The 57671-nt window shown below is 39.8% G+C and carries 70 protein-coding genes and 1 other annotated feature (1 of these 71 running past the window's edge); of the genes, 66 read left to right on the top strand and 4 right to left on the bottom strand.

Annotated features, from left to right (window positions below; all coding sequences use genetic code 11):
* The 20 genes from rlmB to AC6CH1_RS16585 all read left to right on the top strand — a co-directional run.
* Positions 1–97 carry the 3' portion of a 23S rRNA (guanosine(2251)-2'-O)-methyltransferase RlmB gene (gene rlmB / locus AC6CH1_RS16680; RefSeq protein ID WP_251691065.1) on the top strand. It extends 632 nt beyond the left edge of the window, so only the last 97 of its 729 coding nucleotides appear in the window; its start codon lies beyond the left edge, outside the window; it ends in the stop codon at positions 95–97.
* A 4-nt stretch (positions 98–101) separates the two neighbouring features.
* A complete protein-coding gene (locus AC6CH1_RS16675; RefSeq protein ID WP_008407006.1) occupies positions 102–614 on the top strand; it encodes an NYN domain-containing protein in 513 nt (170 codons plus the stop codon).
* 94 nt (positions 615–708) lie between these two features.
* A complete protein-coding gene (sigH, locus tag AC6CH1_RS16670) occupies positions 709–1332 on the top strand; it encodes an RNA polymerase sporulation sigma factor SigH (RefSeq protein WP_169797433.1) in 624 nt (207 codons plus the stop codon).
* A gap of 77 nt (positions 1333–1409) precedes the next feature.
* The gene (gene rpmG, locus AC6CH1_RS16665) at positions 1410–1556 is read left to right on the top strand and encodes a 50S ribosomal protein L33 (protein ID WP_079523505.1); all 147 of its coding nucleotides are present in this window, start codon (positions 1410–1412) and stop codon (positions 1554–1556) included.
* 41 nt (positions 1557–1597) lie between these two features.
* Positions 1598–1783, top strand: coding sequence for a preprotein translocase subunit SecE (secE, locus tag AC6CH1_RS16660; protein ID WP_008407002.1), 186 nt, complete (start codon positions 1598–1600; stop codon positions 1781–1783).
* A 180-nt stretch (positions 1784–1963) separates the two neighbouring features.
* Positions 1964–2503 (top strand): transcription termination/antitermination protein NusG, encoded by a 540-nt coding sequence (nusG, locus tag AC6CH1_RS16655; RefSeq protein WP_251690892.1) that lies wholly within the window; start codon positions 1964–1966, stop codon positions 2501–2503.
* 180 nt (positions 2504–2683) lie between these two features.
* Entirely contained in the window at positions 2684–3109 is a 426-nt protein-coding gene (gene rplK / locus AC6CH1_RS16650; protein WP_008406998.1) for a 50S ribosomal protein L11, read from the top strand.
* 132 nt (positions 3110–3241) lie between these two features.
* Positions 3242–3940 carry a 50S ribosomal protein L1 gene (gene rplA / locus AC6CH1_RS16645; protein ID WP_251690890.1) on the top strand — a complete coding sequence of 233 codons (699 nt, stop codon included), beginning with the start codon at positions 3242–3244 and terminating at the stop codon, positions 3938–3940.
* Positions 3941–4013: 73 nt separating this feature from the next.
* Positions 4014–4160, top strand: a sequence feature (ribosomal protein L10 leader region).
* A gap of 32 nt (positions 4161–4192) precedes the next feature.
* On the top strand, positions 4193–4693 hold the full coding sequence (gene rplJ / locus AC6CH1_RS16640; RefSeq protein WP_008406995.1) for a 50S ribosomal protein L10: 501 nt from the start codon (positions 4193–4195) through the stop codon (positions 4691–4693).
* A 72-nt stretch (positions 4694–4765) separates the two neighbouring features.
* Complete coding sequence (gene rplL, locus AC6CH1_RS16635; protein WP_079523499.1) at positions 4766–5128, top strand: 50S ribosomal protein L7/L12; 363 nt, start codon at positions 4766–4768, stop codon at positions 5126–5128.
* Positions 5129–5321: 193 nt separating this feature from the next.
* The gene (locus tag AC6CH1_RS16630; protein WP_251690888.1) at positions 5322–5924 is read left to right on the top strand and encodes a class I SAM-dependent methyltransferase; all 603 of its coding nucleotides are present in this window, start codon (positions 5322–5324) and stop codon (positions 5922–5924) included.
* Positions 5925–6167: 243 nt separating this feature from the next.
* Positions 6168–9722: a DNA-directed RNA polymerase subunit beta gene (gene rpoB, locus AC6CH1_RS16625; protein WP_251690886.1), complete on the top strand. Its 3555-nt coding sequence runs from the start codon at positions 6168–6170 to the stop codon at positions 9720–9722.
* Positions 9723–9869: 147 nt separating this feature from the next.
* Positions 9870–13550, top strand: a complete 3681-nt coding sequence (rpoC, locus tag AC6CH1_RS16620) for a DNA-directed RNA polymerase subunit beta' (RefSeq protein WP_285848953.1) — start codon at positions 9870–9872, stop codon at positions 13548–13550.
* 180 nt (positions 13551–13730) lie between these two features.
* Positions 13731–13982 (top strand): ribosomal L7Ae/L30e/S12e/Gadd45 family protein, encoded by a 252-nt coding sequence (locus AC6CH1_RS16615; RefSeq protein ID WP_340802834.1) that lies wholly within the window; start codon positions 13731–13733, stop codon positions 13980–13982.
* Positions 13983–14082: 100 nt separating this feature from the next.
* Positions 14083–14502 carry a 30S ribosomal protein S12 gene (gene rpsL, locus AC6CH1_RS16610; protein WP_008406983.1) on the top strand — a complete coding sequence of 140 codons (420 nt, stop codon included), beginning with the start codon at positions 14083–14085 and terminating at the stop codon, positions 14500–14502.
* 41 nt (positions 14503–14543) lie between these two features.
* Complete coding sequence (gene rpsG, locus AC6CH1_RS16605; protein ID WP_008406982.1) at positions 14544–15014, top strand: 30S ribosomal protein S7; 471 nt, start codon at positions 14544–14546, stop codon at positions 15012–15014.
* Between the two features lie 81 nt (positions 15015–15095).
* The gene (fusA, locus tag AC6CH1_RS16600) at positions 15096–17174 is read left to right on the top strand and encodes an elongation factor G (protein ID WP_427713711.1); all 2079 of its coding nucleotides are present in this window, start codon (positions 15096–15098) and stop codon (positions 17172–17174) included.
* Between the two features lie 140 nt (positions 17175–17314).
* Positions 17315–18502, top strand: coding sequence for an elongation factor Tu (tuf, locus tag AC6CH1_RS16595; protein ID WP_079523494.1), 1188 nt, complete (start codon positions 17315–17317; stop codon positions 18500–18502).
* 203 nt (positions 18503–18705) lie between these two features.
* A complete protein-coding gene (locus AC6CH1_RS16590; protein WP_498318546.1) occupies positions 18706–20883 on the top strand; it encodes a malate synthase G in 2178 nt (725 codons plus the stop codon).
* 149 nt (positions 20884–21032) lie between these two features.
* Positions 21033–21854, top strand: a complete 822-nt coding sequence (locus AC6CH1_RS16585) for a methyl-accepting chemotaxis protein (protein ID WP_498318544.1) — start codon at positions 21033–21035, stop codon at positions 21852–21854.
* A 41-nt stretch (positions 21855–21895) separates the two neighbouring features.
* On the opposite strand, the gene AC6CH1_RS16580 is transcribed toward AC6CH1_RS16585, so the two are convergent.
* Positions 21896–22783: a LysR family transcriptional regulator gene (locus AC6CH1_RS16580; RefSeq protein ID WP_427713716.1), complete on the bottom strand. Its 888-nt coding sequence runs from the start codon at positions 22781–22783 to the stop codon at positions 21896–21898.
* A gap of 119 nt (positions 22784–22902) precedes the next feature.
* On the opposite strand from AC6CH1_RS16580, the gene AC6CH1_RS16575 reads away from it, so the two are divergent.
* The 40 genes from AC6CH1_RS16575 (at position 22903) to rpsI (ending at position 48300) form a co-directional block, all read left to right on the top strand.
* Positions 22903–23583, top strand: coding sequence for a response regulator transcription factor (locus AC6CH1_RS16575; RefSeq protein ID WP_498318542.1), 681 nt, complete (start codon positions 22903–22905; stop codon positions 23581–23583).
* Entirely contained in the window at positions 23580–24554 is a 975-nt protein-coding gene (locus tag AC6CH1_RS16570) for a sensor histidine kinase (RefSeq protein ID WP_498318540.1), read from the top strand. Before AC6CH1_RS16575 ends, AC6CH1_RS16570 begins: the two co-directional genes overlap by 4 nt.
* A gap of 97 nt (positions 24555–24651) precedes the next feature.
* Positions 24652–25413, top strand: a complete 762-nt coding sequence (locus tag AC6CH1_RS16565; RefSeq protein ID WP_251690875.1) for an ABC transporter ATP-binding protein — start codon at positions 24652–24654, stop codon at positions 25411–25413.
* Entirely contained in the window at positions 25403–27388 is a 1986-nt protein-coding gene (locus AC6CH1_RS16560) for an FtsX-like permease family protein (RefSeq protein WP_498318538.1), read from the top strand. Before AC6CH1_RS16565 ends, AC6CH1_RS16560 begins: the two co-directional genes overlap by 11 nt.
* 125 nt (positions 27389–27513) lie before the next feature.
* Complete coding sequence (locus AC6CH1_RS16555) at positions 27514–28833, top strand: Na+/H+ antiporter family protein (protein WP_498318537.1); 1320 nt, start codon at positions 27514–27516, stop codon at positions 28831–28833.
* A 361-nt stretch (positions 28834–29194) separates the two neighbouring features.
* Positions 29195–29503: a 30S ribosomal protein S10 gene (gene rpsJ / locus AC6CH1_RS16550; protein WP_008406970.1), complete on the top strand. Its 309-nt coding sequence runs from the start codon at positions 29195–29197 to the stop codon at positions 29501–29503.
* Between the two features lie 51 nt (positions 29504–29554).
* Entirely contained in the window at positions 29555–30184 is a 630-nt protein-coding gene (gene rplC / locus AC6CH1_RS16545; protein ID WP_251690869.1) for a 50S ribosomal protein L3, read from the top strand.
* A gap of 27 nt (positions 30185–30211) precedes the next feature.
* The gene (rplD, locus tag AC6CH1_RS16540) at positions 30212–30835 is read left to right on the top strand and encodes a 50S ribosomal protein L4 (RefSeq protein ID WP_251690867.1); all 624 of its coding nucleotides are present in this window, start codon (positions 30212–30214) and stop codon (positions 30833–30835) included.
* Complete coding sequence (rplW, locus tag AC6CH1_RS16535) at positions 30835–31119, top strand: 50S ribosomal protein L23 (RefSeq protein WP_008406966.1); 285 nt, start codon at positions 30835–30837, stop codon at positions 31117–31119. Before rplD ends, rplW begins: the two co-directional genes overlap by 1 nt.
* A gap of 43 nt (positions 31120–31162) precedes the next feature.
* Positions 31163–31993, top strand: coding sequence for a 50S ribosomal protein L2 (gene rplB / locus AC6CH1_RS16530; RefSeq protein ID WP_251690865.1), 831 nt, complete (start codon positions 31163–31165; stop codon positions 31991–31993).
* Positions 31994–32053: 60 nt separating this feature from the next.
* Positions 32054–32332, top strand: a complete 279-nt coding sequence (gene rpsS / locus AC6CH1_RS16525; RefSeq protein ID WP_004233637.1) for a 30S ribosomal protein S19 — start codon at positions 32054–32056, stop codon at positions 32330–32332.
* A 22-nt stretch (positions 32333–32354) separates the two neighbouring features.
* The gene (gene rplV / locus AC6CH1_RS16520) at positions 32355–32699 is read left to right on the top strand and encodes a 50S ribosomal protein L22 (RefSeq protein ID WP_008406963.1); all 345 of its coding nucleotides are present in this window, start codon (positions 32355–32357) and stop codon (positions 32697–32699) included.
* Positions 32700–32702: 3 nt separating this feature from the next.
* Entirely contained in the window at positions 32703–33359 is a 657-nt protein-coding gene (rpsC, locus tag AC6CH1_RS16515; protein ID WP_340716736.1) for a 30S ribosomal protein S3, read from the top strand.
* A 1-nt stretch (position 33360) separates the two neighbouring features.
* The gene (gene rplP, locus AC6CH1_RS16510; RefSeq protein WP_008406960.1) at positions 33361–33795 is read left to right on the top strand and encodes a 50S ribosomal protein L16; all 435 of its coding nucleotides are present in this window, start codon (positions 33361–33363) and stop codon (positions 33793–33795) included.
* Positions 33785–33985 (top strand): 50S ribosomal protein L29, encoded by a 201-nt coding sequence (rpmC, locus tag AC6CH1_RS16505; protein ID WP_008406958.1) that lies wholly within the window; start codon positions 33785–33787, stop codon positions 33983–33985. The genes rplP and rpmC overlap by 11 nt, the downstream gene beginning before the upstream one ends.
* 18 nt (positions 33986–34003) lie before the next feature.
* Entirely contained in the window at positions 34004–34267 is a 264-nt protein-coding gene (gene rpsQ, locus AC6CH1_RS16500) for a 30S ribosomal protein S17 (protein ID WP_008406957.1), read from the top strand.
* 46 nt (positions 34268–34313) lie between these two features.
* The gene (rplN, locus tag AC6CH1_RS16495; protein WP_008406955.1) at positions 34314–34682 is read left to right on the top strand and encodes a 50S ribosomal protein L14; all 369 of its coding nucleotides are present in this window, start codon (positions 34314–34316) and stop codon (positions 34680–34682) included.
* Positions 34683–34719: 37 nt separating this feature from the next.
* A complete protein-coding gene (gene rplX / locus AC6CH1_RS16490; protein WP_191701161.1) occupies positions 34720–35028 on the top strand; it encodes a 50S ribosomal protein L24 in 309 nt (102 codons plus the stop codon).
* A 28-nt stretch (positions 35029–35056) separates the two neighbouring features.
* Complete coding sequence (gene rplE, locus AC6CH1_RS16485; protein WP_079523482.1) at positions 35057–35596, top strand: 50S ribosomal protein L5; 540 nt, start codon at positions 35057–35059, stop codon at positions 35594–35596.
* Positions 35597–35617: 21 nt separating this feature from the next.
* A complete protein-coding gene (gene rpsN, locus AC6CH1_RS16480; RefSeq protein WP_008406949.1) occupies positions 35618–35803 on the top strand; it encodes a 30S ribosomal protein S14 in 186 nt (61 codons plus the stop codon).
* A 30-nt stretch (positions 35804–35833) separates the two neighbouring features.
* A complete protein-coding gene (gene rpsH, locus AC6CH1_RS16475) occupies positions 35834–36232 on the top strand; it encodes a 30S ribosomal protein S8 (protein ID WP_008406947.1) in 399 nt (132 codons plus the stop codon).
* Positions 36233–36263: 31 nt separating this feature from the next.
* Complete coding sequence (rplF, locus tag AC6CH1_RS16470) at positions 36264–36803, top strand: 50S ribosomal protein L6 (protein WP_251690862.1); 540 nt, start codon at positions 36264–36266, stop codon at positions 36801–36803.
* A 42-nt stretch (positions 36804–36845) separates the two neighbouring features.
* Positions 36846–37205, top strand: a complete 360-nt coding sequence (rplR, locus tag AC6CH1_RS16465; protein WP_008406944.1) for a 50S ribosomal protein L18 — start codon at positions 36846–36848, stop codon at positions 37203–37205.
* A 21-nt stretch (positions 37206–37226) separates the two neighbouring features.
* On the top strand, positions 37227–37727 hold the full coding sequence (gene rpsE, locus AC6CH1_RS16460; RefSeq protein ID WP_251690860.1) for a 30S ribosomal protein S5: 501 nt from the start codon (positions 37227–37229) through the stop codon (positions 37725–37727).
* A gap of 14 nt (positions 37728–37741) precedes the next feature.
* Complete coding sequence (gene rpmD, locus AC6CH1_RS16455) at positions 37742–37921, top strand: 50S ribosomal protein L30 (protein ID WP_008406936.1); 180 nt, start codon at positions 37742–37744, stop codon at positions 37919–37921.
* A gap of 33 nt (positions 37922–37954) precedes the next feature.
* Positions 37955–38395, top strand: coding sequence for a 50S ribosomal protein L15 (gene rplO, locus AC6CH1_RS16450; RefSeq protein ID WP_008406935.1), 441 nt, complete (start codon positions 37955–37957; stop codon positions 38393–38395).
* On the top strand, positions 38395–39690 hold the full coding sequence (gene secY, locus AC6CH1_RS16445) for a preprotein translocase subunit SecY (RefSeq protein ID WP_251690858.1): 1296 nt from the start codon (positions 38395–38397) through the stop codon (positions 39688–39690). The genes rplO and secY overlap by 1 nt, the downstream gene beginning before the upstream one ends.
* A gap of 62 nt (positions 39691–39752) precedes the next feature.
* Positions 39753–40406, top strand: a complete 654-nt coding sequence (locus AC6CH1_RS16440) for an adenylate kinase (RefSeq protein ID WP_251690856.1) — start codon at positions 39753–39755, stop codon at positions 40404–40406.
* Between the two features lie 413 nt (positions 40407–40819).
* Positions 40820–41038 carry a translation initiation factor IF-1 gene (infA, locus tag AC6CH1_RS16435; protein WP_008406932.1) on the top strand — a complete coding sequence of 73 codons (219 nt, stop codon included), beginning with the start codon at positions 40820–40822 and terminating at the stop codon, positions 41036–41038.
* Between the two features lie 37 nt (positions 41039–41075).
* Positions 41076–41189, top strand: a complete 114-nt coding sequence (gene rpmJ, locus AC6CH1_RS16430) for a 50S ribosomal protein L36 (protein ID WP_000868344.1) — start codon at positions 41076–41078, stop codon at positions 41187–41189.
* 24 nt (positions 41190–41213) lie between these two features.
* Entirely contained in the window at positions 41214–41579 is a 366-nt protein-coding gene (gene rpsM / locus AC6CH1_RS16425) for a 30S ribosomal protein S13 (RefSeq protein ID WP_008406720.1), read from the top strand.
* A 26-nt stretch (positions 41580–41605) separates the two neighbouring features.
* Entirely contained in the window at positions 41606–41995 is a 390-nt protein-coding gene (gene rpsK / locus AC6CH1_RS16420; RefSeq protein ID WP_008406718.1) for a 30S ribosomal protein S11, read from the top strand.
* A gap of 145 nt (positions 41996–42140) precedes the next feature.
* Positions 42141–43085 carry a DNA-directed RNA polymerase subunit alpha gene (locus AC6CH1_RS16415; protein WP_008406717.1) on the top strand — a complete coding sequence of 315 codons (945 nt, stop codon included), beginning with the start codon at positions 42141–42143 and terminating at the stop codon, positions 43083–43085.
* Between the two features lie 56 nt (positions 43086–43141).
* Positions 43142–43519, top strand: a complete 378-nt coding sequence (gene rplQ / locus AC6CH1_RS16410) for a 50S ribosomal protein L17 (RefSeq protein ID WP_108714263.1) — start codon at positions 43142–43144, stop codon at positions 43517–43519.
* Positions 43520–43960: 441 nt separating this feature from the next.
* Complete coding sequence (locus AC6CH1_RS16405) at positions 43961–44806, top strand: energy-coupling factor ABC transporter ATP-binding protein (RefSeq protein WP_251690854.1); 846 nt, start codon at positions 43961–43963, stop codon at positions 44804–44806.
* A complete protein-coding gene (locus tag AC6CH1_RS16400) occupies positions 44782–45654 on the top strand; it encodes an energy-coupling factor ABC transporter ATP-binding protein (RefSeq protein ID WP_251690852.1) in 873 nt (290 codons plus the stop codon). Before AC6CH1_RS16405 ends, AC6CH1_RS16400 begins: the two co-directional genes overlap by 25 nt.
* Positions 45651–46448 (top strand): energy-coupling factor transporter transmembrane component T family protein, encoded by a 798-nt coding sequence (locus AC6CH1_RS16395; protein WP_251690850.1) that lies wholly within the window; start codon positions 45651–45653, stop codon positions 46446–46448. The genes AC6CH1_RS16400 and AC6CH1_RS16395 overlap by 4 nt, the downstream gene beginning before the upstream one ends.
* Positions 46449–46460: 12 nt before the next feature.
* Entirely contained in the window at positions 46461–47207 is a 747-nt protein-coding gene (gene truA, locus AC6CH1_RS16390) for a tRNA pseudouridine(38-40) synthase TruA (RefSeq protein ID WP_251690848.1), read from the top strand.
* Between the two features lie 233 nt (positions 47208–47440).
* Positions 47441–47878, top strand: a complete 438-nt coding sequence (gene rplM / locus AC6CH1_RS16385; protein WP_251690846.1) for a 50S ribosomal protein L13 — start codon at positions 47441–47443, stop codon at positions 47876–47878.
* A gap of 29 nt (positions 47879–47907) precedes the next feature.
* On the top strand, positions 47908–48300 hold the full coding sequence (gene rpsI / locus AC6CH1_RS16380; RefSeq protein WP_251690844.1) for a 30S ribosomal protein S9: 393 nt from the start codon (positions 47908–47910) through the stop codon (positions 48298–48300).
* A 70-nt stretch (positions 48301–48370) separates the two neighbouring features.
* Here the strand turns inward: rpsI and AC6CH1_RS16375 are convergent, their stop codons facing one another.
* On the bottom strand, positions 48371–49408 hold the full coding sequence (locus tag AC6CH1_RS16375) for a C45 family autoproteolytic acyltransferase/hydrolase (RefSeq protein ID WP_498318529.1): 1038 nt from the start codon (positions 49406–49408) through the stop codon (positions 48371–48373).
* Between the two features lie 166 nt (positions 49409–49574).
* Between AC6CH1_RS16375 and AC6CH1_RS16370 the strand changes: the two genes are divergently transcribed.
* The 5 genes from AC6CH1_RS16370 to salA all read left to right on the top strand — a co-directional run bounded on the left by AC6CH1_RS16370 (position 49575) and on the right by salA (position 55333).
* A complete protein-coding gene (locus AC6CH1_RS16370; RefSeq protein ID WP_427713758.1) occupies positions 49575–49859 on the top strand; it encodes a 2-keto-3-deoxygluconate kinase in 285 nt (94 codons plus the stop codon).
* Between the two features lie 32 nt (positions 49860–49891).
* Complete coding sequence (locus AC6CH1_RS16365) at positions 49892–51631, top strand: ABC transporter ATP-binding protein (protein WP_498318528.1); 1740 nt, start codon at positions 49892–49894, stop codon at positions 51629–51631.
* On the top strand, positions 51624–53432 hold the full coding sequence (locus tag AC6CH1_RS16360; RefSeq protein WP_435368086.1) for an ABC transporter ATP-binding protein: 1809 nt from the start codon (positions 51624–51626) through the stop codon (positions 53430–53432). Before AC6CH1_RS16365 ends, AC6CH1_RS16360 begins: the two co-directional genes overlap by 8 nt.
* A gap of 58 nt (positions 53433–53490) precedes the next feature.
* Positions 53491–54204, top strand: a complete 714-nt coding sequence (locus AC6CH1_RS16355; RefSeq protein ID WP_251690839.1) for an N-acetylmuramoyl-L-alanine amidase — start codon at positions 53491–53493, stop codon at positions 54202–54204.
* Positions 54205–54277: 73 nt separating this feature from the next.
* Positions 54278–55333, top strand: a complete 1056-nt coding sequence (gene salA / locus AC6CH1_RS16350) for an iron-sulfur carrier protein/transcriptional regulator SalA (protein WP_251690838.1) — start codon at positions 54278–54280, stop codon at positions 55331–55333.
* A gap of 44 nt (positions 55334–55377) precedes the next feature.
* Here salA and gerD read toward each other — a convergent pair whose 3' ends face one another.
* Positions 55378–55995, bottom strand: coding sequence for a spore germination lipoprotein GerD (gene gerD / locus AC6CH1_RS16345; RefSeq protein ID WP_251690837.1), 618 nt, complete (start codon positions 55993–55995; stop codon positions 55378–55380).
* Between the two features lie 148 nt (positions 55996–56143).
* On the opposite strand from gerD, the gene AC6CH1_RS16340 reads away from it, so the two are divergent.
* Positions 56144–56824 carry a KinB-signaling pathway activation protein gene (locus tag AC6CH1_RS16340; protein ID WP_498318525.1) on the top strand — a complete coding sequence of 227 codons (681 nt, stop codon included), beginning with the start codon at positions 56144–56146 and terminating at the stop codon, positions 56822–56824.
* Positions 56825–56895: 71 nt separating this feature from the next.
* Here the strand turns inward: AC6CH1_RS16340 and AC6CH1_RS16335 are convergent, their stop codons facing one another.
* Positions 56896–57540, bottom strand: a complete 645-nt coding sequence (locus tag AC6CH1_RS16335) for a hypothetical protein (RefSeq protein WP_251690835.1) — start codon at positions 57538–57540, stop codon at positions 56896–56898.
* Between the last annotated feature and the right edge of the window lie 131 nt (positions 57541–57671).

Genomic DNA, 57671 nt, shown 5'->3' with positions numbered 1-57671 from the left:
GCCAATGGTTGGTCATGTAACATCATTGAATGCTTCCGTAGCAGCGGCATTACTTATGTATGAAGTGTACCGCAAACGACAAGAAGCTAACGGATGAGGTCATGCAAAACATATTGCTAGTAGACGGCTATAACATGATCGGTGCATGGAGTGAGCTACGTCCGTTACGTGAGCCTCACTTTGAAGATGCACGTGATCGGTTAATTGAACGAATGGCGGAGTATAAAGCACATACAGGCTGGCGTGTTATCGTTGTATTTGACGCCCATCTTGTGCCAGGCACTGAGCAACTTTATATTCAGCATGCTGTGGAAGTGCTTTATACACGTAAAAACGAAACAGCGGACGAGCGCATTGAAAAATTATCAAACGAATTAAAAGGACGAAAAATCCAAATACACGTCGCAACATCCGATATGACTGAACAAAATGTTGTATTTGGTCATGGTGCATTAAGAAAATCGGCACGTGAGCTTGAAATTGAAATGCAAATTATTCAGTCTAAAATTTCATCCAAAGTAAAAGAATCGACCGACGAAAAACCGGCCTCAAGAATTAAGCTATCAAAAGAAGTAGAACTACAATTTGAAAAATGGAGAAGAGGGCTCAAGTAATAGATTGCCCGCAATTTCCAATTAAGTTATACTATTCCTAATTATTCTAGCGTAACTGAGGTGATTTTCATTGCTTAAAAGTGAGAAGTTACAAATGGTACTACGTTTTGAACATTTGACAGATGAAGAGCTTGTAGAACAAGTGCATCTTGGCAATACAGATGCGCTAGATTTTTTAATTTCAAAATACCGATTGTTTGTTAAGGCAAAAGCACGGTCGTATTTTTTAATTGGGGCGGACAAAGAAGATATTATCCAAGAAGGAATGATTGGCTTATATAAGGCGATTCGTGATTTTAAAGAGGACAAGCTGGCGTCATTCCGTGCCTTTGCAGAACTTTGCATTACACGGCAAATTATTACGGCGATTAAAACAGCTACTAGACAAAAGCATATTCCGCTAAATTCATATGTTTCTTTAGATAAGCCAATTTACGATGAAGAATCAGAGCGCACGTTGATGGATATTATTACGAGTCCGATTTCGGACGACCCTGAGTATTTGATGATCAATCGTGAAGATTATCTTTATTTGGAAGAGAAGATGGGCGAAGTGTTAAGCGAACTCGAACAGCAAGTATTGGTTCGTTATTTGGAAGGACAATCCTATAATGAAATTTCTGAAGAATTGGACCGCCATGTGAAATCCATCGATAATGCATTACAGCGGGTGAAGCGCAAATTGGAGCGTCATCTTGAATTAAAAGAAATGACTTAAACACCACGAGCCTTTATTGACAGTGGGAAATTTAGGTGTTAGTCTTTAAAGGACAAACTGCCGAAAAGGTGATAAACATGGCAAAGAAAGTCGTTTTAAGTTGTGAAAAATGCGGTTCAAGAAACTACAACGTCCCGAAAAAAGAAGGGGCAACCGAGCGTTTAGAACTGAAGAAATTTTGCTCTCATTGCAATGAGCATACAATGCATAAACAAACGTTATAAATGAAATATAGATTAATTCGTTGTTCGGAGGTTAGGCAAAGATGAGTAAAGTAACAAACTTTCTACAAGAAGTCGGCTCGGAAATGCGCAAAACAAGTTGGCCGAAAAGTAAAGAGTTAACGAAGTATACGGTAGTAGTTGTTTCAACAGTTATCGTGATGGCGTTATTCTTTACAGCAATAGATTTAGGAATCTCAGAATTATTCCGTTGGTTCTTGTCTCTGTAAGCAATATCATGTTAATATTTCGAAATAGCCCGTCCATGCCATATAACGGGTTTTTTCATTTGTTAAAAAATGCTGACAGCTTAATTTAAAGAAATAGATTATTGAAGTTTTGTGAACAGGGAAATATATACCCTAACACACTTAATGTAAAGGAGGGACGGACGATTTAGTCCTACCTATATGGAGAAAAATTGGTATGTAGTTCATACGTATTCTGGTTATGAGAACCGAGTAAAAGCAAATCTTGAAAAACGCGTGGAAACGATGGGGATGCAAGATAAAATTTTCCGTGTAATCGTAGCTGAGCATGAAGAAATCGATGTAAAAGAAGACGGTAAGAAAAAAGCAGTAATGCGTAAAATCTTCCCTGGTTACGTTTTAGTAGAATTGATTATGACAGACGATGCTTGGTATGTCGTTCGTAATACACCTGGTGTTACAGGATTTATCGGTTCTTCAGGCGGCGGTGTAAAACCGACTCCATTATTACCGGAAGAAGCGGAACGTCTGCTTGAACAAATGGGTATGAATGAAACATTATTAGGTGAAGTTGAAATTTCTGTTGGTGAAGTTGTAGAAGTTCTTGAAGGGCCATTTGCACATTTCCAAGGCCGCGTAGAAGAAGTAGATGTCGACAAAGCAAAATTAAAAGTTCTTGTTGATATGTTCGGTCGCGAAACGGTAATGGAGCTAGACTTTAACCAAGTTCAAAAAATATAGAATTATTTACACTTGATTAAGTAATTTAAAAGTGTTATCATTTCAAAGGTCAGACTGTCCAAGTTTTGGGCGTGTGATTATAATTAGTTTTAATGTTATCGGCAAGTTAGCTGACGAACAGATATTTGAGTGGGAGGGGCAACCCAGTTACCACATCACGGACTTAAGGAGGTGTGTCTCGTGGCTAAAAAAGTTATTAAAGTTGTAAAACTTCAAATCCCTGCTGGTAAAGCAAACCCAGCGCCACCGGTTGGTCCTGCATTAGGTCAAGCAGGTGTAAACATTATGGGATTCTGTAAAGAATTTAACGCTCGTACTGCTGATCAAGCTGGTCTTATCATTCCAGTTGAAATTTCAGTATTTGAAGACCGTTCATTCACTTTTATTACGAAAACTCCGCCAGCTGCAGTATTACTTAAAGTAGCTGCTGGTATCCAATCTGGATCTGGTGAACCAAATCGTAAAAAAGTTGCAACGGTTAAACGTGATAAAGTTCGCGAAATCGCTGAACAAAAAATGCCAGACCTTAACGCTGCTTCAGTTGAAGCTGCTATGTTAATGGTTGAAGGTACTGCGCGAAGCATGGGTATTACGATCGAAGACTAATCCCATCTTCAACACTTGATGATGTTTTTGTTTTTGGAAGGTTGCTGCACTCGGATACTTGTTTGATGAGTGCGCAACCTTTATTCGTGGGAGGTCAAATCCGTTACAACCACAATCAAGGAGGAAATTATAATGGCTAAAAAAGGTAAAAAACTGCAAGAAGCAGCTAAATTAATCGACCGCGCAACTTTATACTCTGTTGAAGAAGCAGTAGCGTTAGCGCAAAAAACAAGCACTGTAAACTTTGATGCAACTGTAGAAGTAGCATTCAAATTAGGTATCGATACTCGTAAAAACGACCAACAAATCCGTGGTGCGGTAGTATTACCACACGGTACTGGTAAAACTCAACGCGTATTAGTTTTCGCTAAAGGCGATAAACTTAAAGAAGCAGAAGCTGCTGGCGCTGACTATGTAGGCGATGCAGAATACATCCAAAAAATCCAACAAGGTTGGTTTGATTTCGATGTAATCGTTGCAACTCCTGACATGATGGGTGAAGTTGGTAAATTAGGTCGTGTATTAGGTCCTAAAGGTTTAATGCCAAACCCTAAAACAGGTACAGTTACATTTGACGTAACAAAAGCAATCGAAGAAATTAAAGCTGGTAAAGTAGAATACCGTGCTGAAAAAGCTGGTATCATCCACGCGCCAATCGGTAAAGTTTCTTTCGAAACAGAAAAATTAGTAGAAAACTTCTTAGCTGTATTTGAAGTAATTCAAAAAGCTAAGCCAGCTGCCTCAAAAGGTACTTTCATGAAGTCTGTAAACCTTACAACTACAATGGGTCCTGCTGTAAAAGTTGACGCTGCTAACGTAACAGTTAAATAATTTCCGGTTTTTAAAAGCCGTAAAATAAAATTTGTTGACAACGCGCTTCTTACTTGGTAAGATGAATGCTGTTGTGAATCATCCATTTGTACCGTAGACAGTAGGGGTGCCATATGCACTTAATGATCCTACCGAGGACATAGGAGTTCGGATTCTTTTTAAGATGATGTACTTTCAGCCTCTATGTCTATTATTGATATAGAGGCTTTTCTTTGTCGGTATAAATGACTCATTCTAATAGGAGGTGTCATCATGAGCAAAGCAATCGAAACTAAAAAAGTTCAAGTTCAAGAAATCGCTGATAAATTCTCTGCTGCTGGTTCTATAGTAGTTGTAGACTACCGTGGTTTAACTGTAGCGCAAGTTACTGAATTACGTAAGCAATTACGTGAAGCAGGTGTTGAGTTCAAAGTTTACAAAAACACTTTAACTCGCCGTGCTGCTGAAGCTGCTGGTTTAGAAGGAATCAATGAATTCTTAACTGGTCCTAACGCTATCGCATTCTCTAACGAGGACGTAGTAGCTCCTGCTAAAATTATTAACGAGTTCGCTAAGAAAAACGAAGCGTTAGAAATTAAAGCTGGTATCATCGAAGGTACTGTGGCATCAGTTGAAGACGTTAAAGCTCTTGCAGAACTTCCATCTCGCGAAGGTCTATTATCAATGCTTTTATCTGTACTTCAAGCTCCAGTGCGCAACTTCGCACTTGCAACAAAAGCTGTTGCAGAACAAAAAGAAGAGCAAGGCGCTTAATAGTAGCCGCATAACTTCAAAAATCAGGCAAACTGCCTAAAACTAATAAACATTCCATAGGAGGAAATTAAAATGAACAATGAGCAAATCTTAGAAGCTATCAAAGCTATGACAGTTCTAGAATTAAACGATTTAGTAAAAGCAATCGAAGAAGAATTCGGTGTAACAGCTGCTGCTCCAGTAGCAGTAGTTGCTGGTGGTGCTGCAGGCGCTGCTGAAGAAAAAACTGAGTTTGACGTAGTATTAGCTTCTGCTGGTGGAGAAAAAATCAAAGTAATCAAAGTGGTTCGTGAAATCACTGGTTTAGGCTTAAAAGAAGCTAAAGAAGTTGTAGATAACGCTCCTAAAGCTCTTAAAGAAGGCGTTTCTAAAGATGAAGCTGAAGCTATCAAAGCTAAACTTGAAGAAGTTGGCGCTTCAGTAGAAGTTAAATAATTTCATTTTAACTTTAATTACTAGGCTCTGAGCTTAGTTTAATAAGGAAAGCTCGTCACAATTTTGCGGCGGGCTTTTCTTTATTTAACTTTTGTGGATATGAAAATATTAATTTTTTATAGTAATCCACATGAAAAGACATCATTTTGCACAAATTACCGCAAAATGTATTTTTTCTAAGGAGGCGTGTTGCATGTCTGAACATTATTATTCAAATAAGCCTCAAACTGAGAGTAAACCACGCCAATGGAAATTCACTTTATTAGGCAATACATTTACGTTTGAAACGGATACGGGTGTATTCAGTAAAAGCGAAGTAGATTTTGGTTCCCGTGTACTAATCGATGTGTTTGAAATGCCTAAAATTGATGGTGTTTTGCTTGATGTAGGTTGTGGCTATGGACCGATCGGATTATCGATTGCAAAAAACAACCCTGACCGTGAAGTTTACATGATGGATATTAATTCACGAGCAGTTAGTTTGTCTCAAAAAAATGCCCAGCTTAACGGGGTTCAAAATGTACGTATTTTTGAAAGTGATGGATTAGCCGCTGTAGAACCTGGAACGAAAGTAGCTGCTGTATTAACCAACCCTCCAATTCGTGCCGGTAAAGAAACAATCTTCAAGTTTTATGACGGTGCATATGAATTGTTAGTGGAAAATGGTGAGCTGTGGATTGTTATTCAGAAGAAGCAAGGCGCTCCATCAACTATAAGTCATTTAGAAGGAATGTTTTCAGAAGTAGATGTCGTTGAGAAGAAAAAAGGATATTGGATTATTCGTGCAAAAAAATAAGTAAGATTAGTTTCCAATATTGACTTGACAAATCGAGTATGATAACATAATAAAATGCAAAATTATTATTTTGAGGTAGTATGCCCTTTTGCATTAAATATTCAAAGTTACGGGTATACTGCTAAGAATAAGTTAAGTTTAACCGAAAATGAGGTTTAAAAAAAGTCTCGTTTTCTTTTTGTCTTTCGAAATCATACACTATTTGTATGTTTTTGCAAAGACCTATTATCGCTTTATTGAGGGGTGAATGAGTTGACAGGTCAACTAGTTCAGTACGGACAACACCGCCAGCGTAGAAGCTTTGCGCGTATTAGTGAGGTGCTGGAACTTCCGAATCTAATCGAAATCCAAACAGCATCTTATGAGTGGTTCCTTGAAGAAGGGTTGCGCGAGATGTTCCACGACATTTCTCCAATCGAAGATTTTACAGGTAATCTTTCATTAGAATTCGTCGACTATACTTTAGGAGATCCTAAGTATAATGTGGATGAATGTAAAGAGCGTGACGTTACTTATGCTGCACCATTACGTGTAAAAGTACGTTTGCACAACAAAGAAACAAACGAAGTGAAAGAGCAAGACGTCTTTATGGGTGATTTCCCATTAATGACAGAAACAGGTACGTTTATTATTAACGGTGCTGAGCGTGTTATCGTTTCACAGTTAGTTCGTTCTCCAAGTGTATACTTCCACGAAAAAACGGATAAAAACGGTAAAAAAGGCTTTGGTGCAACGGTTATTCCTAACCGTGGTGCATGGCTTGAATATGAAACAGACGCTAAAGACGTTGTATATGTACGTATCGATCGTACACGTAAATTACCGGTAACAGTACTTTTACGTGCATTAGGTTTTGGCTCGGATCAAGAAATTTTAGATATCATTGGCGACAATGAATATTTACGTAATACGTTAGAAAAAGATAATACGGAAGGTACTGAAAAGGCCCTTCTTGAAATCTATGAACGTTTACGTCCAGGTGAACCACCAACAGTTGAATCTGCGAAGAACTTATTATATTCTCGCTTCTTTGACGCAAAACGCTATGATTTAGCGAATGTTGGTCGTTACAAAATGAACAAAAAGCTTCACATCAAAAATCGTTTATTCAACCAAACGATTGCAGAAACGTTAGTGGATCCTGACACAGGAGAAATTATCGTAGAAGCAGGTACATTATTAGACCGCCGTAATTTGGATAAGTTAATTCCTTATTTAGAAAGTGGTGTTGGATTCCGTACATTAAACCAAGTTGGTGGTGTATTGGAAGATGATATTACAATTCAGTCGGTTAAAATCTTTGCACCAAATGATGAAGCACAAAAAGAAATCAATGTTATTTCAAACGCCTATGTAGATGAAGAAGTGAAAAATATTACTCCAGCCGACGTATTGGCTTCTGTATCATACTTCTTCAACTTATTATATGACGTTGGTAACACAGATGATATTGACCATTTAGGTAACCGTCGTTTACGTTCTGTTGGTGAATTACTACAAAACCAATTCCGTATCGGTTTATCTCGTATGGAGCGTGTAGTACGTGAGCGTATGTCAATTAACGACACAGCTGCAATCGTACCACAGCAATTAATCAATATCCGTCCTGTTATCGCTTCAATTAAAGAGTTCTTCGGTAGCTCTCAATTGTCTCAATTCATGGACCAAACAAACCCGTTAGCAGAGTTAACGCATAAGCGTCGTCTATCTGCATTAGGGCCTGGTGGTTTAACACGTGAGCGTGCTGGTATGGAAGTACGTGACGTTCACTACTCTCACTATGGTCGTATGTGTCCAATCGAGACTCCTGAGGGACCAAACATCGGTCTTATCAACTCGTTATCATCATTCGCAAAAGTTAACAAGTTTGGCTTCATCGAAACTCCTTACCGCCGTGTCGATCCAGAAACAGGTGCTGTAACGAGTGAGATCCATTACTTAACTGCTGACGAAGAGGATAACTATGTAGTTGCACAAGCGAACTCAATCTTAAATGAAGACGGTACTTTCGCGAATGAAGAAGTTGTTGGACGTTTCCGTGGTGACAACACTGTATTCTCTAAAGACCGCATCGACTACATGGATGTATCTCCTAAACAAGTAGTATCTGCTGCGACAGCGTGTATTCCGTTCTTAGAAAACGACGACTCAAACCGTGCGTTAATGGGAGCGAACATGCAACGTCAAGCTGTTCCATTACTATATCCAAACGCACCATTCGTTGGTACGGGTATGGAGCACGTAGATGCACGTGATTCTGGTGCTGCTGTAGTAGCGAAATTCGATGGTATTGTTGAACATGTAGAAGCACGTTCAATTCACGTACGTCGTATTGAAGTAGTAGATGGTAAAGAAGTAAAAGGCGATTTAACAAAGTATAAATTACAAAAATTCATTCGTTCTAACCAAGGTACTTCTTATAACCAACGTCCAATCGTAAAAGTTGGCGACCGTGTAAAACCTCGTGATATTTTAGCTGATGGTCCATCTATGGAAAAAGGCGAATTAGCACTTGGTCAAAACGTACTTGTTGCGTTCATGACATGGGACGGCTTCAACTACGAGGATGCTGTAATTATGAGCGAACGCCTTGTTAAAGACGATGTATATACTTCTGTTCATATTGAAGAATATGAATCAGAGTCTCGTGATACTAAGCTTGGACCTGAAGAGATCACACGTGATATTCCAAACGTGGGTGAAGATGCACTTCGTAACTTGGACGACCGCGGAATTATCCGTATCGGTGCAGAAGTTCGCGATGGTGACATTCTAGTAGGTAAAGTTACGCCTAAAGGAGTTACAGAGTTAACTGCGGAAGAGCGTTTATTACATGCTATCTTCGGTGAAAAAGCGCGTGAAGTACGTGATACTTCTCTACGTGTACCACACGGAGCTGGCGGTATCATTTTAGATGTAAAAGTATTCAACCGTGAAGACGGCGATGAATTACCACCAGGTGTAAACCAATTAGTTCGTGCTTATATTGTTCAAAAACGTAAAATCCGCGTTGGTGACAAAATGGCCGGACGTCACGGTAACAAAGGTGTAATTTCACGTATCTTACCGGAAGAGGATATGCCGTTCATGCCGGACGGAACACCAGTAGATATCATGCTTAACCCACTAGGGGTACCTTCTCGTATGAACATCGGACAAGTGCTTGAGCTACACTTAGGTATGGCTTCTCGTTACTTAGGCATTCATATGGCGTCACCAGTATTCGATGGTGCCAACGAAGCCGATGTTTGGGAAACGATGGAAGAAGCTGGTATGAACCGTGACGGTAAAACAATTCTTTATGATGGACGTTCAGGTGAGCCATTCGATAGCCGCGTTTCTGTTGGTATCATGTACATGATCAAACTAGCGCACATGGTTGACGATAAACTTCATGCACGTTCAACTGGACCTTACTCATTAGTAACGCAACAGCCGCTTGGTGGTAAAGCACAATTCGGTGGTCAGCGCTTCGGTGAGATGGAGGTTTGGGCACTTGAAGCATACGGTGCTGCTTACACGTTACAAGAGATTTTAACTGTAAAATCGGATGACGTTGTAGGTCGTGTGAAAACATACGAAGCAATCGTAAAAGGTGAAAGTGTCCCAGAACCAGGTGTTCCAGAATCATTTAAAGTATTAATTAAAGAACTTCAATCATTAGGTATGGATGTGAAGATGCTTACAATCAACGACGAGGAAGTGGAATTACGCGACCTTGACGATGAAGATGAAGTAGCTGCACCTGTCGAACGATCTAATGATAAAGAAGAAGACCCAGTAGAATCATTTGAATAACTTCAATTGAATCGGGCAGGTATATGCCCTGCCCGATTTTTCTTATATTTTAGATACAAGTTTCATTATAGCCTAATATGAAATTTTGTAAGTGTAGAGCTACATTAAAAGTCATTTACGACTTATAACTAAAGGGAGGTAGGCTCCTTGATCGATGTTAATGAATTTGAATATATGAAAATTGGTTTAGCTTCACCTGACAAGATCCGTTCTTGGTCATACGGAGAAGTAAAAAAACCAGAAACAATTAACTACCGTACATTAAAACCAGAAAAAGATGGTTTATTCTGTGAACGTATCTTTGGACCAACAAAAGACTGGGAATGTCACTGTGGTAAATATAAACGTGTACGTTATAAAGGTGTCGTTTGTGACCGTTGTGGAGTAGAAGTAACGCGTTCGAAAGTTCGCCGTGAACGTCAAGGACATATCGAACTAGCAGCACCTGTATCACATATTTGGTACTTCAAAGGTATTCCAAGCCGTATGGGTCTTATTTTAGATATGTCTCCACGTGCATTGGAAGAAGTAATTTACTTTGCTTCATATGTAGTAGTCGACCCAGGTCAAACGTCTTTAGGCTATAAAGACTTACTTTCTGAAAAAGAATACCGTGCATACCGTGAAAAGTATGGCAATGAATTCGAAGCAGCAATGGGTGCTGAAGCGATTAAACGTCTTTTAGAGAAAATTGACTTAGAAGATGAAACACAAGTTTTAAAAGAAGAGTTGAAATCTGCACAAGGCCAACGCCGTACACGTGCGATTAAACGTTTAGAAGTAGTGGAATCATTCCGTAACTCAGGCAACAAACCAGAGTGGATGATTTTAGATGTACTACCGGTAATTCCACCAGAGCTTCGTCCGATGGTGCAATTAGATGGTGGACGTTTTGCTACATCTGACTTAAATGACCTTTACCGTCGTGTTATTAACCGTAACAACCGTTTAAAACGTTTACTTGACCTTGGTGCACCAAGCATTATCGTACAAAACGAAAAACGTATGTTACAAGAAGCGGTTGACGCATTAATCGATAATGGTCGTCGTGGTCGTCCTGTAACAGGTCCTGGTAACCGTCCTTTAAAATCACTTTCACACATGCTGAAAGGGAAACAAGGTCGTTTCCGTCAAAACTTACTTGGTAAACGTGTAGACTATTCTGGTCGTTCGGTTATCGTAGTAGGTCCTAACTTAAAAATGTACCAATGTGGTCTTCCAAAAGAAATGGCAATCGAACTATTCAAACCTTTCGTAATGAAAGAATTAGTAGAACGTGGCCTTGCTCATAACATTAAGAGTGCAAAACGTAAAATTGAGCGTTTACACAACGAAGTTTGGGATGTATTAGAAGATGTAATTCGTGAGCATCCGGTATTACTTAACCGTGCACCGACATTACACCGACTTGGTATCCAAGCATTCGAGCCTACACTAGTAGAAGGCCGTGCAATTCGTCTTCACCCATTAGTATGTACAGCTTATAACGCTGACTTCGATGGTGACCAAATGGCGGTTCACGTTCCATTATCAGCTGAAGCACAAGCAGAAGCTCGCTTACTTATGTTAGCAGCACAAAACATCCTTAACCCGAAAGACGGGAAACCGGTAGTAACTCCATCTCAAGATATGGTATTAGGTAACTATTACTTAACACTTGAGCGTGAAGGTGCTCGTGGTGAAGGAGCAATATTTAATGATTCAAACGAAGTGTTAATCGCCTACCAAAACGGTCATGTACATTTACACTCTCGTATTGCGATAAAAGCAAGCTCATTAAATAACCCGACATTTACAGAAGAACAAAATAAAATGTTCTTGTTATCGACTGTAGGTAAAGTAATCTTCAATGAAATTTTACCACGCTCATTCCCTTATATTAATGAGCCTACTTCAGTCAACTTAGAGCAAAAAACACCTGAAAAATACTTCGTGAACTTAACAATTGACGAAGAGTTACTGAAAGAAATCGAAGCAACAGAAGGCTATGCTGATTTATCTGAATCAGAAAAAGTTGAAGCACAACGCCGCGCTATTTTAGCGAAACACTTCACAAATATGCCTGTTGTAGATCCTTTCCGTAAAAAATTCTTAGGAAATGTTATTGCTGAAGTATTCAAAGAGTTCCACATTACAGAAACTTCCAAGATGCTTGACCGCATGAAAAACTTAGGTTTCAAATATTCTACTCGTGCTGGTATTACAGTAGGTGTATCTGACATCGTCGTATTACCGGATAAAGGTGTAATCTTAGATGAAGCCCAAAGCAAAGTAGATAAAGTAATGATCCAGTTCCGCCGCGGTTTAATTACTGAGGAAGAGCGTTATAACCGAGTTATTAACGTATGGACAGCTGCCAAAGATGAAATTCAAGGCAAGCTGATGAAATCTTTACAAAAAACTAACCCGATCTTCATGATGTCTGACTCTGGTGCCCGTGGTAACGCATCGAACTTTACACAGTTAGCTGGTATGCGTGGTCTGATGGCCAACCCGGCTGGTCGTATTATCGAATTACCAATCAAGTCTTCATTCCGTGAAGGTTTAACAGTATTAGAGTACTTCATCTCTACACATGGTGCGCGTAAAGGTCTTGCCGATACAGCACTAAAAACTGCCGATTCAGGTTACTTAACTCGTCGTTTAGTAGACGTAGCACAAGATGTTATCGTTCGTGAAGACGACTGTGGTACTGACCGCGGTTTATTAATCGGTTCATTAATGGAAGGAAACGAATTGATCGAAGCGTTAGACGAACGTATTGTTGGTCGTTACGTGAAGAAAACAGTTCGCCATCCAGAAACAGGAGCGGTTATCGTAGAGCGTGATGGTTTAATTACACAGGATATTGCTCGCGTTATCGAAGATGCAAATATCGAAGAAATTACAATCCGTTCTGCATTTACATGTAATACAAAACACGGCGTATGTAAAAAATGTTACGGTATGAACTTAGCTACTGGTGAAGAGGTAGAAGTTGGTGAAGCAGTTGGTATTATTGCTGCACAATCTATCGGTGAGCCAGGAACACAGTTAACGATGCGTACATTCCATACAGGTGGGGTAGCCGGTAACGATATTACACAAGGTCTTCCACGTATCCAGGAAATTTTTGAGGCGCGTAACCCTAAAGGTCAAGCAGTCATTTCTGAAATTACTGGTACAGTAATCGAAATCGAAGAAATTCGTGAAGGTCTTAAAGAAGTAACGATCCAGGGTGATGTGGAAACACGTAAATACCAAGCACCTTACAATGCGCGTCTAAAAGTAGCTGAAGGCGACACAATTGTAGCGGGTCAAACATTGTCTGAAGGTTCTATCGATCCGAAGCAATTATTAAAAGTTAAAGATGTATCGACAGTTCAAGAATATTTATTAAAAGAAGTACAAAAAGTATACCGTATGCAAGGGGTAGAAATCGGAGACAAACACATCGAAGTAATGGTTCGCCAAATGCTTCGTAAAGTGCGCGTGATTGAAGCAGGTGACACAGAGCTATTACCAGGGTCACTTCTTGATATCCACCAATTCTCTGAGGCAAATGCTGAAGCCGTACTTAGCGGAAAAACTCCAGCAACTTGCCGTCCTGTCATCTTAGGTATTACAAAAGCTTCTCTTGAAACAGAATCATTCTTATCAGCTGCATCATTCCAGGAAACAACACGTGTGTTAACGGATGCTGCAATTAAAGGTAAACGTGATGAGCTTCTAGGTCTGAAGGAAAACGTAATTATCGGTAAACTAGTTCCGGCTGGTACTGGTATGCAACGTTACCGTCAAATCCGTATGGAGCAAGAAGAATCAGCAGAAGTAATTACAGCTGAATAGCAGTATATAATGAAGAGATCCCGGTAGAGACCATTCTCAGCCGGGAGATTTTCTTTGGAATTTCCTTGGATTAAATATTAACCAACATACTTTCATAAGAAATCTGTTGACAGTGTAAGTTTGGAATGATAATATATTGAAGGTTGATAGTTAACTGTCTGTACTTAGGAGGATATGAAAATGTCTTACGATCAAGTAAAACAGGCCAGTAAAACAATCATAGGTATAAAGCAAGCAGTGAAAGCAATGTATGCTGGACAAGTAACAGCTCTTTTTGTCGCAATCGATGCAGACAAATGGGTAACCGATCCGGCCATTCTTCTCGCGAAAGAAATCGGTGTACCAGTCAAATACGTCGATTCAAAGAAAGAACTTGGTAAAGCTTGCGGCATTCATGTTGGAGCTGCAGTTGTTGCGATTACTGCGATGTAGTTTTTGTGTAAAGTACACAAAGACTTTGTTTTTACCCAAAAAATGAACCACCTGGATGTGTGGTATTGAAACAAGGAAAAAATGAAGGGAGGACAAATCGATGCCTACAATTAACCAATTAGTACGTAAGCCTCGTCAATCTAAAAGCACGAAATCAAAATCTCCAGCGTTAAACAAAGGATATAACTCATTTAAAAAATCTTTAACTGACGTTAAGTCTCCTCAAAAACGCGGAGTTTGTACTCGTGTAGGTACAATGACACCACGTAAACCGAACTCGGCTTTACGTAAATACGCTCGTGTACGCTTAACTAACCAACTTGAGGTTACTGCGTATATCCCAGGTGAAGGTCACAACTTACAAGAGCACAGTGTAGTTCTTATCCGTGGCGGACGCGTAAAAGACTTAGCTGGAGTACGTTACCACATCGTTCGTGGTGCACTTGATACAGCTGGTGTTAACGGTCGTTTACAATCTCGTTCTAAATACGGTACTAAACGCCCTAAAGAAAAAAAATAATTTAAGTTTAAATATACAACGATTTGAAAGGAGGAAAACACATGCCTCGTAAAGGTCCTGTTTCCAAACGTGACGTGTTACCAGATCCACTTTATAATTCAAAACTAGTAACTCGTTTAATCAACAAAATGATGATTGATGGTAAAAGAGGTACTTCTCAAAAGATTTTATACGGAGCTTTCGAATTAGTTCAAGAGCGTTCGGGTCAAAATGCTTTAGAAGTATTTGAAGCTGCTTTAAACAACGTAATGCCTGTACTAGAAGTACGTGCTCGTCGTGTTGGTGGTTCAAACTACCAAGTACCTGTAGAAGTTCGTCCAGAACGTCGTACAACTTTAGGTTTACGTTATTTAGTAAACTACGCTCGTCTTCGTGGAGAAAAAACGATGGAAGAGCGCTTAGCTAACGAAATCTTAGATGCATCTAACAACACAGGTGCTTCAGTTAAGAAACGTGAAGATATGCACAAAATGGCAGAAGCGAACAAAGCATTCGCTCACTACCGTTGGTAATTTGATCTTTGCTCTAGCATTGCTGGGGCTAAGATTTTTACCATCTATACAGTTAACCCAATATGGAAGGAGAAATTTCCTATGAAACGCGAATTCTCTCTAGAGAATACACGTAATATTGGGATCATGGCTCACATTGATGCTGGTAAAACAACAACTACTGAGCGTATCCTTTATTACACTGGTAAGATTCACAAAATCGGTGAAACACATGATGGCGGTTCTCAAATGGACTGGATGGAGCAAGAACAAGAGCGTGGTATCACAATCACTTCTGCTGCAACAACAGCTCAATGGAATGGTCACCGTATTAACATCATCGATACTCCAGGACACGTAGACTTCACTGTTGAAGTTGAACGTTCTTTACGCGTACTTGATGGTGCTGTAACAGTATTAGATGCTCAATCTGGTGTTGAGCCTCAAACTGAAACAGTATGGCGTCAAGCTACAACATACGGAGTTCCTCGTATCGTATTCATCAACAAGATGGATAAAATGGGAGCTGACTTCCTATATTCTGTAGGTACATTACATGAGCGTTTACAAGCTAATGCTCACCCAGTGCAATTACCAATCGGTGCTGAAGACCAGTTCCGCGGAATTATCGATTTAATCGAAATGAACGCTACTTTCTACGGCAACGATGAAGGTACAGACGTAACTGTAGGAGAAATCCCTGCAGAATTCATGGATCAAGCTGAAGAGTACCGTGAGAAACTAATCGACGCTGTTGCAAGTGTTGATGAAGAACTTATGGAGAAATACTTAGAAGGCGAAGAAATTACTAAAGAAGAATTAAAAGCAGCAATCCGTAAAGCTACTATCGCGGTAGAATTCTACCCAGTACTTTGTGGTACAGCATTCAAACACAAAGGTGTTCGTAAAATGTTAGATGCTGCTGTTGATTACTTACCAGCTCCAACTGACGTAGAAGCTATTAAAGGTACTGACGTTGATGGTGAAGAAGAAATCATCCGCCATTCTTCTGATGATGAGCCGTTCTCAGCTCTAGCATTCAAAGTAATGACAGACCCATTCGTAGGTAAGTTAACATTCTTCCGTGTGTACTCAGGTACATTAGAAGCAGGTTCTTACGTACAAAACTCTTCTAAAGGTAAACGTGAGCGTGTAGGACGTATCCTGCAAATGCACGCTAACTCTCGTGAAGAGATCGCAAAAGTATACTCTGGTGACATCGCTGCTGCTGTAGGTCTTAAAGATACTACAACAGGTGATACTCTATGTGACGAGAAAAACCTTGTTATCTTAGAGTCAATGGACTTCCCAGAGCCAGTAATCTCTCTTTCTGTAGAACCAAAATCTAAAGCTGACCAAGATAAAATGGGTCAAGCTTTACAAAAACTACAAGAAGAAGATCCAACATTCCGTGCACATACTGACACTGAAACAGGTCAAACAATCATCTCTGGTATGGGTGAACTTCACCTTGATATCTTAGTTGACCGTATGAAACGTGAATTTAAAGTTGAAGCTAACGTGGGTGCTCCAATGGTATCTTACCGTGAAACATTCCGTAGCGAAGCTAAAGTTCAAGGTAAATTCTCTCGTCAATCTGGTGGTCGCGGTCAATACGGTGACGTAACGATCGAGTTCTCTCCAAACGAAGAGGGTAAAGGTTTCGAATTCGAAAACGCTATCGTTGGTGGTGTTGTACCTCGTGAATACATCCCTGCAGTAGAAGCGGGTCTACGTGACTCTCTTGACCGCGGTGTTGTTGCTGGTTACCCACTAATCGACATTAAAGCGAAATTAGTATTCGGTTCTTACCATGACGTTGACTCAAGTGAAATGGCGTTCAAAATCGCTGCATCTATGGCTTTAAAAGAAGCAGCTAAAAAATGTAACCCAGTTATCTTAGAGCCAATGATGAAAGTAGAAGTTGTAATTCCAGAAGAGTACCTTGGTGATATTATGGGTAACATTACTGCTCGTCGCGGTCGCGTAGAGGGTATGGAAGCTCGTGGTAACTCTCAAGTAGTACGTGCTATGGTTCCACTATCTGAAATGTTCGGATATGCTACAACTTTACGTTCTGCAACTCAAGGTCGCGGTGTATTCTCAATGACGTTCGATCACTATGAAGAAGTACCAAAATCAATTGCAGAAGATATCATCAAAAAAAATAAAGGTGAATAATTGAAATTTCACCTTGCATCAAGTATAAATAATTTGTAAGCTATGATTGACTGACTATAGATGGGGCCCGTTTATAGTCGGCATCTTAGAATAAATAATTTTAAAAAAAATAAAACCTATCTCTGAGGAGGCATTTTCTAATGGCTAAAGAAAAATTTGACCGTTCAAAAACGCATGCTAACGTTGGTACAATCGGACACGTTGACCATGGTAAAACAACTTTAACTGCTGCTATCGCAACAGTTCTTTCTAAAAAAATGGGTGGTGCAGCTAAATCTTACGCTGACATCGACAACGCTCCAGAAGAAAAAGAGCGCGGTATCACAATCAATACTTCTCACGTAGAGTATGAAACTGCAACTCGTCACTATGCACACGTTGACTGCCCAGGTCACGCTGACTATGTTAAAAACATGATCACTGGTGCTGCACAAATGGACGGCGGTATCTTAGTAGTATCTGCTGCTGACGGCCCAATGCCACAAACTCGTGAGCACATCTTACTTTCTAAACAAGTAGGTGTTCCTTACTTAGTAGTATTCATGAACAAATGTGATATGGTTGACGACGAAGAATTATTAGAGTTAGTAGAAATGGAAATCCGTGACTTACTATCTGAATATGACTTCCCAGGCGACGATGTTCCAGTAATCAAAGGTTCTGCATTAAAAGCTTTAGAAGGCGAAGCAGAATGGGAAGAAAAAATCGTTGAATTAATGGACGCTGTAGATTCTTACATCCCAACTCCAGAACGTCAAACTGACAAACCATTCATGATGCCAGTAGAGGACGTATTCTCTATCACTGGTCGTGGTACAGTAGCAACTGGCCGTGTTGAACGTGGTCAAGTTAAAGTTGGTGACGTTGTAGAAGTTATCGGTATCGAAGAAGAAGCTAAAACTACAACTGTAACTGGTGTAGAAATGTTCCGTAAATTATTAGATTACGCTGAAGCTGGTGACAACATCGGTGCTTTATTACGTGGTATTGCTCGTGAAGATATCCAACGTGGTCAAGTATTAGCTAAACCAGGTTCAATCACTCCACACACTAACTTCAAAGCTGAAGTTTATGTATTATCAAAAGAAGAGGGTGGACGTCATACTCCATTCTTCTCTAACTACCGTCCTCAGTTCTACTTCCGTACAACTGACGTAACTGGTATCTGCATGTTACCAGAAGGCGTAGAAATGGTTATGCCTGGCGACAACATCGAAATGACTGTTGAATTAATCGCTCCAATCGCTTTAGAAGAAGGTACTAAATTCTCTATCCGTGAGGGTGGCCGTACTGTAGGCGCTGGCGTAGTAGCATCTATCCAAAAATAATTTTAGCTAATCGCTAATTTTCTAAAAACACCTTGCAGGGACGCTTGCAAGGTGTTTTTTTTGTACCCTTTATAGCGTAAAAGCATAATGTTTATTCAATATATGTATTTCATTTATATATCATGCCTCTTGTATAATGAAATGTAAGAACAGGGGATTCTAATTAATTATTAGAAATGTTCATTTAAAAGGGGGATTTAATAGTGACAAATTATGTGCAAGTGGGGAAATTACAAGTAGCGGAAGTATTATTTCAGTTTATTAATGAACAAGTATTGCCAAATAGCGGAGTAGAGCAAACGGCATTTTGGAACGGCTTTGATCAGCTAGTTCATGAGCTGGCACCTGAAAATAAGGCATTACTTGCTCATCGGGATACACTGCAGGCTCATATTAATGAATGGCATAAAGGAAATAAGGGGAATTTCCAATTTGCTGACTATAAAGCATTTTTAGAAGAAATCGGTTATGTAGAACCAAAAGTAGAAGATTTTCAAGTGGAAACTGAAAATGTGGATGCAGAAATTGCATATCAGGCAGGTCCGCAATTAGTTGTACCTGTAAGCAATGCACGTTATGCGATTAATGCTGCCAATGCACGTTGGGGAAGTTTCTATGATGCACTTTATGGTACAGATGCCATCAGTGATGAAGATGGTGCTGAAGCAGGTAAGGGTTATAATCCGATCCGTGGTAACAAAGTAATCGATTATGCGAAAAAATTTTTAGATCAAGCAGCTCCTTTAACATCAGCCTCACATAAAGAAGCGACAACTTATAAAATTGCAGAAAGCCAATTAGTAGTGACACTTGCAAATGGTGAAACAGCGACATTGACGGAACCTGAAAAGTTAGTGGGCTATAAAGGAACAGCAGAACAGCCGACTGCAATTTTACTTAAAAATAATGATTTACACATTGAAATTCAAATCGACCGCAATCATCCAATCGGAAAAGACGATGCAGCTGGTGTAAAAGATATTTATTTAGAGTCCGCAATTACAACAATTATGGACTGCGAGGACTCGGTAGCAGCAGTAGATGCAGAAGATAAAGTTGAAGTATATTCGAACTGGTTAGGGCTAATGAAAGGCGACTTGACGGCAACCTTTGAAAAAGGCTCAAAAACGGTAACACGTACACTAAATTCTGACCGTGTATATACGGGAGTCAATGGTGATGAGGTAACATTAAACGGACGCTCGTTAATGTTTATCCGCAATGTAGGTCACTTAATGACAAATCCGGCTATTTTAGATAAAGATGGTAGTGAAGTGCCTGAAGGAATAATCGATGGTGTCGTAACGAGCTTAATAGCGAAGCATGAAGTAATCGGTAATGGCCAGTATAAAAACTCACAAAAAGGTTCTATTTATATTGTAAAACCGAAAATGCACGGCTCAAAAGAAGTAGCGTTTGCAAATAAGCTATTTGAGCGTGTAGAAGATTTAATCGGGTTGGAACGTTTCACGTTAAAGATCGGTGTCATGGATGAAGAGCGTCGTACATCACTTAACTTAAAAGCATGTATTCGTGAAGTGAAAAACCGTATCGTATTTATTAATACTGGATTCCTGGATCGTACAGGTGATGAAATCCATACATCGATGGAAGCAGGTCCAATGATTCGCAAAGGCGAAATGAAAACATCAACATGGTTAACTTCTTATGAAAAATCCAATGTCGTTGTTGGGTTAAATGCGGGCTTACAAGGCCGTGCACAAATTGGTAAAGGTATGTGGGCAATGCCGGACTTAATGGCGGATATGATTGAACAAAAAATCAACCACCCGAAAGCAGGAGCGAATACTGCCTGGGTACCATCGCCGACAGCAGCCACTTTACATGCCACTCACTACCATGAAGTAAATGTTAAAGATGTTCAAAAAGGTATTGTGACATCGGAAGATTTACAGGATGCGATTTTGGAAATTCCTGTTGCTGCAAATACAGACTGGTCACCGGAAGAAATTCAACATGAGCTTGATAATAATGTACAAGGAATTCTAGGCTATGTTGTTCGCTGGGTGAATCATGGTGTGGGCTGTTCGAAAGTGCCGGATATTAATGATATCGGCTTAATGGAAGACCGCGCAACGTTGCGTATTTCAAGTCAGCATGTAGCGAACTGGCTGCATCACGGTATTTGTACGAAAGAACAAGTAGAGGAATCGTTGAACCGTATGGCAAAAGTTGTAGACGAGCAAAATGCCGATGATCCGGAATACTTGCCAATGTCAGCAAACTACGGGGAATCCGTAGCTTTCCAAGCGGCAAGCGAATTGATATTTAAAGGTTATGATCAGCCAAATGGATACACAGAGCCAATTTTACACAAAAAGCGTATTGAAGCTAAAGCCAAACAAAAAGTAAACGCATAAGATTTTCTAAGTGACTGCTATTTCTTCTGAAATAGTAGTCTTTTTTGTTTAAGCATTAAAAGTTGACGGAAATTCGCTCGATTTACAGAAAAAATGGTATAATAGTAACAATATAGTAATTTTAGTAATAGGAAAGAAGAGAGTTAAACATGCTAAATAAAATTGAATCATTAGATGCGCTTATTTCATTGATACCGATCGTGAAAGATGCTATTCCAACAGACGTATCGATTGGGGTATGTGATATCGAAAAGTTTGTAGCCTATTTCCCGGCTAAAGACTTAGACTTGAAGATCCGAATAGGCCAAAAATTACATTCTGAAGAGCCGTTAATGATTGCATTAAAGAAAAGCCGTCGTTTAGAAGCAATTGTACCAGCCGATTATTATGGTTTTGAATTTATCGGGACTGCAACGCCATTATACGATAAAACAGGTAAAACAATTGGAGGAATTGCTGTCCAAGTAAGAAAGCATTCGGAATTAATAGAAATTTCCCAAGCAATAACAGGTTCTTTAACACATGCGAACGAACAGATTGGCAGTATTGCGGATGGTTCTACAAGGTTGAGGGAGGCGGCAAACGAGCTACTGCAACAATCAAAGCAGGCTGAAAGGAATGTTCAACAGACTTCCGACATTTTATCATTATTGAAACGTATGGCGGACCAAACGAATTTGCTTGGATTAAATGCAGCGATCGAAGCTGCCCGAGCAGGTGAAAAAGGGAGAGGCTTTGAAGTCGTAGCGACGGAAATCCGCAAATTTTCGAAGGAAACAATTGAATCAACACAAAAAATTAGAGAAACGATGAACCAAATTAATGAGGCTACACAAAAAATTACGAAGTCTATTGCTCAAATTTCCACTATCGGAACATTACAGAGCGAGTCTATTCAACAAGTTTCCGATTTTGTGAAGGAAATTCAAATGATGTCTTCGCAGTTAAATGAATATGCCAATAAATTATAAAATGGTTGCCTAGAGGTACTGAAACTTTCTAGGCAACTTTTTTATTGGGCAACAAATTCCCGGGCAAGTTTAATAAATTCCCGTACAGCAAAAGGCAAGTATTTATTTTTCTTCCACGTAACCCCTAGTTCAAGATAGATTGATTCTTCCTGAAAAGGGATGCATTTAATCGAATTGTACGGAATTTTTTCGGCAAGTTTTTTCGGAAGCAGCGCAATCCCCAATTTTGCCTGAACCATTTCGATAAATAGATCTTTCTGAGTCGTTTCACAGGCAATTGTAGGGAAGAAACCTTGTTTGGAGCACTCCTCAATAATACGGTCATACAAAATAAAATCTTTCCGGTAAATAATAAAAGTCTCATTCGCTAGTTCACTTAGCTGTATCGTTTCTTTTGCAGCTAAAGGATGACTTTCATGGACGATTAACATTAAAGGGTCTTTTAAAAAACGTATTGTTTCCAAAGATTCGTTCGAGGAAGTTACACTGCATACTAATCCGACATCCAGTTCACCAGCTTCAATTTCCTGGCGTATGCGCTTCGTTCCGACTTCCGTTAATAAAATTTCGATATATGGATTAAGCTCTTTATAATAGCTAATCAATTTTGAAAAAAACTCGGCCCCAACAATCGGTGGAATGCCGATACGGATTTGTCCTTTCTTTAGTTCCATCAAATCTGTTAATTCCGAACGCAGATTTTGAAATGATTCAAGTACTTGCATTGAATTCACAAGAACGGCCTGACCGGCATCCGTCAGCTCAAGCTGTTTGGATGAACGGTAAAACAGCGGTACACCTAGCTCTGACTCAAAGTTTTGGATTGCTTTACTAATAGATGGCTGTGACACATGTAATGTTGCTGCTGCCTTTGTAAAACTTAAATGCTTGGCTACTTCAACAAAATATTCGATTTGGCGTAGATCCATTTTTCTTTCCCCACCTCTTCACCTATAATTCCAGTAATTGAATTGATTATAGCAAAGTTTGTAAGGGTTGGACTGTTAGTTTTTTGTATAATGGAAGTATATAGAAGGAGTGGTGTTCTTTGAAGGTATTATTAATAGAGGATGATGTCTCCATATTTGAACTCATAGGTGAACGATTAGCACAATGGAATATTCAAGTAATTGGGCCGAAAGACTTTCAACACATAATGGTGACATTTAAAGAAGAAGAGCCTCAGCTTGTTATTATTGATATTCAGTTGCCTGCATTTGACGGCTTCCATTGGTGTCGTGAAATAAGGGCGGTATCGAATGTCCCTATTTTATTTCTTTCTTCACGCGATCACCCGATGGACATGATCATGGCGATGCAAATGGGAGCAGATGACTTTGTGCAAAAACCTTTCCATACAGAAGTATTAGTCGCAAAAGTACAAGCATTGCTTCGTCGTGCATATAATTATCAGGAAGCACAGCAAGGTGATATTGAAAAATGGTATGGAGCTGAAATTCATTATGACCGCGCAATTGTTCATTATAAAGATAAACAGGTAGAGTTGACAAAAAATGAGCTGTTTATTTTAAAGGTGCTGGTCAAGGCAAAAGGGCAAATCGTCTCCCGGGATGAACTAATGCGTAAATTATGGGATGATGAACGCTTTGTAAATGACAATACATTAACGGTCAATGTAAACCGCTTACGCCAACGTTTAGAGGATATTGGGCTAATCAATGTGATTATGACGAAAAAAGGCCTTGGCTATTTGGCGGTGGATGCATGATCCGCTTGTTTATAAGACAATATATTTCTATGATGCTATTTGTCATCATTCTTCAGCTGCTATTGAATTTAATACTATTTCTAGATAAAGGCTTCCACGATGTTTCACTACTCTATTTAAACATCATTTGGTTTACGCTCGTAGCCAGTTATTTCAGCTTACGCTATATGAAAGACAGGAAATTGATGAAGCCGTATGCGAAGTTTTTTAATGGAACTTACTATGATGTTATCCATGAAGATTATAAAGAGCAGCTGGCTGATATGAATGGAAAAGTACAGGAACAGAAGCAGATCGTACTAGAACGGCAGGATGAACTTTTAGCATGGGTACATGAAATGAAATCCCCATTAACGGCAATGCAGCTGTTGATGGAAAAAGTAGAGAAAAGCGAAGTAAAGGAACGCATTGAAAATGAATGGCTGCGCCTTTATTTATTATTAGACCAGCAGCTTCATGCAACACGTCTTATGACAATCGAGATAGATAACCGAATAGAAAAGGTAAAGGTGAAGGACGTACTTATCCAAGAAATTAAAGCATTGCGCAGCTGGTGTTTTGAAAAGCAAATCGCCATTGATCTGGAAGTGGATGATCTTACTGTACAATCAGACGCAAAGTGGCTAGGTTTTATCGTACGGCAAATTTTATCGAATGCGGTAAAGTATAGTGATGTCGGGGGGGAAATCAGAATATCCGCTCATATGGTTAATGAGCAGGCAGTTCTCATCATTCAAGATGACGGAATCGGTATAAAGCGTGAAGATTTGCCGCGTGTATTCCGCAAATCCTACACGGGAACAATTGGTCGTGAAACGAGTGCTGCAACAGGGATGGGGCTGTATCTTGCTAAACAGGCGGCACAATCACTGCATATTCTTCTGGCAATCGAATCAATAGAAGGGGTAGGTACTTCTGTAAAAATTACTTTCCCTAAAATGAATGAATATCAAAAAACGCTTGGAATGTGACGAACTTGTCACTTACCACGCGTTTTTGTCATGTAAATCAAACGATTCCCATTAACGGAACATGTAGAATAAAGTTAACAAGAAAGGATGGGAAACAATGAGCATTTTAATCGCACGTAAAGTTCGAAAAACATATGGTAAGCGCTCGCTTGCACAGGAAGTATTAAAGGGCATAGATTTGGAAGTAGAAAAAGGCGAATTTATCGGTATTATGGGCGCTTCTGGTTCGGGAAAAACAACATTATTAAATGTACTGTGCTCCATAGACCAAGTGACAGACGGATTTGTCGAAATTAATGGGCAAAAACTTCAAGGGATGAAGGAGCGTACATTAGCGAAGTTTAGACGTGATGAGCTCGGCTTCATCTTCCAGGACTATAATTTACTGGATACGTTGACGGTAAAGGAAAATATTCTGTTGCCGTTATCGCTTAGTTCCATTCCAAAAGCAGCAGCGGAGCAACGTTTAAAGGAGCTTGTATCGATTTTAGGGATTGCAGATATTTTAACAAAATACCCGAATGAAATATCCGGTGGTCAAAAGCAGCGTACATCTGCAGCTCGAGCCCTAGTAACCAATCCATCACTTGTATTTGCAGATGAGCCAACAGGTGCACTTGATTCAAAAGCCGCAACTGCACTGCTCGATAATTTAGCAAAAATTAATCAAGCAAAAAACGCAACGATTATGATGGTTACACATGATGCCATTGCCGCAAGTTTCTGTTCGCGTGTACTGTTCTTAAAAGACGGCCAAATTTATACGGAACTGTATAAGGGCGATAAATCGCGCAATGAGTTTTTCCAGCAAATTTTGAATACGCAAAGTGTTTTAGGCGGTGAGCAGAGTGAAGCTTAGACAGCTCGTTATTAAAAGCATGATAAAAAATATGCGTCACTATTATTTATACTTTTTCGCACTCATTTTCAGTGTGACGCTGTTTTTCTCGTTTGTAACACTGCAGTATAATGAGTCGGTTATTGAAGCGACAAAAGCGAGCGGAACAGCCGCTTCAGGATTTGAAGCGGCTTCGTATATGCTGTATTTTATCGTACTGTTCTTCGTACTGTATGCCAATCACTTATTTATTAAGCGCCGCAGCAAGGAAATTGGGTTGTATCAATTGGTCGGCATGACAAAAGGGCTTGTGACACGCCTAATCGCCTTTGAAAACATCCTATTGTTTGCTGGTGCGGTAAGCGCCGGAATTTTATTAGGCTTTTTAAGCTCACGTCTATTTGCGATGATTTTACTGAAGCTATTAAAATTTGATGCGGTTGTAACGTTGAGTATTAGTAAAGTTGCAGTTGTGAATACGTTAATTGTATTTGGTATTCTGTTAGTAATCATTTTAGTGCAAATGGCATTTATGGTATACAGAACAACATTGCTTTCGTTATTTAATGCATCCAAACAGGCGGACGAGCGTGTAAAACGCTTTAGTGTATTCCCAATGTTGATGGGTGCGATTGGGTTGGCTTTGATTATTTATGGCTACTATAAAAGTACGGTATTATTTTCAGGGCAAACAACGAACTTATTTTTAAGTATGATTATTATTTTAGCTACGACAATCGGCGGGACTTACTTTGTATTCCGCTATTCGGTTGCATTCATATTAAATTTGTTTCGTATAAGAAAGAAAGGGCATTTGAACCTGACCGATGTTCTGGCGCTGACACCGATTATGCACCGGATGAAAGGCAATGCTAAATCTCTTACACTCATTACTGTGATTACAGCAGTGTCTCTTGCAATTACCACCCTTTCCTACATTAGCTATTATTCAGCAAATAGTACGGCGGAAAACTCAATTCCAGCAGATTATATAATAGTAGATGGACGTGAAGAGGCATTCATTGATGCGCTAGAGGAGAATGAATTAGCATTTGAGGAAAAGACATTTAGACTAACAAGCGCACAGTTTGATATGACAGACTTCTTTTCTGGTGAAATAATAGATATGCTTCAAGGTAATACATTAGCGGATGTATTAATGATTCCGCTTTCGGACTACCAACAGCTTGACTCAGATGTAAAGCTTTCAGAGGGCGAAGCAATTATTGCAGGGTATAACGGCTTTCAGGCAAAGATAATGCCGCTTGAAGCACCTTTGGATTTAACATTTTTGCATCAAGAACACCGATTTCCTTTAAAAGTTAAGGAAGTAAATGATACATCGGTTGTAGCATGGCGTATTACGGCAGGTGGCTTTGTTGTTATCGTTGAAGATACGGTTTTTGAACAGTTGCAGCAACTAAATAAAGAACATGCAATTGGTTATACAACAAAAGAGCAAACATCAATTAACTTAATTGATGCTGATGATGAAACATATCAAATTGTAGAAAAACTATATAAACAAACAGGTGCCAATATACTGTATGAAGATGGTGAAGCAAACCGAGGAGTCAATAAACTGAGTTCTCAACGATCAACTGTTGAATACAATTTAAACCTTTACGGGACAACAATATTTACTACGGCGTTTCTAGGTTTAGCATTTTTACTGGCAACGGGCAGCATTTTATACTTTAAGCAAATGTCTGAAGCGGATGAAGAGATGGAATCTTACAAGATTCTTCGGAAAATCGGTTTTACACAAGAGGAATTAACGCGCGGTATAATGATGAAACAGTTATTTAACTTTGGTGTACCGTTACTGATCGGACTATTGCACAGCTACTTTGCAGTGAAATCCGGATGGTTTTTATTCGGTACAGAATTGACAACGCCTCTACTTGTCACAATGGCATTATATATCGTCATGTATATCATATTTGCCGCATTAACAATCAATTATTACAGAAAAATAATAAAACAGGCTTTATAATACTTCAAACCGTCAATTTTCTCTTATTTGACGGTTTTATTTTATCTATATCCGTTGACTCACATTCAATTTTCTTGTAACTTTAACACATTAGTAATTTAGCAGACGAAAGTGAAGTGTACAACATGAATGCTGTTTTAATAGCGGTAGGGGTCATGCTTATTTTAAGCCTACTGCGTATAAATGTCGTTTTATCCCTGACTATTGGGGCAATTATTGGCGGCCTTGCCGGCGGATTAGATATAACAGAGACGATTAAGGCCTTTGTAGACGGTCTTGGCGGGGGTGCAACCATTGCGCTAAGCTATGCATTGCTAGGTGGATTTGCACTTGCAATATCTCGTACTGGTATCCCTGAAATATTAGTAAAAGCAATTTTAAAAATTGTACAGCGTGAAGGTGACACTCAAAAGAAAGGTGCTGCCAAAGCATTAATCTTCTTAGTATTGCTGGCAATGGCAATCATGTCGCAAAACTTGATTCCGGTGCATATTGCATTTATTCCTTTAATCGTACCGCCAATGATCAAAATTATGAACATGCTGCAAATCGACCGCCGTTTAATCGCATGTATTTTAACATTCGGTTTAGTTATGCCTTATATGTTCATACCTGCAGGGTTCGGTTTAATCTATCAGGGTATTATTGTCGATCAAATGGCCATAGCAGGGCTTGACGTTGCTTTGAGCGATGTTCCTAAGGCAATGGCTATTGTAGCGTTAGGGATGGTTGTGGGGCTTGCAGGAGCCTTTGTTACTTACCGTAAACCAAGACAGTATGAAAATATCGAACTGGAAACATCGGATAATTTAAATAAAGAAGTAAATACATTACACATAATTTTTGCTGCAGTAGCATTAATCATTTCTATAGTAGTACAAGTAATGACGGATTCAATGATTGTCGGGTCGATTGCCGGTATTATCATTTTATATATTACAGGTGCACTAAAAGTAAAAGAAGCAGATCAAGTTCTATCGGATGGAATGCGTATGATGGCGTTTGTCGGGTTTGTTATGATTTCAGCGAACGGGTTTTCAGCTGTTATAAATGCTACAGGCGATGTTGAAACACTAGTATCAGGTGCAATGGACATTTTTAACGGGAATGTATGCATAGCCGTTTTAGTTATGTTAATTGTAGGTTTAATTGTCACAATGGGAATTGGTTCTTCATTTGCAACGATTCCAATCATCGCAGCAATCTTTGTTCCAATCGCAATTGAACTGGGACTAAGTGAATTAGCGATCATCTGTTTAATTGGAACAGCGGGTGTACTCGGTGATGCTGGCTCCCCGGCATCCGATTCTACATTAGGTCCGACAGCGGGGCTAAATGTCGATGGACAGCACAACCATATTTGGGACACATGTGTACCGACGTTTATCTTCTATAATATTCCGCAGGTTATTTTCGGCTGGATCGCAGTCGTTTTCTTCCTATAATAATAGTCGTCGCTTTCAGCAAATAGAAAGCGACGATTTTTTCATTTTCTGAGCCGTTAGTTTTCAGAATAATATATTTAAAGCATATTACTCCCTTTTCAGTTGCTTTCAACGTCAGAAACTTATATACTAGAAAACGGCTCAAAAAGAGCGAACCTATTTATAAAGAATAAAACATTATGAAAAGAATTTTGCTAAAAGACTTGCGAACTTCTTTTTTATTGTATATAATGTTGAATGTTGGTCTTTGACTGCGATGAAGCGAGAGGTTGCCGACACACCCGGCCGCTTTGCCATGGCGGTGTGTAGGAGAAATTTTCGTGGAGAATGTCTAGAAAATAGGCGAGAAGGAGGGAAAGTAATGGCAAAACAAAAAATTCGTATTCGTTTAAAAGCATATGATCACCGTATCCTTGATCAATCTGCTGAGAAAATCGTTGAAACTGCGAAACGTTCAGGTGCTGGAGTATCGGGTCCGATCCCACTACCAACTGAAAGATCTGTATACACGATCTTACGTGCGGTTCATAAGTACAAAGATTCTCGTGAGCAATTTGAAATGCGCACACATAAACGTCTTATCGACATCGTTAACCCGACACCACAAACTGTTGATGCGTTAATGAAGCTTGATTTACCATCTGGCGTTGATATCGAAATCAAACTTTAATGGTAAAAACAAATATAAAACTTTTTCTAAAATTTACAGGAGGTGTGACAAATGACTAAAGGAATCTTAGGTAGAAAAATTGGTATGACTCAAGTTTTCGCTGAAAACGGAGATCTTATCCCAGTAACAGTAATCGAAGCTACTCCAAACGTAGTTTTACAAAAGAAATCTGTTGAAACTGATGGCTACGAAGCGATCCAATTAGGTTTTGAAGACAAGCGCGTTAAGCTTTCTAACAAACCTGCACAAGGTCACGTAGCAAAAGCAAATACTGCTCCTAAGCGCTTCATCCGTGAGTTCCGCAACTTAGAAGCTGCGACTTACGAAGTTGGTCAAGAAGTCAAGGTTGAAATTTTCGCTGAAGGCGATGTAATCGATGTAACAGGTGTAACAAAAGGTAAAGGTTTCCAAGGTGTTATTAAACGTCATGGTCAATCTCGCGGCCCTATGTCTCACGGTTCTCGTTACCACCGTCGTCCTGGTTCAATGGGTCCAGTTGCCCCGAACCGCGTATTCAAGCAAAAGAAATTACCTGGTCAAATGGGTGGCACAGTTGTTACTATTCAAAACCTTGAAATCGTTAAGGTTGATGTAGAGCGCAACTTACTACTTGTTAAAGGTAATGTTCCTGGTTCTAAAAAAGCATTAGTAACAGTTAAAACTGCTATTAAATCAAAATAATTCTCTTAAAGAAAGGAGGAAACAGGAATGACAAAGGTTTCTGTACTTAGTCAAACAGGTGCTTCAGTTGGTGAAATCGAATTAAACGATGCGATTTTCGGAATCGAGCCAAACGAAGCTGTATTATTCGACGCTGTAGTTGCACAACGTGCTTCTTTACGTCAAGGTAATCACAAAGTTAAAAACCGTTCTGCAGTTGCTGGTGGTGGTCGTAAACCATGGCGTCAAAAAGGAACTGGTCGTGCTCGTCAAGGTTCGATCCGCTCTCCACAATGGCGTGGTGGTGGTGTTGTATTCGGTCCTACTCCACGTAGCTACGCTTACAAACTACCTAAGAAAGTTCGTCGCTTAGCGATTAAGTCTGCTTTATCTACAAAAGTATTAGAGCAAAACTTAGTAGTACTTGATGCATTATCATTTGATGCACCAAAAACAAAAGATTTCAAATCAGTATTAGCTGCTTTAGAAATCAGCAAAAAAGCATTATTCGTAACTGCTGAAGTTAACGAAAACGCTATTTTATCTGCTCGTAACATCCCTGGTGTTACAGTGTTAACAGCTGAAGGAATCAACGTATTAGACCTATTAGGTCACGATAAAGTTGTATTCACTCAAGATGCTGTAAAAAAAGTTGAGGAGGTGCTTGGATAATGGAAGCACGTGATATCTTAAAACGTCCGGTCATTACTGAGCGTTCTTCAGAAATTATGGCAGAGAAAAAGTATACTTTCGAAGTAGACACTCGCGCTAACAAAACTCAAGTTAAAGACGCTGTTGAAGAAATCTTCGGTGTTAAAGTTGAGAAAGTAAACGTAATGAACTACAAAGGTAAGTTCAAACGCGTTGGTAAATTTGGCGGCTACACTAACAAACGTCGTAAAGCGATTGTTAAATTAACTGCTGATTCAAAAGAAATCGAGTTATTCGAAATCTAATTTCAAATTTATATAAGTAACCTTAAAGAAGGAGGGAAAACAAATGGCGATTAAAAAGTATAAGCCAACCACAAATGGTCGTCGTAATATGACGTCATCTGACTTTGCGGAAATTACAACTAATAAACCAGAAAAATCTTTATTATTACCAATTAAACGCAAAGCTGGTCGTAACAACCAGGGTAAAATTACTGTTCGTCATCACGGTGGCGGTCACAAGAAACAATACCGTGTTATCGATTTTAAACGTCTTAAAGACGGCATTCCAGGACGAGTTGCTACGATCGAATACGATCCAAACCGTTCTGCGAACATCGCTTTAATTAACTATGCTGACGGTGAAAAACGTTACATCTTAGCTGCGAAAGGTCTTGAAGTAGGTCAAACTATTTATTCAGGTCCAGAAGCGGATATCAAAGTAGGTAACGCATTACCATTAGCAAACATTCCAATGGGTACAACAATCCATAACATCGAAATGAAACCTGGTAAAGGTGGACAATTAGTACGTTCAGCTGGTACTTCTGCGCAAGTATTAGGTCGTGAAGGTAAGTATGTAATCGTTCGTTTACAATCTGGTGAAGTTCGTTTAATTCTTGCTACTTGCCGTGCAACAATCGGTCAAGTTGGTAACCAAGAACATGAACTTATCAACATCGGTAAAGCAGGTCGTTCTCGCTGGTTAGGTAAACGCCCAACTGTACGTGGTTCTGTAATGAACCCTAACGATCACCCACACGGTGGTGGTGAAGGACGTTCTCCAATTGGACGTAAATCTCCAATGACACCATGGGGTAAACCAACTCTTGGTTACAAAACTCGTAACAAGAAAAATAAATCATCTAAATTTATTATTCGTGGACGTAAAAAATAATGTGGTAAAACTACGGTTCAGTTCGAGAGCCGTGGTCGTATCACGGAGGGAGGTTCCTAAATGGGTCGCAGCTTAAAGAAAGGACCTTTTGTTGATGACCACCTAATGAAAAAGGTGGAAGCACAAGAGGCTTCTGAGAAAAAACAGGTTATTAAAACTTGGTCTCGCCGTTCTACTATCTTCCCTAACTTCATCGGTTTAACAATCGCTGTATATGATGGACGTAAACACGTTCCTGTATACGTAACTGAAGATATGGTAGGTCATAAACTTGGTGAGTTCGCACCAACTCGTACTTATAAAGGTCACGGTGCAGATGACAAGAAAACAAGACGCTAATTTTGAGAGGAGGTAAATCCTAATGACACAAGCTAAAGCTATCGCTCGTACAGTTCGTATCGCTCCTCGTAAAGTACGTCTAGTAGTAGACTTAATCCGAGGCAAGCAAATTGGTGAAGCAGTTGCAATTTTACGTCATACTCCAAAAGCGGCGTCTCCAGTCGTTGAGAAAGTATTAAAATCTGCAGTTGCTAACGCTGAACATAACTATGAGTTAGATGTTAATAACTTAGTTGTATCTGAAATCTTTGTTGATGAAGGTCCAACATTAAAACGTTTCCGTCCACGTGCACAAGGTCGTGCGTCGGCAATCAACAAACGTACTAGCCACATTACAATCGTGGTATCTGAGAAGAAGGAGGTTTAATCCGTGGGTCAAAAAGTACATCCAATAGGACTACGTGTTGGTGTTATTCGTGACTGGGAGTCAAAGTGGTTCGCTGAGAAAGACTACGCTAACTTATTACACGAAGACATCAAAGTACGTAAATATATCGAAACTAAACTTAAAGATGCATCTGTATCTAAAGTAGAAATCGAACGCGCTGCAAATCGCGTAAACATCACTATTCACACTGCGAAACCAGGTATGGTTATCGGTAAAGGTGGTACGGAAGTAGAAAACTTACGTAAACACTTAACTGAATTAACTGGTAAACGTGTGCATATCAACATTATTGAAATCAAACGTGCAGATCTTGACGCTAAATTAGTAGCTGAAAACATCGCTCGTCAACTTGAGAACCGCGTATCATTCCGTCGTGCTCAAAAACAATCAATCCAACGCACAATGCGCGCTGGTGCAAAAGGTATTAAAACACAAGTATCTGGTCGTTTAGGTGGCGCTGATATCGCGCGTGCTGAACACTATAGCGAAGGAACTGTTCCGCTTCATACATTACGTGCTGACATTGATTATGCACATGCTGAAGCTGATACTACTTACGGTAAACTAGGCGTTAAAGTTTGGATCTACCGTGGTGAAGTCCTTCCTACTAAAAAGAACTCTGTGGAAGGAGGCAAATAAAATGTTATTACCTAAACGCGTAAAATATCGTCGTGAACACCGTGGTAACATGCGTGGAGAAGCGAAAGGCGGTAAAGAAGTATCTTTCGGTGAGTTTGGCTTACAAGCTACAACAGCATCTTGGATTACAAACCGTCAAATCGAATCTGCTCGTATCGCAATGACTCGTTACATGAAACGTGGCGGTAAAGTTTGGATCAAAATCTTCCCACATAAACCTTACACGAAAAAGCCTCTAGAAGTCCGAATGGGTTCTGGTAAAGGTTCTCCTGAAGGTTGGGTAGCAGTAGTAAAACCAGGAAAAGTAATGTTCGAAATTGCTGGTGTATCTGAAGAGGTAGCACGTGAAGCACTTCGTTTAGCATCACACAAACTTCCTGTTAAATGTAAGATTGTAAAACGTCAAGAAACTGGTGGTGAATCTAATGAAAGCTAATGAAATCCGTGACCTTGCCACTAATGAAATCGAATTAAAAGTGAAATCACTGAAAGAAGAGCTTTTCAACCTTCGCTTCCAATTGGCGACTGGTCAATTAGAAAACACAGCTCGCATCCGTGAAGTTCGCAAAGCGATCGCACGTATGAAAACTGTGATTCGTGAAAGAGAAATCAGTGCAAATAACTGATAAAGGAGGGTTTTAAGTATGACTGAGCGTAACCAACGCAAAGTTTACACGGGCCGTGTTGTTTCTGACAAAATGGATAAAACAATTTCTGTTTTAGTTGAAACTCATAAAAAGCACAAGCTTTATGGCAAGCGTGTAAAATACTCGAAAAAGTTTAAAGCTCATGATGAGCTAAACACTGCGAATATCGGTGATATCGTACGTATCATGGAAACTCGCCCGCTATCAGCTACTAAACGCTTCCGTTTAGTTGAAGTTGTAGAAAAAGCGGTTATTATTTAATAACACATTTCGGAATAAAATATATTTCCGAAGGGAGGTAACCTAAGTGATTCAACAAGAAAGTCGTATGAAAGTTGCTGACAACTCAGGTGCACGTGAAGTTTTAACGATTAAAGTACTTGGTGGTTCTGGACGTAAAACTGCAAACATCGGTGATATCGTTGTTTGTACAGTTAAGAAAGCAACACCAGGTGGCGTTGTCAAGAAAGGTGACGTTGTTAAGGCTGTTATCGTTCGCACAAAATCAGGTGCTCGTCGTAAAGACGGTACTTACATTAAGTTTGATGAGAATGCTTGCGTAATTATCAAAGATGATAAATCACCACGCGGAACTCGTATTTTCGGACCAGTTGCACGTGAATTACGTGATGGCAACTTCATGAAAATCGTTTCTCTAGCTCCAGAAGTTCTTTAATTTCATGACAGTACCAATCAAGGAGGTGCGACACATAATGCATGTTAAAAAGGGCGATAAAGTAAAGGTAATTACTGGTAAAGACAAAGGTAAAGAAGGCGTAATCTTAGCTGCTTTCCCTAAACAAGACCGTGTTCTTGTTGAAGGTGTAAACATCGTTAAGAAACACGTTAAACCTAACCAACTTAACCCACAAGGTGGAATTGTATCTCAAGAAGCTGCAATCCACGTTTCGAACGTAATGCTAATCGATCCTAAATCTGGCGAGCCGACTCGTGTAGGTATTGAGATCAAAGATGGCAAAAAAGTTCGTGTTGCAAAAAAATCAGGTGTAGTAATCGACTAATAAGTAAATTGAGAAGGGAGGTACACACATGAGCCGCCTAAAAGAAAAGTATTTAAACGAAGTTTCACCTGCTCTTATGAGCAAGTTCGAATATAAATCAGTAATGCAAGTTCCAAAAGTGGAGAAAATCGTAATCAACATGGGTGTTGGTGACGCTGTTCAAAACTCAAAAGCTCTTGATGTAGCTGTTGAAGAATTAACAACAATTACTGGTCAAAAACCAGTAGTAACTAAAGCGAAAAAATCTATCGCAGGTTTCCGTTTACGTGAAGGTCAAGCGATCGGTGCTAAAGTTACACTACGCGGTGAGCGTATGTATGAATTCCTGGATAAATTAATCTCTATCGCACTTCCACGTGTACGTGACTTCCGTGGTGTTTCTAAAAAAGCATTCGACGGTCGCGGTAACTATACATTAGGTGTTAAAGAACAATTAATTTTCCCAGAAATCGATTACGATAAAGTTTCAAAAGTACGCGGTATGGACATCGTGATCGTAACTACTGCGAATTCTGACGAAGAAGCTCGCGAGTTATTAACACAGTTCGGTATGCCGTTCCAAAAGTAATAAAATAAGGAGGGCGAAGACGTGGCAAAAAAATCAATGATCGTTAAACAACAACGCACGCAAAAATTTAAAGTTCAAGAATATACACGTTGTGAACGCTGTGGCCGTCCACACTCTGTATACCGCAAATTTAAACTTTGCCGTATTTGTTTCCGTGAACTTGCATATAAGGGACAAATTCCTGGCGTTAAAAAAGCCAGCTGGTAATCCCCTAATTTGGGAAGGAGGTAAATTTTCATGACAATGACTGATCCGATTGCAGATATGCTTACACGCATTCGTAATGCGAACATGGTTCGTCACGAGAAGTTAGAAGTTCCTGCTTCTAACGTAAAGAAAGAGATCGCTGAAATTTTAAAGCGTGAAGGTTTCGTACGTGATGTAGAATATGTAGAAGACAACAAGCAAGGTATCATCCGTATTTTCTTAAAATACGGTAAAGAGAACGAGCGTGTTATCACTGGTCTAAAACGTATTTCTAAACCAGGTTTACGTGTATATGCTAAAACAAACGAAGTACCTAAAGTATTAAACGGTCTTGGTATCGCTTTAGTATCTACTTCAAACGGTTTATTAACTGACAAAGAAGCTCGCGCTAAACAAGTTGGCGGAGAGATCTTAGCATACATTTGGTAATTAGTAAGAAAAGAACGGAGGTGCAATATAAATGTCTCGCGTAGGTAAAAAAGTTATCGAAGTACCTGCTAACGTAACAATCGAAGTCGCTGCTGACAACGTTGTTACTGTTAAAGGTCCTAAAGGCGAATTAACTCGTCAATTCAACCAAGATATGAAAATCGAGCAAGAAGGCAACACACTTTCAGTTGTTCGTCCTTCTGATTCTAAAGAACACCGTACAAACCACGGTACAACTCGTGCGTTACTAGCTAACATGGTAACAGGTGTTTCTGAAGGCTTCACTCGTACTCTAGAACTTGTCGGTGTAGGTTACCGTGCACAGTTACAAGGTACTAAGCTTGTACTAAACGTTGGTTACTCTCACCCAGTTGAGTTTACACCTGAGCAAGGATTAGAGGTCGAAGTTCCTTCGAACACGAAGATCATCGTTAAAGGTATTTCTAAAGAGCGTGTTGGTGCATTAGCATCTAACATCCGTGACGTACGTCCACCAGAGCCATACAAAGGTAAAGGGATCCGTTACGAAGGTGAATTCGTTCGCCGTAAAGAAGGTAAAACAGGTAAATAATGCGGCATAAAACCGCATTAAATTTTGAAAGGAGTGACCACTGTGATTACGAAACAAGATAAAAATCAAGTTCGTAAAAAACGTCATGGGCGTGTTCGTTCTAAAATTTCGGGTACTGCACAACGTCCACGTTTAAACGTATTCCGTTCTAACAAGAACATTTATGCACAACTAATCGATGACGTAGCTGGCGTAACTTTAGTTTCTGCTAATACTCAAGAAAAAGCTTTCGAAGGTATGGGCGCAAACGTAGAAGCTGCTGCTAAAATCGGTGAAACAATCGCTAAACGCGCTGCTGAAAAAAATATTACTACAGTAGTATTTGACCGTAGCGGTTACTTATATCACGGACGTGTAAAAGCTTTAGCAGAAGCTGCACGTGAAAACGGCTTAGAATTTTAATAAGAAGGAGGGACATACTTCATGAGTCGCATTGACGCAAACAAATTAGAACTTGAAGAACGCGTAGTTACAATTAACCGTGTTGCTAAAGTTGTTAAAGGTGGTCGTCGCTTCCGCTTCTCTGCTCTAGTAGTAGTAGGAGATAAAAATGGTCATGTAGGATTTGGTACTGGTAAAGCCCAAGAGGTTCCAGATGCAATCCGTAAGGCTGTTGAAGACGCGAAGAAAAACTTAATCGAAGTACCACGCGTGGGTGGAACTACTCCACACTTAGTGCAAGGTCGCTTCGGTGCAGGTTCAATCTTAATCAAACCTGCAGCTCCTGGTACAGGAGTTATCGCTGGTGGTCCGGTACGTGCCGTACTGGAATTAGCTGGTATTACTGATATTCTTTCAAAATCTCTTGGTTCAAACACACCAATCAACATGGTGCGTGCAACTGTAGCAGGTTTAACTGAATTAAAACGCGCAGAAGAAGTTGCAAAACTACGCGGTAAATCAGTGGAAGAGTTATTAGGATAAGGGGGGGAATTATAATGGCTAAATTACAAATTACCCTTAATAAATCTGTCATCGGTACTAAACCAAACCAACGTAAAGTTGTTGAGGCTTTAGGATTACGTAAATTAAACCAAACTGTGGAACAAGCTGATAACGCTGCAATCCGCGGGATGATTACAAAAGTAGCTCACTTAGTTACTGTTAAAGAAATTTAATTTCAATTATACGAACAAGGAGGTGCCACCCAAATGAAACTTCATGAGTTAAAACCAGCAGAAGGTTCACGTAAAGTACGTAACCGCGTTGGTCGTGGTATCGGTTCTGGTAACGGTAAAACTTCTGGTAAAGGTCATAAAGGTCAAAACGCTCGTTCTGGCGGCGGCGTTCGCCCAGGATTTGAGGGGGGTCAAAACCCACTTTTCCGTCGTTTACCTAAACGTGGCTTTACGAACATTAACCGTAAAGAATACGCTATCGTTAACCTTGACGCGTTAAACCGTTTTGAAGATGGTGCAGAAGTAACACCTGCATTATTATTAGAAACTGGTATCGTGAGCAACGAAAAAGCTGGAATCAAAATTCTAGGTCATGGAACGTTAAGCGTTAAGCTTAATGTTAAGGCTCACAAATTCTCAGCTTCTGCAAAAGAAGCAATTGAGAACGCTGGCGGAACAACTGAGGTGATCTAATGTTTCAGACAATCTCTAACTTTATGCGCGTTCGAGATATACGAAATAAAATCATCTTCACACTTTTAATGTTAATCATTTTTCGTCTCGGGACATTCATCCCGGTACCAAATGTTAACGCAGATGTATTAAAGGCAACTGATGAGTTCAGCTTAGTAGGTTTCCTTAATACGTTTGGCGGTGGTGCATTGGCAAACTTCTCGATCTTTGCGATGGGGATTATGCCGTACATCACAGCCTCAATTATTGTCCAGTTACTTCAAATGGATGTTGTTCCTAAGTTTGCAGAATGGGCGAAACAAGGTGATGTAGGTCGACGCAAGTTGGCTCAATTCACTCGTTACTTTACGATTGTATTAGCATTCATTCAATCTTTCGCAATGAGCTTTGGGTTTAACCAATTTTATGGCGGATCATTGATTACGGATACTAGTATTCAATCGTACTTAACGATTTCAATCGTATTAACTGCAGGTACTGCATTCCTATTGTGGTTATCTGAACAAATTACTGCATATGGTGTTGGTAACGGTATTTCTATCATTATCTTTGCTGGTATCGTAGCTGCGATTCCTAACGCAGTAAACCAAATCTATGCACAACAAATTGATGGAGCCGGCGATCAATTGTTTATCAATATTGCCATTTTAGTTCTATTAGTTCTAGTGCTGCTTGCTGTTGTCGTTGGAGTTATTTATATTCAACAAGCGTTGCGTAAAATTCCAATCCAATATGCAAAACGAGTTGCTGGGAATTCACCTAAAGTTGGTGCACAGCAAACGCATTTACCGTTAAAAGTAAATGCTGCAGGGGTTATTCCGGTAATCTTTGCGGTAGCGTTTATTGTTACACCTCAAACTTTAGCAACATTCTTTGGAGATAATAATGTAACAGCGTTTATTACGAACACGTTTGACTATACTAAACCTGTTGGTATGTTAATCTATGTTGCTTTAATTATCGCCTTCACATATTTCTATGCATTCATTCAGGTGAATCCGGAAAATGTGGCAGACAACTTGAAAAAGCAAGGTGCTTATATCCCGGGTATCCGCCCAGGTAATGACACTCAAGCTTACTTAACAAAAGTTCTTTATCGTTTGACATTAGTTGGTGCTTTATTCTTAGTTGCTATTTCAGTAATGCCGATTTTATTCATTAACTTTATGAACCTGCCAGCTTCGGCTCAAATCGGGGGAACAAGTATGATTATCGTAGTCGGTGTTGCACTTGAAACGATGAAACAGTTAGAGTCTCAATTAGTGAAGCGTCATTATAAAGGCTTTATGAAATAATGCAGGTTTAGGAAACATTCTCGTTTCCTTACCGGCTTATGCTATAAAGGGGAGTATTACGTATGAATATCGTTTTAATGGGTCTTCCAGGTGCCGGTAAAGGTACTCAGGCTGACAAAATTGTTGAGAAGTACGCAATCCCTCATATTTCTACAGGCGATATGTTCCGTGCCGCTATTAAAGAAGGTACAGAATTAGGTTTACAGGCCAAATCATTTATGGATCAAGGTGCATTGGTACCTGATGAAGTAACGATTGGTATTGTTCGTGAACGTCTTTCACAACCAGACTGCGAAAAAGGTTTCTTATTAGACGGATTCCCGCGTACAGTTCCTCAAGCTGAAGCTTTAGATAGCATCCTTGAAGAATTAGGGCGCCCAGTTGAGCATACAATTAATGTTCAAGTTGAAAAAGAAGAATTAATCGCACGTTTAAGTGGTCGTCGTATTTGTAAGACTTGTGGTACATCATATCATTTAGTGTTCAACCCACCAAAAGTGGATGGCATTTGTGATAAAGATGGCGGCGAGTTATACACGCGTGCAGATGATAATCCTGAAACTGTTACAAACCGTCTGGAAGTAAATATGAACCAAGCGCAACCTTTACTTGATTTTTATAAAGCAAAGGGAGTACTTACAAATATTAATGGACAGCAAGAAATTTCAAAAGTATTTGCTGATCTTGATGCTCTATTGCAGGGCAGCCGCAGCTGATATCCGTCCGGGCGCTAGACAGCTTCCGCGGTAGTCATGCGGAGGCAACAACGAAACATAATTTTTTGAGAGTTGCAAAAGCATATTGTGCCCGGTATATACTATAAAGGTTGAGCACTAAATTAGTGTGATGACATCTTTGTAACGTATAATGGGTTTCGTGGAAGCATCTGTGTAACGGGTATGAATCTCTCATCAAGACATTCCGGCTATCGTGTTAACATAAGGATGCGGTTCCTTATAGGATACTGTTTCCATGGATTGTGTGAAGCGAAACCAGACGAGCGTCTTATTCTACATCTCTCATGCAATCCAAACCATATGTTGAAACGAGTTGCTTCTTAATTAGGAGAAACAGTTGCAAGAGCTCGCATGAGTTTTTTGATATAAGCATATAGAAGGGAGTCGAGAAGATGGCGAAAGACGATGTAATTGAAGTCGAAGGGACAGTTCTTGAGACTTTGCCAAACGCGATGTTTAAGGTAGAATTAGAAAATGGGCACACTGTGCTTGCACACGTATCTGGAAAGATCCGTATGCATTTTATCCGTATCCTACCTGGAGATAAGGTTACTATTGAGTTATCCCCTTATGATTTAACTCGCGGTCGTATCACATACCGTTTTAAATAATCTTTTGCACTCCGGACTATTAAGGAGGTTAGGTTAGATGAAAGTGAGACCATCTGTGAAACCGATCTGCGAAAAATGTAAAGTAATTCGCCGACGCGGTAAAGTAATGGTAATCTGTGAAAATCCTAAACACAAACAAAAACAAGGATAATTAATCAAGGAGGTGCACTAACGAATGGCACGTATTGCTGGTGTTGATATTCCTCGCGACAAACGCGTTGTAATTTCATTAACATACATTTACGGTATTGGTAAAACTACTTCTCAAAAAGTATTAGCAGGTGCAGGTATTGACGAAAATACTCGCGTTAAAGACTTAACAGAAGATCAATTAAACCAAATTCGTGAACAATTAGATTCATACAAAACTGAAGGTGACTTACGTCGTGAAGTTTCTTTAAACATCAAACGTTTAATGGAAATTGCTTCAAACCGTGGTATCCGTCACCGTCGTGGTTTACCTGTTCGTGGTCAAAATACGAAAAACAATGCGCGTACGCGTAAAGGTCCACGTAAGACTGTAGCGAACAAGAAAAAATAATTAAGTAAAGGAGGTTCCTTCTTAACATGGCTCGTAAACAACAAACTCGTAAACGTCGTGTGAAAAAGAACATCGAATCTGGTGTTGCTCACATCCGTTCTACATTCAACAATACAATCGTAACGATCACTGATATGCAAGGTAACGCATTATCTTGGTCTTCAGCTGGTGCTTTAGGTTTCCGTGGTTCACGTAAATCAACTCCATTCGCAGCTCAAATGGCTGCTGAAACAGCTGCAAAAACTTCAATGGAACATGGTTTAAAAAACATTGAAGTAACAGTTAAAGGTCCTGGTTCAGGTCGTGAAGCTGCAGTACGTGCACTTCAAGCTGCTGGATTAGAAGTAACTGCTATTAAAGACGTTACTCCAGTTCCTCATAACGGTTGCCGTCCGCCAAAACGTCGTCGTGTGTAATGGGTGCAGCTTAGAAGTATAATTACTTCTACGTACATCATGTTACTTTGTACAAAAGTCTTGTGCATTTTATAGTCTAACTCAGATTAACAACTATGATGATAAGAACCTATACATTAGATGTTTTGAAGGAGGGTAAATTGGAATGATCGAAATTGAAAAACCAAAGATTGAAACAGTGGAGATTAGCGAAGATGCCAAATACGGCAAGTTTGTTGTAGAACCGCTTGAACGCGGTTATGGTAATACTTTGGGGAATTCTCTACGTCGTATCCTTCTGTCTTCATTACCTGGAGCTGCTGTTACGTCAATTCAAATTGACGGCGTATTACACGAATTCTCAACTGTAGAAGGCGTTGTAGAAGATGTCGCTTCGATTATCTTAAACGTGAAAAAGCTGGCTTTAAAAATCTACTCTGACGAAGAAAAAGTTATTGAGATTGATGTAAAAGGTGACGGAACGGTTACTGCAGCTGACATTACACATGACAGTGATGTAGAAATTTTAAACCCAGATCTATATATCGCAACAATCGCTAAGAACGGTCATTTACGTATGCGTATGTACGCACAACGTGGCCGTGGTTATACTCCTGCTGATCAAAACAAACGTGAGGATCTTCCTATCGGCGTGATCCCGATCGACTCTATTTACACTCCAGTTTCACGCGTCAACTTCCAAGTAGAGAACACTCGTGTTGGACAAAACTCTGACTACGACAAGTTATCACTTGATGTATGGACAGATGGAAGCATCGGTCCTAAAGAGGCGATTTCACTTGGAGCGAAAATTTTAACTGAACACTTAAATATCTTCGTTGGCATGACGAACGAGGCACAAACTGCTGAAATCATGGTCGAAAAAGAAGAAGACCAAAAAGAAAAAGTATTAGAGATGACTATCGAAGAACTTGATCTTTCTGTTCGTTCTTACAACTGCTTGAAGCGTGCTGGTATCAATACTGTACTAGAATTAGCTAACAAGTCAGAAGACGATATGATGAAAGTACGTAATCTTGGTCGTAAGTCTCTTGAAGAAGTTAAGCATAAGTTAGAAGAGCTTGGTTTAGGATTACGTAAAGAAGACTAAGCGAAAAATTATAAAATTTAGCTAGATCAGATATATTTAAAAGGAGGGAAACGTCCATGGGTTACAGAAAACTTGGTCGTACAAGTTCTCAACGTAAAGCATTATTACGCGACTTAGCTACTGATTTAATCATCAACGAGCGCATCGAAACTACTGAAGCGCGCGCTAAAGAAACTCGTAAAGCTGTTGAGAAAATGATTACTTTAGGTAAACGCGGAGATTTACACGCTCGTCGTCAGGCAGCAGCATTCATCCGTCGTGAGCTAGTAACAGTTGGAGAAGGCGAAGAAGAAAAAACTGTTTTCGCACTTCAAAAATTATTTGACGATATCGCACCTCGTTATGCGGAGCGTCAAGGTGGTTACACTCGTATTCTTAAAGTAGGTCCTCGTCGTGGAGACGGCGCACCAGTAGTAATTATCGAATTAGTTTAATTCTTAATAACATACAGGTGGAAAAGGGGTGTCCGGTTCACCGGTTGAACCCGCACCCCTTTTTTATATAAACAAATTGATTTATACGACATAATTAAGCTGAGCGTTATGATGAGCGGGGTAGTAAATACTGGCGTCTCGTTTAGCTCTCCGCACCTCATTCAACGAATTTTCGGGCTTGAGCACCCGTAAATTTTGTAAATGTAACGACAAGCGCATTTCTCTGAATGAGGTGCGCGCTTTTTTATTTATGGAATTAAGGGTTGAGCCCCTAAATTCCCTATACATATGCAAACATAAAGTACGTTTAAATAGGTAGCCGTTCGCGCAAAACTTGTTTGAAAACGTGCTTTATTTTTATATAGGTATCATTTCCTGGGAAATTTAAGTTAACTAATAATATGTCATACTATAGCGAAGCAGAGGGGAGATTAGCTGCGTATGAGTGAAATTTTATCATTTAATCAAGTAACCTACTCCTATACACCGGAAGAGCCTCAAACACGCAATGCGGTAGAGGATGTTTCCTTTGTCATTAATAAAGGGGAATGGATTACGATTGTCGGTCATAACGGCTCCGGAAAATCGACAATGGCTAAATTGATGAGTGGATTACTAATGCCACAGCAAGGGGAAGTCCGTATTAAACGTGAGATCCTCACTGAAGAGAATATATGGGATATTCGTTCGCAGATAGGTATTGTCTTTCAAAATCCTGATAATCAGTTTGTAGGGGCTACTGTGCAGGATGATGTTGCCTTCTCGCTTGAAAACAATGGTGTGCCGCATGAAGAGATGGTTAAACGTGTCCATAATGCACTCAGACAAGTGAAGATGGAAGACTTTATCAACCACGAGCCTCATCATTTATCAGGCGGACAGAAACAGCGTGTTGCTATTGCTGGGGCATTGGCAATGCATCCGCAAATATTAATATTGGATGAAGCAACATCTATGCTGGATCCTCAAGGCCGTGAAGAAGTGTTAACAATCGTGGAAGCACTACGTAAAGAAATTGGTCTTACAGTACTGGCGATAACACATGACCTTGAAGAAGCTTTACTGGCAGACCGTATTATTTTTATGAATGCCGGTAAAAAATACGCAGAAGGAACGCCTGAAGAGATCTTTGCATTGGGTAATGATCTCGTACAGTTTGGTTTGGATATGCCATTTGCGATGAAAATGACGAAGCTGCTGCAAGCACAAGGTGTACATCTTGTAGGACAACATATGACAGAAGAAGAGCTGGTGAATGACTTATGGACATCCAACTTCAACAAGTAAGCTATGCCTATGCAAAAGGCACTCCATTTGAAAAACAAGCTTTACATGAGGTTGACTTAACAATTAAAAGTGGAACTTTTCAGGCGATTATCGGACATACCGGTTCAGGAAAATCCACAATCCTCCTTCACTTCAACGGTTTATTAAAACCTTCGAGCGGTACCGTAAAAATCGGAGACCGAATGATTGAAGCCGGAAAAAAGGCAAAGGACTTAAAAGCAGTACGTCAAAAGGTAGGCATCGTATTTCAGTTTCCTGAGCACCAGCTTTTTGAGGAGACCGTATTAAAGGATATTATGTTTGGTCCGATGAATTTTGGGGTGTCTGAAGAAGAAGCGGAAAAACGGGCGCGTGAGCTAATCCCATTAGTAGGGTTGCCGGAAGAAATATTGGACAAGTCCCCATTTGACCTATCTGGTGGTCAAATGCGCCGTGTTGCCATTGCTGGGGTATTGGCAATGGATCCTGAAGTGATCGTTTTAGATGAGCCAACAGCGGGTCTTGATCCACGTGGCCAAAAGGAAATTATGGACTTATTTTATAAGCTACATAAAGAGCGCGGTTTAACTACGATCCTTGTTACACATAGTATGGAAGATGCAGCACGCTATGCAGATGCGGTTGCTATTATGCATGAGGGACGCTGTGTGTTAACTGGAGATCCGCGTACTATTTTCAGCGATCATCAAACGCTTGCCCAATTCCGTCTGGAGCCGCCACGTATTGTTCGCTTTCAGCATCAGATCGAGAAGATGATGGGGAAACCGTTAGCGAAAGTATGCTTAACTGAAGAAGAGTTTGCCGTAGAAATTGGACAGGCAATTCCAAAGGGGCGTGAACAGCAATGATGGAAAAAATGATTTTTGGGCGCTATATACCCGGTAATTCATTTGTGCATAAGCTTGATCCGCGTTCAAAGCTGCTTTTTGTTTTTGCATTTATTATCGTAGTCTTTTTTGCTAATAATGTAGTGACCTATGCGCTGCTTTTGGCGTTTACATTACTCGTTATTTTACTATCGAGAATCCGCCTTTATTTCTTAATCAACGGTTTAAAACCCGTCATATTTTTAATGCTTTTCACTTTGATTTTGCATTTGTTTATGACGAGGGAAGGACCTGTATTAGTTGATCTTGGCTTTATGAAAATATACGAAGAAGGTTTACGACAAGGGATGTTCATATCAATGCGCTTTTTAATGCTTGTATTTATGACATCGATCTTAACGTTAACTACTTCCCCTATATCAATTACGGACGGTCTGGAAGTACTGCTCAATCCGTTTAAAAAGTTAAAGCTGCCTGTTCACGAGCTTGCATTAATGATGTCGATTTCTTTACGTTTCATTCCAACATTAATGGATGAGACGGATAAGATTATGAAAGCGCAGATGGCCCGTGGTTCGGATTTAAGTGCAGGACCAATAAAAGATCGTTTAAAGGCGGTCGTACCATTGTTAGTACCGCTCTTTGTCAGTGCATTTAAACGTGCGGAAGATTTAGCTACTGCGATGGAAGTGCGAGGCTACCGCGGGGGTGAAGGACGCACGAAATACCGTCAGTTAAAATGGATGGGAAGAGATACGGCTATTTTGGTCGTACTTGTATTATTGGGCTTCCTGTTATGGATGCTGCGCAGTTAGAGGAGTAAAGATATGGTGAGATTAAAAGCAACGATTAGCTATGACGGTACTGGTTTTGCCGGCTATCAAGTACAGCCGGGTGAGCGTACAGTACAGCTTGAAATCGAAAAAGTATTAACAACAATGCATAAAGGGACACACGTTAAAATTACAGCAAGCGGCCGTACAGATGCGCGGGTTCATGCAACTGGACAGGTTATACATTTTGATACCGCTCTTGCAATCCCACCTGAAAAATTTCAAAAAGCATTAAATGTCCAATTGCCGCGTGATATTCGTGTACTTCATATGGAGCAAGTAAGGGAAGACTTTCATGCCCGCTATGATGTATCAGGCAAGCGTTATCGGTATATTTGGGATTGCAGCGCTGTTCAAAGCCCGTTTAGAAGGCATTATACAGTCGAGACAGGTGGAGTGAAGCCGAATGTAGAGGCAATGCGTGAAGCAGCACAAGCAATTGTCGGGACACATGACTTCAGCTGCTTTTGCGCGGCAAATACGAGTGTTGTAGATAAAGTGCGTACGGTTGAAGCACTGGAGCTTTCCTGGCAGGGGGAAGAATTGCATATGACTATCAGCGGCAACGGCTTTTTATATAATATGGTACGGATTATTGCAGGGACATTGTGGGAAGTAGGCATCGGTCGAAGAGAAGCATCATCACTGGAAAAAACGATTGCTTCGATGGACCGTGCACAAGCAGGTAAAACAGCACCAGCACATGGTCTATATTTAGAACAAGTTTTTTATCAAGATTAATAAAATTTTTTTGGGAAAGTTTCTCTTTTCACTTCAAAATCCTAGAGAAATAGGCTTGTGAAAAGGGTTAACAACCTCTCCTGGTGTTCAATTAAATATCTTGACTTTAAACGCGATCCAGTATATGATGATGTATGGTATTTTCATTACCACCACAATAATAAGCCCCGAAACTTATAAAGTGTATATAATGAAAAATAACGGTAATTCATATCGATTAGGAGGATACAAACATGCGCACAACTTTCATGGCTAAAGGTCAAGAAGTAGAACGTAAATGGTTAGTAGTTGACGCAGAAGGCCAAACGTTAGGTCGTTTAGCTTCTGAAGTAGCTTCTATCTTACGCGGTAAACATAAACCAACTTTCACACCAAACGTTGATACAGGAGATCATGTGATCATCATCAACGCTGATAAAATTGAGTTAACAGGTAACAAATTACAAAAGAAAATTTACTACCGTCACACTCAATTCTCTGGTGGTTTAAAACAACGTACAGCTGGTGAAATGAAGGAAAAATACCCAACTCAAATGCTTGAGTTAGCAATTAAAGGTATGCTTCCAAAGAACTCTTTAGGTCGTCAAATGTTCTCTAAATTGAACGTTTACACTGGTTCTGAACACCCACATGCTGCACAAAAACCAGAAGCTTACGAGTTACGTGGTTAATCAATAAACTATAATAGGAGGAAATAACTTTGGCACAAGTACAATACATCGGCACAGGTCGCCGTAAAAGCTCAACTGCTCGCGTACGTTTAGTACCAGGCGAAGGTAAAGTAGTAATCAACAACCGTGATGTTTCAGATTACCTACCATACGAAACTTTACACTTAATTATCAACCAACCATTAGTAGCTACAGAAACTAAAGGTTCATATGACGTTCACGTTAACGTAAACGGTGGTGGATTCACAGGTCAAGCTGGAGCAATCCGTCACGGTATCGCACGTGCATTATTACAAGTTGATCCAGACTTCCGCCCAGCTTTAAAATCAGCGGGTCTATTAACTCGTGATTCACGTATGAAAGAGCGTAAAAAACCAGGTCTACGCGGCGCTCGTCGTGCACCTCAGTTCTCAAAACGTTAATCTTTACGATTACTATTTTGCGAAATTACAAAACCCTTTCTTGGAATTTTTCCGAGAAAGGGTTTTTTCATTATTCATTTGCAAAGCCGTTTGTTGCATGAAGTTTGCCTTTAATTTTTGAGAGAGGCAGGTGAGTTCCACTTAGCCACGCTTTAAAATCAAACACTACAGGCAACGCATCCCCACCTAAAGCAAAAATACATTTACCTTCAGCTGGTACATAGCCAACCGTATGAAGTGTACCATCCCATGCTCCGTATTTTGTCGCAAAGACACCATTTTCGATACCATTCATTAATTTAAACGCACTTTCAAAAGTAAGCGGATTTGCCTGGGCATTCGAAATAATGTGTTCACGCGATAAGGAATCCTCCGTTCGATACCGATTTTCGTCTGTCAGGACTTTAAAGTGATTCGTGCAGGCAGTTGCGTCCCGTACGGCTACATTGCGTGGAGATGCTTCTACTGCCACCATCGTTTGCTCCGCATCCAGTAATACATAATTAAATGAATGCTTATGGGGAATATTTTTTAGTAATGAAATTCCCTCTTCAACAGTTGCGCAACGCTCCAGTAAAAGACGCCCGATCATATTGCATACAAAGCCATCCGCACTGTTTTTCGTATTTACAAAGTTATAACCAACAACGAGTCCTTTTTCATTCATTCCATCCATGCGCCCTGTAATTTGCATGGAAGGTCCGAGTGTCGCGTAGCCACCGTCAGTTGGTTCATATAACACAAAACGTCCATCATAGCTTTCGGGGTCATTGTCATAGTTGCGGATCATATAAGAAGGACTTGTCGTAATAGAACATCCGCTTTTTTTGTGTGCGGCATAATATCCACCATAATGAAGTAAAGCCTGTTCTTCCTTATAACCAAGTGTATAAGCGAGGCCTTCAATTTCCTCTTCAATTCCTGGACCGAAACGTGCTAAAAGTTGTTTAACATATGATTTATCTATAGAAAATCTATGATCCAATTTTTTATAAAGTTCTTCTCTATTAGAAAGCAGAGGAGAATTCTTTAAAAGCTCTCCCTGATATATACCAAACTCATAATGCGATCCTCTAAATTGTATAATATCGCTCGTCACATTTTTCATTTTATGTACCCCTTTAATAAAACTGCTTTTTTTCATAGTAACGATAATTAATGGACAAACAAAATAAAAGGGTTTGAGAAAAGTACTTCTCCTAAATACTTTGTCCACAGTAGTATTTTTGTATACATTAGTATACAATAGTATTCAAAAAGGGTGGGTGAAAAATGTGAGATCAGAAGGTAGAGGGAGACCTCGAGGAGAAGGAGAGCATGGTAATCGCCGTTCAAAGGGTGCCCAAACTTTCAGGCGCGGGCGTGCGCTGGAGTTTTACCGTCAACTCGAAACGAAACGTTCAACATTGAAACAACAGCTGGAGTCTGCCGAGTTGCAATCGATTCATCCTGTAATTGCTGGAGAACTGAAAGCGACCGAAGCAATTATGAATGATTTTGTAGGCTTGTTTCAGTTGAATGAATTATTGGAAGAAACACAGGCAACAGAAGAGGAATAATTTTTCACAATATAAGGAAGTGAACTTGTTTAATGCAGGCAGTATGGAAACTCTCAAAATATATTAAGCCATATATACTATTTGCGATCATCGCTCCCGTAATGATGGTTATTGAGGTAAGCATGGATTTACTGCAGCCTACAATATTACAGCATATTATCGATGAGGGGATTGCTCAAAATGATACGTCATATATTGTGAAAATGTTTGGGCTAATGATAGCGACATCCGTAATCGGCTTAATTGGCGGGATAGGGTGTTCGATTTATGCATCACGGACGGCCGTTAACTTTTCAACCGATCTACGTCATGATTTATATGAAACGATTACGTATTTTTCAAATAGCAGTAAAGATAAATTTACGCTCGGAAAGCTTGTTACGAATTTAACAAGTGATATGGAAATGCTTCAGCGTGCACTAACGATGTTATTAAAAATATTTGTCCGTGGACCAATGATGTTTATCGGGGCCATTGTCATTGTCTTTATTACAGCGCGCGAGTTATTTCCGATTTTGTTGATCGTTGTGCCGATTTTGGCATTTTGCATGTACTATTTTACAGCACTATCCGGCAAGCTTTTTCATAAAGTGCAAAAGGTTGTCGATGTTGTAAACACGAAAGTCCAGGAAAACTTGGCAGGTATTCGGGTCATTAAGGCTTACAACCGGAAAAATCATCAAATTGAGCAGTTTACCGGAGTAAACACACAGCTGATGAAGCGCAGTATGGCAGCCGATCAAATTATAGGCGTACTTGGGCCGCTTACGATGTTTGTCGTGAATTTAGGTATTGTAGCAGCACTTTGGATGGGTGCGATCAAAGTAGATAACAATACCTTACAAGTGGGGGTTATTCTTGCCTTTATCAACTATTTAATGATGGTCATGCAAGGGCTGATGAGTTCTTCAATGGTACTTGTACAGCTGGCACGTGCGATACCAAGCGCGGGGCGAATCGTAGAAGTGCTGGAAGAGAAAACAGACTTAACAAGTCCATCTGAACCAGAGACGAAAGAAATTCAGGGAAGTATTAGTTTCGAAAATGTAAACTTCTCCTATTTAAAAGAAACAGAATCGGTATTGAAAAACATTAGCTTCCACGCGAATGCGGGAGAAACGGTCGGCATTATCGGAATGACAGGTAGCGGGAAATCGACATTAGTTAAAATGATTCCCCGCCTGTTTGATCCTGACAGTGGTGTCGTAAAAATTGACGGGTTACCGATCGAGAACTATTCATTGGAACATTTACGCCAGTCGATCGGTTTTGCGCCACAAAAAGCGACATTGTTTTCGAAAAAGATTGCCGACAACTTACGCTACGGAAAATCCGATGCAACGTCAGAGGAAATTTTACAGGCATTGCAATCAGCAAACGCGAAGGAATTTATCGACAAACTGGATGCAGGGACAGAACATTTGCTCACACAAGGGGCGACAAACTTGTCCGGTGGGCAAAAGCAGCGTTTGGCAATGGCGAGATCCTTTATCCGGAAACCGAGTATTTTAATTTTAGATGATGTGACAAGTGCGGTTGACAGTATTTCTGAAAAAACAATTCAACGTGCGATTGAAGAACAGTTCAGTGATGCCACAAAAGTAATTGTTTCGTCCAAAATCTCTTCCATTCGTCATGCCAATCAAATACTTGTAATGGACGACGGGAAAATTGCTGCACAAGGAACACATGAGCAACTATTGCAGGAAAGTATATTGTATCAAGAAATGGCAAAAACACAGGCAGAAAAAGGGGTGACCTTAAGTGAATAAACAACAAGGGGAACCGCCTGTACCAATGAGACATCCAGGGGGGCGCTTTACAGGTCCGGTTGTGAAGCCAAAAAATCAAAAAGAAACATTGCTTCGTATTTGGAGCTATTTACGCGTGCAAAAGGTAGAACTGATTAGTGTTGTTATTTTCGTTATTATTAGTACATTGTTAAGCTTAGTCGGCCCATTTTTAATCGGGAAAATAATCGATGATTATATTGTGAAGCTTGATGTTCCAGGGGCGATTCGGATGGCACTTATTTTAGCCGGTGTCTATATCGCGTCGTCTGTACTCACTTGGCTTCAAACCTTTGTCATGATACGTGTTTCACAGAAGACAATTCGCCGGTTGCGACAACAGCTGTTTGAGCAGTATCAGTCATTGCCGCTCGCCTTTTACGATAAAAAGCAGCAAGGCGATTTAATGAGCCGGATGACAAATGATATCGAAAATTTAAATGCGGCATTGTCACAAAGTGTTATACAAATTGTTTCAAGTTTTTTAACGATAATCGGAACGGCCTTTGCACTCTTTTATTTAGATTGGCGATTAGCGCTAGTAACGCTCATCATTATCCCGCTCATCGTATATGCGACAAAGCAGATTATTAAGCGAAGCAGCGTAAACTATAAGGCGCGTCAACGGGATTTGGGTAATTTGAATGGTTATATTGAAGAAACCATTTCGAACGCGGATATTATCACACTTTTCGGTCAGGAAAATACAACGCTCGCGGAGTTTAAAGAAGCCAATGAGCGATTGCGCGGTTCAGCAATGCGAGCCGATATTATTTCTGGTTTCATGGGTCCAATCAATAACTTTATGAACAACTTAGGTTTAAGTCTTGTAATAGGTGTTGGTGCAATCATGGCTATAACAAGCGGACTTACAATCGGTGTAATTGCATCATTTGTTACGTATACCCGTCAGTTTTTCCGACCGATCAATCAGCTATCGAACTTGCTCAATACATTCCAATCGGCTATTGCGGGTTCCGAACGTGTTTTTGAAGTGCTGGATGAAGCAAAAGAAGTAGCGGATATTGAAAATGCAAAAGAGAAAGAACAGTATAGTGGTGATGTAAAGTTCGAAAACGTTCAGTTTGCTTATGAAACGGGCAAGACTGTATTACACGGAATTGATTTTGAAGCAAAAACGGGAGAGACAATTGCCATTGTTGGTCCGACTGGTTCAGGGAAGACGACAATCATTCAGCTATTAACCCGATTTTATGATGCGACAGGCGGCCGGATTTTATTGGACGGCGAACCAATTGAACATTACAAGATGACGAATGTTCGGGATCATGTCGGAGTCGTACTGCAGGATACGTACTTGTTTTCAGGAACAGTACGTGAGAATATTCGTTTCGGTAAGCTCCATGCAACGGATGATGAAGTTGAACAAGCGGCAAAAATTGCATATGCACATAATTTTATAAAGTATTTGCCTGAACAGTACGATACTGTGCTGACAAGCGGGGGCTTAAATTTAAGTCAGGGGCAGCGTCAGCTTATAGCGATTGCCCGTGCCATTCTAGAAGATCCCGACATCTTAATTTTGGATGAAGCAACTTCAAGTGTTGATACGATGACAGAAGTGCATATTCAAAAAGGCTTGAACAACTTGATGGAAGGGCGTACGAGTTTTGTCATTGCACACCGTCTTAAAACGATTGAAAATGCAGACCAGATTCTTGTCATTAAAGATGGCCGGATTTTAGAACAAGGAAATCATCATTCTTTAATGAATAAACAAGGTTTTTATGCAACATTACAACGTCAGCTTTTGTCTCAATGATGAGGTGAATATTCCACCGTCCTTTTGCGTATAGTAGGCAAAAAGGACGGTGTTTTTTTTGAAACGTTGGCTTGCACTCATATTCGTAATTTTTTGTTCGATGCTTGTCGTTGTATATGAAACGAACGCATCCGACCGGCGATTTTTTTTACCCGAGCCATTAGGTGGGGTAAAGATTGTATTAGATGCTGGTCATGGAGGAGTTGATGGTGGTGCTTCAAATGGAGAGGTAATCGAAAAAGATGTGACACTGGCAATTACAAAAAAAGTAGCTCGTCAATTGACACGTTTAGGGGCAGAAGTAGTATTAACACGTTCAACAGATGGGGATGTATTAAGTGAACATGCACCAAGTGAGACATTTCCTACACTTCGTGAGCGTAAAAAACAGGACATTTTTTTACGTGAAACGTTAGTAGAATCACAGGAACCGGATCTATTCATTACGATTCATGCAAATGCAATCCCAAATAGCAAGTGGAGAGGCGCGCAAGTGTTTTACCATCACACTGGACACGAGAAAAGCCAGGCACTCGCACAGGCTGTTCAGCAATCAATTCGAGAGACGATGGAAAATACTGAACGCGAAGCTCTGGCAATTAAAAATGTTTATTTATTAAAGAAAATCGAAAAACCGGCTGTATTGGTAGAAACAGGTTTCTTAAGCAATGAGGAAGAGCGTGATTTACTGGCAAATGACAGCTATCAGGAAAAAATGGCATTTGCGATTGCGCGCGGCATTGAAAATTATATTCATGTAAAATACGAGTAGGCAACATGTAATAACAATACGAATCGATTATGATATACTAACAATTGTAATTTCATTCAGGGGAGTGTTTGATATGTTAAATGAGGAACAAGTCCGAGAACTATTAGGAGAACTACAAGATCCGTTTTTACATAAATCACTAGCAGAAACAAAAGGTGTAACAAACGTTTCGATTAAAGCAGAAAAAGCGCACGTAAGTGTTCGTATTGCAATTGCAAAAACTAATACGCCTGAACAAATGACACTTCAAATGAAAATTGTTGAAGTGTTAAAAGAAAATGGCGCGGCTTCCGTTGGGATTCGTTTTGAAGAGCTACCGGCAGAAGTACTGCAATCATTCCGTGGACAAGCGACCGAAGCAGAAGCACAAGATATTTTATCACCTTTATCAAGCGTACAATTTATTTCAATTGCATCAGGTAAAGGCGGAGTAGGGAAATCGACGGTATCTGTAAATATGGCAGTTGCACTAGCACGCCTAGGCAAAAAAGTAGGTTTAATCGATGCTGATATTTATGGTTTCTCTGTACCGGACATGATGGGTGTAACAGAAATGCCGGTCGTAAAGGATGACCGTATTTATCCGGTGGAGCGTCTTGGTGTAAAAGTTATCTCTATGGGATTCTTCGTTGAAAACAATGCACCAATCGTATGGCGCGGACCGATGCTTGGGAAAGTATTGGACCAGTTCTTCCGCGATGTAGATTGGGGCGATTTAGACTATTTACTATTAGATTTACCACCAGGAACAGGAGACGTAGCTCTTGATATTCACCAAATGCTGCCGTCTTCAAAAGAGATTGTTGTGACAACACCTCACCCGACAGCCGCTTTCGTAGCAGCCCGTGCAGGTGCGATGGCATTACAAACAAATCATGAAATCCTAGGTGTTATTGAGAATATGGCTTGGTATGAAAGCAAATCAGGCGAAAAAGAATTTGTATTTGGTCAAGGCGGCGGTCCGAAGCTAGCTGATGAACTGCGCACAAAATTACTTGGTCAAATTCCGTTAGGACAACCAGATTGGACAGAGGAAGACTTCGCACCTTCTGTATATGCAGAATCGCATCCAACAGGTAAAATCTATTTACAAATTGCTGAAGAAATTATTTCAGAATTAAATAAATAACAAAAAAACAACCAGTTGTCCCAATGAGACGACTGGTTGTTTTTTTATGAGCCTCCACCGCTGTCTTTACCGCCGCCGCTATCCTTCCCTGAGCCAGATCCGGATTCAGACCCCGAACCAGAATCCTTCTCGGATGAAGCTTCACCGCTTTTCTTAATGAGCTCCTGCCATTTTGTCTGCATAAGCGGATTTTCGATTGTTTCCATTACGATTTTCTCCAGCTCTTTTCGCATAACAGCACCTTTCATAATGTTTTCAAGCTGCTTTTGCATATCCGGCTGACCGAAGAAAGACGTAAGAGATTCTTGGTAACTCGCGTCATTCAGTAGGTTTTTCATTAAATCTTCCTGCTGATCCTGCATACTTTTTGCGAATGTTTCTTTAAATTTCGGGTCTTCGAATGTTTTAATCCAAAAATCCATTGCATCTTTTGATAACATTGTCTCTTCAGTCGCTTTTTTAACTTCTTCGGTATTTAAAATAAGCAACTCCCGAAAATTCTTATCTTCAAACATTTGGCGAATTGCTTTTTTCCCATCCTCTGTCTGAATGGCATCGACCATAATTTTCTTTACTTCATCATAAGATAATGTCGTCGATTTGGCATCATTACAACCGGCAAGGAGAATGAGGGAAAAGGCTAATATGATTAAACGTTTCACTTTTCTCACGTCCTTTCTTCATTTATGCGCTTTCGCTTATTGTTCACAATTTTACTGATTATATGTAACATCTTTTAAGAGAGGTCGCTTTTTTCAAATCAAATTGATAAAATATACAAGATATATTAAAAAATGGGGGAATTTGTTCGTGACGATACGAAACTGGGTGAAGTTTGCTTTTTGGGCATTAGTAATCGGTGGTTTAGTTAATGCAGTTGCCTCGTTAATTATTCGTTGGGACTTTTACCAGCCATACTTAGCGAATGGGGAAATCTCAGAATTTCTTGCTGCATTAGTTTGGAATATCGTATTAGGGATGACGATGAGTGTAATGGCACAAGCAGGCTTTTTCGCTTATTTAACATTACATCAAGTCGGGGTCAATATATTTAGAACGTTAACACTTTGGAATTGGATTCAAATCTTATTAATAATTACCGTGTTAGTGGATATTATTGTTTTCCGTTTTGCACCAGGAGCAAATGCGGCTGGAGATTGGGTTTTTTATGGCTTCTTGCTTGCAGTATTAGTCGGTACGGCTATATGGACAGCAATTAAAAAAATTAAAATGACACAAAAACCGCATGTGTTGATCTCAACATTGTTTTTCATGATTGTTATTACATCATTGGAATGGATCATTGCTTTAATGGGAAGACAAGATAATATTGATGTATATGTCGCACTATTATTATTCCCATTAGTAGCCGTTAATGCGTACCAAATTTTAATGCTGCCAAAATACAATGCACAATCAGAAGAAGATCGAAAACGATTGGAAGAGCGTCGCAAAGCGCGAAAAGAAACAACTAAAACTGTAAAAGCATAAAAAAAGGGCGATCACAGAAATGAAAAATTTCGTGTCAGCCCTTTTTTAGTTATATAGTAGATTCCTCAAACTTAAGGATAACGCTTTGTAGAAATTTCATAGCCAAATATATTTTGTTCAATAGATAGGAAATTATGCGCTTTTATAAATTTATTAATATCTTCAAAAGAAACTTCCTTGTCTCGATGGAGAGGAATACTTACAAATGAACCTTCAGGAATTTTGCTTTCTTCTATAGGAAACGTATAAGTCGGAGCAACGATGTTGATTCCCAGCTCATGCAAAGCAGTTTGCATGGAAGTATCGACTTTATAATCGGCGGTCGCAAACCAAAGTGGTTTTTTGTAAAACGTTTTCTCATAGATTGCAATTTCTTTTTTTAATAGATTCTTATCTTCGTATTGATCACTATTAGAACCAAGCAATCCGACACGAATATTTTTTTCCCTCAGCATCTTTACCAATTCGGGACTTCGTAACAACCAGTCACTATCAGCCAAGATTAGCGGATATGGTTCACGAAGATTTGTAACCCAGTCCTCAAAACCTTTATGGGAATAACTTAACTCAATGATTAAACTTTGCCCAAACTGACCTTTTGTGATGACTGCAGGGGCTTCTGTTAATTGAAATACAGGGGAAATACTATTTTTATCATCAAAATAAATAAAAACTAAAAATAAGCATAAAACCAGTGATACCAACGTTTTGTACATGCTTTACTACCCACTTTCAATTAGTTTTAAACAAGATTATATAAAAAACTTATGAAAAAGTGTTGACGGATATAACAAGGGGGTGATACTATAAGTAGGTCGCCAAGAGATGAAGCGACAAACGAAACACA

This window comes from Solibacillus sp. GQ1, from assembly GCF_059758555.1.
This window is presented reverse-complemented; position numbering and strand designations above follow the sequence as displayed.

Coding starts and splice junctions, on each gene's coding strand:
- truA (WP_251690848.1), top strand. CDS start 46,461: ATGGTGAGATTAAAAGCAACGATTAGCTATGACGGTACTGGTTTTGCC.
- AC6CH1_RS16675 (WP_008407006.1), top strand. CDS start 102: ATGCAAAACATATTGCTAGTAGACGGCTATAACATGATCGGTGCATGG.
- AC6CH1_RS16375 (WP_498318529.1), bottom strand. CDS start 49,408: ATGAAAAATGTGACGAGCGATATTATACAATTTAGAGGATCGCATTAT.
- rpmC (WP_008406958.1), top strand. CDS start 33,785: ATGAAAGCTAATGAAATCCGTGACCTTGCCACTAATGAAATCGAATTA.
- AC6CH1_RS16365 (WP_498318528.1), top strand. CDS start 49,892: ATGCAGGCAGTATGGAAACTCTCAAAATATATTAAGCCATATATACTA.
- fusA (WP_427713711.1), top strand. CDS start 15,096: ATGAAACGCGAATTCTCTCTAGAGAATACACGTAATATTGGGATCATG.
- rpsE (WP_251690860.1), top strand. CDS start 37,227: ATGAGTCGCATTGACGCAAACAAATTAGAACTTGAAGAACGCGTAGTT.
- rplD (WP_251690867.1), top strand. CDS start 30,212: ATGACAAAGGTTTCTGTACTTAGTCAAACAGGTGCTTCAGTTGGTGAA.
- rplM (WP_251690846.1), top strand. CDS start 47,441: ATGCGCACAACTTTCATGGCTAAAGGTCAAGAAGTAGAACGTAAATGG.
- rplV (WP_008406963.1), top strand. CDS start 32,355: ATGACACAAGCTAAAGCTATCGCTCGTACAGTTCGTATCGCTCCTCGT.
- AC6CH1_RS16395 (WP_251690850.1), top strand. CDS start 45,651: ATGATGGAAAAAATGATTTTTGGGCGCTATATACCCGGTAATTCATTT.
- rpmJ (WP_000868344.1), top strand. CDS start 41,076: ATGAAAGTGAGACCATCTGTGAAACCGATCTGCGAAAAATGTAAAGTA.
- AC6CH1_RS16565 (WP_251690875.1), top strand. CDS start 24,652: ATGAGCATTTTAATCGCACGTAAAGTTCGAAAAACATATGGTAAGCGC.
- salA (WP_251690838.1), top strand. CDS start 54,278: ATGTTAAATGAGGAACAAGTCCGAGAACTATTAGGAGAACTACAAGAT.
- rpsK (WP_008406718.1), top strand. CDS start 41,606: ATGGCTCGTAAACAACAAACTCGTAAACGTCGTGTGAAAAAGAACATC.
- rplC (WP_251690869.1), top strand. CDS start 29,555: ATGACTAAAGGAATCTTAGGTAGAAAAATTGGTATGACTCAAGTTTTC.
- rpsH (WP_008406947.1), top strand. CDS start 35,834: ATGACAATGACTGATCCGATTGCAGATATGCTTACACGCATTCGTAAT.
- rplQ (WP_108714263.1), top strand. CDS start 43,142: ATGGGTTACAGAAAACTTGGTCGTACAAGTTCTCAACGTAAAGCATTA.
- rplA (WP_251690890.1), top strand. CDS start 3,242: ATGGCTAAAAAAGGTAAAAAACTGCAAGAAGCAGCTAAATTAATCGAC.
- AC6CH1_RS16630 (WP_251690888.1), top strand. CDS start 5,322: ATGTCTGAACATTATTATTCAAATAAGCCTCAAACTGAGAGTAAACCA.
- AC6CH1_RS16415 (WP_008406717.1), top strand. CDS start 42,141: ATGATCGAAATTGAAAAACCAAAGATTGAAACAGTGGAGATTAGCGAA.
- rplX (WP_191701161.1), top strand. CDS start 34,720: ATGCATGTTAAAAAGGGCGATAAAGTAAAGGTAATTACTGGTAAAGAC.
- AC6CH1_RS16335 (WP_251690835.1), bottom strand. CDS start 57,540: ATGTACAAAACGTTGGTATCACTGGTTTTATGCTTATTTTTAGTTTTT.
- secE (WP_008407002.1), top strand. CDS start 1,598: ATGAGTAAAGTAACAAACTTTCTACAAGAAGTCGGCTCGGAAATGCGC.
- AC6CH1_RS16440 (WP_251690856.1), top strand. CDS start 39,753: ATGAATATCGTTTTAATGGGTCTTCCAGGTGCCGGTAAAGGTACTCAG.
- secY (WP_251690858.1), top strand. CDS start 38,395: ATGTTTCAGACAATCTCTAACTTTATGCGCGTTCGAGATATACGAAAT.
- AC6CH1_RS16570 (WP_498318540.1), top strand. CDS start 23,580: ATGATCCGCTTGTTTATAAGACAATATATTTCTATGATGCTATTTGTC.
- rplB (WP_251690865.1), top strand. CDS start 31,163: ATGGCGATTAAAAAGTATAAGCCAACCACAAATGGTCGTCGTAATATG.
- AC6CH1_RS16580 (WP_427713716.1), bottom strand. CDS start 22,783: ATGGATCTACGCCAAATCGAATATTTTGTTGAAGTAGCCAAGCATTTA.
- rplJ (WP_008406995.1), top strand. CDS start 4,193: ATGAGCAAAGCAATCGAAACTAAAAAAGTTCAAGTTCAAGAAATCGCT.
- rpsL (WP_008406983.1), top strand. CDS start 14,083: ATGCCTACAATTAACCAATTAGTACGTAAGCCTCGTCAATCTAAAAGC.
- rplO (WP_008406935.1), top strand. CDS start 37,955: ATGAAACTTCATGAGTTAAAACCAGCAGAAGGTTCACGTAAAGTACGT.
- rpsG (WP_008406982.1), top strand. CDS start 14,544: ATGCCTCGTAAAGGTCCTGTTTCCAAACGTGACGTGTTACCAGATCCA.
- rplE (WP_079523482.1), top strand. CDS start 35,057: ATGAGCCGCCTAAAAGAAAAGTATTTAAACGAAGTTTCACCTGCTCTT.
- nusG (WP_251690892.1), top strand. CDS start 1,964: ATGGAGAAAAATTGGTATGTAGTTCATACGTATTCTGGTTATGAGAAC.
- rplL (WP_079523499.1), top strand. CDS start 4,766: ATGAACAATGAGCAAATCTTAGAAGCTATCAAAGCTATGACAGTTCTA.
- rpsS (WP_004233637.1), top strand. CDS start 32,054: ATGGGTCGCAGCTTAAAGAAAGGACCTTTTGTTGATGACCACCTAATG.
- rplP (WP_008406960.1), top strand. CDS start 33,361: ATGTTATTACCTAAACGCGTAAAATATCGTCGTGAACACCGTGGTAAC.
- AC6CH1_RS16405 (WP_251690854.1), top strand. CDS start 43,961: ATGAGTGAAATTTTATCATTTAATCAAGTAACCTACTCCTATACACCG.
- AC6CH1_RS16555 (WP_498318537.1), top strand. CDS start 27,514: ATGAATGCTGTTTTAATAGCGGTAGGGGTCATGCTTATTTTAAGCCTA.
- rpsJ (WP_008406970.1), top strand. CDS start 29,195: ATGGCAAAACAAAAAATTCGTATTCGTTTAAAAGCATATGATCACCGT.
- AC6CH1_RS16400 (WP_251690852.1), top strand. CDS start 44,782: ATGGACATCCAACTTCAACAAGTAAGCTATGCCTATGCAAAAGGCACT.
- infA (WP_008406932.1), top strand. CDS start 40,820: ATGGCGAAAGACGATGTAATTGAAGTCGAAGGGACAGTTCTTGAGACT.
- rpmD (WP_008406936.1), top strand. CDS start 37,742: ATGGCTAAATTACAAATTACCCTTAATAAATCTGTCATCGGTACTAAA.
- rpmG (WP_079523505.1), top strand. CDS start 1,410: ATGGCAAAGAAAGTCGTTTTAAGTTGTGAAAAATGCGGTTCAAGAAAC.
- rpsM (WP_008406720.1), top strand. CDS start 41,214: ATGGCACGTATTGCTGGTGTTGATATTCCTCGCGACAAACGCGTTGTA.
- rplF (WP_251690862.1), top strand. CDS start 36,264: ATGTCTCGCGTAGGTAAAAAAGTTATCGAAGTACCTGCTAACGTAACA.
- AC6CH1_RS16585 (WP_498318544.1), top strand. CDS start 21,033: ATGCTAAATAAAATTGAATCATTAGATGCGCTTATTTCATTGATACCG.
- sigH (WP_169797433.1), top strand. CDS start 709: ATGGTACTACGTTTTGAACATTTGACAGATGAAGAGCTTGTAGAACAA.
- AC6CH1_RS16615 (WP_340802834.1), top strand. CDS start 13,731: ATGTCTTACGATCAAGTAAAACAGGCCAGTAAAACAATCATAGGTATA.
- rpsQ (WP_008406957.1), top strand. CDS start 34,004: ATGACTGAGCGTAACCAACGCAAAGTTTACACGGGCCGTGTTGTTTCT.
- tuf (WP_079523494.1), top strand. CDS start 17,315: ATGGCTAAAGAAAAATTTGACCGTTCAAAAACGCATGCTAACGTTGGT.
- rplW (WP_008406966.1), top strand. CDS start 30,835: ATGGAAGCACGTGATATCTTAAAACGTCCGGTCATTACTGAGCGTTCT.